Source organism: Marinobacter lipolyticus SM19 (genome assembly GCF_000397065.2).
GTDB classification, from domain to species: Bacteria; Pseudomonadota; Gammaproteobacteria; order Pseudomonadales; family Oleiphilaceae; genus Marinobacter; species Marinobacter lipolyticus.
In genome coordinates this window covers 1045666-1101773 of record NZ_KE007306.1, presented here as the reverse complement: position 1 = coordinate 1101773, position 56108 = coordinate 1045666, and the positions used below count along the sequence as shown (strand labels likewise).

55 protein-coding genes and 1 other RNA gene (2 of these 56 only partly in view) are annotated in these 56108 nt (G+C 58.1%); 21 read left to right on the top strand and 35 right to left on the bottom strand.

Annotated elements, in window-relative coordinates; translation table 11 throughout:
- A protein-coding gene (locus MARLIPOL_RS05045; protein WP_012137013.1) for an isocitrate lyase crosses the window boundary here: on the top strand, positions 1–1395 show its 3' portion. 198 nt of this gene lie to the left of the window's left edge; 1395 of the gene's 1593 nt are visible here — the last part of the coding sequence; its start codon lies off the left edge, out of view; the stop codon is at positions 1393–1395.
- 108 nt (positions 1396–1503) lie between these two features.
- Here MARLIPOL_RS05045 and MARLIPOL_RS05040 read toward each other — a convergent pair whose 3' ends face one another.
- Positions 1504–2886 carry a sigma-54-dependent transcriptional regulator gene (locus MARLIPOL_RS05040; protein ID WP_012137012.1) on the bottom strand — a complete coding sequence of 461 codons (1383 nt, stop codon included), beginning with the start codon at positions 2884–2886 and terminating at the stop codon, positions 1504–1506.
- A 254-nt stretch (positions 2887–3140) separates the two neighbouring features.
- On the opposite strand from MARLIPOL_RS05040, the gene MARLIPOL_RS05035 reads away from it, so the two are divergent.
- From MARLIPOL_RS05035 to MARLIPOL_RS05025, 3 genes are all read left to right on the top strand, one after another.
- A complete protein-coding gene (locus MARLIPOL_RS05035; protein ID WP_145768732.1) occupies positions 3141–4949 on the top strand; it encodes an SLC13 family permease in 1809 nt (602 codons plus the stop codon).
- 109 nt (positions 4950–5058) lie between these two features.
- Positions 5059–6390 (top strand): selenoneine synthase SenA, encoded by a 1332-nt coding sequence (gene senA, locus MARLIPOL_RS05030; protein WP_012137010.1) that lies wholly within the window; start codon positions 5059–5061, stop codon positions 6388–6390.
- Positions 6391–6414: 24 nt separating this feature from the next.
- Positions 6415–7158, top strand: a complete 744-nt coding sequence (locus MARLIPOL_RS05025; RefSeq protein ID WP_012137009.1) for a putative 4-mercaptohistidine N1-methyltransferase — start codon at positions 6415–6417, stop codon at positions 7156–7158.
- A gap of 1 nt (position 7159) precedes the next feature.
- Here MARLIPOL_RS05025 and MARLIPOL_RS05020 read toward each other — a convergent pair whose 3' ends face one another.
- The 11 genes from MARLIPOL_RS05020 to aroQ form a co-directional block, all read right to left on the bottom strand.
- Entirely contained in the window at positions 7160–8725 is a 1566-nt protein-coding gene (locus MARLIPOL_RS05020) for a cation:proton antiporter family protein (RefSeq protein WP_012137008.1), read from the bottom strand.
- A gap of 18 nt (positions 8726–8743) precedes the next feature.
- Positions 8744–9676 (bottom strand): alpha/beta fold hydrolase, encoded by a 933-nt coding sequence (locus tag MARLIPOL_RS05015; protein ID WP_145768746.1) that lies wholly within the window; start codon positions 9674–9676, stop codon positions 8744–8746.
- 117 nt (positions 9677–9793) lie between these two features.
- Positions 9794–11080 (bottom strand): phosphoribosylamine--glycine ligase, encoded by a 1287-nt coding sequence (gene purD, locus MARLIPOL_RS05010; RefSeq protein ID WP_012137006.1) that lies wholly within the window; start codon positions 11078–11080, stop codon positions 9794–9796.
- Positions 11081–11196: 116 nt separating this feature from the next.
- The gene (purH, locus tag MARLIPOL_RS05005) at positions 11197–12777 is read right to left on the bottom strand and encodes a bifunctional phosphoribosylaminoimidazolecarboxamide formyltransferase/IMP cyclohydrolase (protein ID WP_012137005.1); all 1581 of its coding nucleotides are present in this window, start codon (positions 12775–12777) and stop codon (positions 11197–11199) included.
- 80 nt (positions 12778–12857) lie between these two features.
- Complete coding sequence (gene fis, locus MARLIPOL_RS05000) at positions 12858–13175, bottom strand: DNA-binding transcriptional regulator Fis (protein WP_012137004.1); 318 nt, start codon at positions 13173–13175, stop codon at positions 12858–12860.
- Positions 13172–14170, bottom strand: a complete 999-nt coding sequence (gene dusB, locus MARLIPOL_RS04995) for a tRNA dihydrouridine synthase DusB (protein ID WP_012137003.1) — start codon at positions 14168–14170, stop codon at positions 13172–13174. The genes fis and dusB overlap by 4 nt, the downstream gene beginning before the upstream one ends.
- Positions 14171–14386: 216 nt before the next feature.
- Positions 14387–15637, bottom strand: coding sequence for a DUF3426 domain-containing protein (locus tag MARLIPOL_RS04990; protein WP_012137002.1), 1251 nt, complete (start codon positions 15635–15637; stop codon positions 14387–14389).
- A 62-nt stretch (positions 15638–15699) separates the two neighbouring features.
- Positions 15700–16596 (bottom strand): 50S ribosomal protein L11 methyltransferase, encoded by an 897-nt coding sequence (prmA, locus tag MARLIPOL_RS04985; protein WP_012137001.1) that lies wholly within the window; start codon positions 16594–16596, stop codon positions 15700–15702.
- A gap of 7 nt (positions 16597–16603) precedes the next feature.
- Positions 16604–17950, bottom strand: a complete 1347-nt coding sequence (accC, locus tag MARLIPOL_RS04980) for an acetyl-CoA carboxylase biotin carboxylase subunit (protein ID WP_036190746.1) — start codon at positions 17948–17950, stop codon at positions 16604–16606.
- A gap of 18 nt (positions 17951–17968) precedes the next feature.
- Positions 17969–18436, bottom strand: coding sequence for an acetyl-CoA carboxylase biotin carboxyl carrier protein (gene accB, locus MARLIPOL_RS04975; protein ID WP_012136999.1), 468 nt, complete (start codon positions 18434–18436; stop codon positions 17969–17971).
- A 29-nt stretch (positions 18437–18465) separates the two neighbouring features.
- Entirely contained in the window at positions 18466–18906 is a 441-nt protein-coding gene (gene aroQ / locus MARLIPOL_RS04970) for a type II 3-dehydroquinate dehydratase (RefSeq protein WP_012136998.1), read from the bottom strand.
- Positions 18907–19248: 342 nt separating this feature from the next.
- On the opposite strand from aroQ, the gene MARLIPOL_RS04965 reads away from it, so the two are divergent.
- On the top strand, positions 19249–19977 hold the full coding sequence (locus MARLIPOL_RS04965; RefSeq protein WP_012136997.1) for a hypothetical protein: 729 nt from the start codon (positions 19249–19251) through the stop codon (positions 19975–19977).
- Positions 19970–20962, top strand: a complete 993-nt coding sequence (locus tag MARLIPOL_RS04960) for a DUF6976 family protein (RefSeq protein ID WP_012136996.1) — start codon at positions 19970–19972, stop codon at positions 20960–20962. The genes MARLIPOL_RS04965 and MARLIPOL_RS04960 overlap by 8 nt, the downstream gene beginning before the upstream one ends.
- A gap of 7 nt (positions 20963–20969) precedes the next feature.
- Here MARLIPOL_RS04960 and MARLIPOL_RS04955 read toward each other — a convergent pair whose 3' ends face one another.
- Entirely contained in the window at positions 20970–22583 is a 1614-nt protein-coding gene (locus MARLIPOL_RS04955; RefSeq protein ID WP_012136995.1) for a diguanylate cyclase, read from the bottom strand.
- A gap of 198 nt (positions 22584–22781) precedes the next feature.
- On the opposite strand from MARLIPOL_RS04955, the gene MARLIPOL_RS04950 reads away from it, so the two are divergent.
- Positions 22782–24776, top strand: a complete 1995-nt coding sequence (locus MARLIPOL_RS04950) for a bifunctional diguanylate cyclase/phosphodiesterase (protein WP_012136994.1) — start codon at positions 22782–22784, stop codon at positions 24774–24776.
- A gap of 18 nt (positions 24777–24794) precedes the next feature.
- On the top strand, positions 24795–25847 hold the full coding sequence (locus MARLIPOL_RS04945) for a DUF2333 family protein (RefSeq protein WP_012136993.1): 1053 nt from the start codon (positions 24795–24797) through the stop codon (positions 25845–25847).
- Positions 25848–25932: 85 nt separating this feature from the next.
- On the opposite strand, the gene ppa is transcribed toward MARLIPOL_RS04945, so the two are convergent.
- From ppa to rpiA, 3 genes are all read right to left on the bottom strand, one after another.
- Positions 25933–26460 carry an inorganic diphosphatase gene (gene ppa, locus MARLIPOL_RS04940; RefSeq protein ID WP_012136992.1) on the bottom strand — a complete coding sequence of 176 codons (528 nt, stop codon included), beginning with the start codon at positions 26458–26460 and terminating at the stop codon, positions 25933–25935.
- A gap of 96 nt (positions 26461–26556) precedes the next feature.
- Positions 26557–27696 (bottom strand): acyl-CoA dehydrogenase family protein, encoded by a 1140-nt coding sequence (locus tag MARLIPOL_RS04935; RefSeq protein WP_012136991.1) that lies wholly within the window; start codon positions 27694–27696, stop codon positions 26557–26559.
- A 124-nt stretch (positions 27697–27820) separates the two neighbouring features.
- Positions 27821–28501: a ribose-5-phosphate isomerase RpiA gene (rpiA, locus tag MARLIPOL_RS04930; RefSeq protein WP_012136990.1), complete on the bottom strand. Its 681-nt coding sequence runs from the start codon at positions 28499–28501 to the stop codon at positions 27821–27823.
- 138 nt (positions 28502–28639) lie between these two features.
- Here rpiA and ilvA point away from each other — a divergent pair, with 138 nt between their 5' ends.
- Positions 28640–30172, top strand: coding sequence for a threonine ammonia-lyase, biosynthetic (ilvA, locus tag MARLIPOL_RS04925; protein ID WP_012136989.1), 1533 nt, complete (start codon positions 28640–28642; stop codon positions 30170–30172).
- A 204-nt stretch (positions 30173–30376) separates the two neighbouring features.
- The gene (locus MARLIPOL_RS18630) at positions 30377–30547 is read left to right on the top strand and encodes a hypothetical protein (RefSeq protein ID WP_012136988.1); all 171 of its coding nucleotides are present in this window, start codon (positions 30377–30379) and stop codon (positions 30545–30547) included.
- On the opposite strand, the gene MARLIPOL_RS04920 is transcribed toward MARLIPOL_RS18630, so the two are convergent.
- The 6 genes from MARLIPOL_RS04920 to MARLIPOL_RS04900 form a co-directional block, all read right to left on the bottom strand.
- Positions 30544–31176 carry a 5-formyltetrahydrofolate cyclo-ligase gene (locus tag MARLIPOL_RS04920; RefSeq protein WP_012136987.1) on the bottom strand — a complete coding sequence of 211 codons (633 nt, stop codon included), beginning with the start codon at positions 31174–31176 and terminating at the stop codon, positions 30544–30546. The two genes, MARLIPOL_RS18630 and MARLIPOL_RS04920, sit on opposite strands and share 4 nt — an antisense overlap.
- Positions 31177–31180: 4 nt before the next feature.
- Positions 31181–31361, bottom strand: a non-coding RNA gene (gene ssrS / locus MARLIPOL_RS18255) — 6S RNA.
- Between the two features lie 65 nt (positions 31362–31426).
- Entirely contained in the window at positions 31427–31726 is a 300-nt protein-coding gene (locus MARLIPOL_RS04915; protein ID WP_012136986.1) for a cell division protein ZapA, read from the bottom strand.
- Positions 31726–31932, bottom strand: coding sequence for a TIGR02449 family protein (locus tag MARLIPOL_RS04910; RefSeq protein WP_012136985.1), 207 nt, complete (start codon positions 31930–31932; stop codon positions 31726–31728). Before MARLIPOL_RS04910 ends, MARLIPOL_RS04915 begins: the two co-directional genes overlap by 1 nt.
- A gap of 102 nt (positions 31933–32034) precedes the next feature.
- A complete protein-coding gene (locus tag MARLIPOL_RS04905; protein ID WP_012136984.1) occupies positions 32035–33309 on the bottom strand; it encodes an ABC transporter permease in 1275 nt (424 codons plus the stop codon).
- On the bottom strand, positions 33306–34019 hold the full coding sequence (locus tag MARLIPOL_RS04900; RefSeq protein WP_012136983.1) for an ABC transporter ATP-binding protein: 714 nt from the start codon (positions 34017–34019) through the stop codon (positions 33306–33308). Before MARLIPOL_RS04900 ends, MARLIPOL_RS04905 begins: the two co-directional genes overlap by 4 nt.
- Before the next feature lie 195 nt (positions 34020–34214).
- Here MARLIPOL_RS04900 and MARLIPOL_RS04895 point away from each other — a divergent pair, with 195 nt between their 5' ends.
- The gene (locus MARLIPOL_RS04895) at positions 34215–34616 is read left to right on the top strand and encodes a DUF3299 domain-containing protein (RefSeq protein WP_228677583.1); all 402 of its coding nucleotides are present in this window, start codon (positions 34215–34217) and stop codon (positions 34614–34616) included.
- A 23-nt stretch (positions 34617–34639) separates the two neighbouring features.
- Here the strand turns inward: MARLIPOL_RS04895 and MARLIPOL_RS04890 are convergent, their stop codons facing one another.
- Positions 34640–35224, bottom strand: a complete 585-nt coding sequence (locus MARLIPOL_RS04890) for a ZrgA family zinc uptake protein (RefSeq protein ID WP_012136981.1) — start codon at positions 35222–35224, stop codon at positions 34640–34642.
- A gap of 139 nt (positions 35225–35363) precedes the next feature.
- On the opposite strand from MARLIPOL_RS04890, the gene MARLIPOL_RS04885 reads away from it, so the two are divergent.
- From MARLIPOL_RS04885 to MARLIPOL_RS04865, 5 genes are read left to right on the top strand one after another with little or no spacing between them, the layout of a single operon-like run.
- Positions 35364–35963 carry a UPF0149 family protein gene (locus tag MARLIPOL_RS04885; RefSeq protein ID WP_012136980.1) on the top strand — a complete coding sequence of 200 codons (600 nt, stop codon included), beginning with the start codon at positions 35364–35366 and terminating at the stop codon, positions 35961–35963.
- 26 nt (positions 35964–35989) lie between these two features.
- On the top strand, positions 35990–37309 hold the full coding sequence (pepP, locus tag MARLIPOL_RS04880; protein WP_036190355.1) for a Xaa-Pro aminopeptidase: 1320 nt from the start codon (positions 35990–35992) through the stop codon (positions 37307–37309).
- A 4-nt stretch (positions 37310–37313) separates the two neighbouring features.
- Positions 37314–38594 carry a 2-octaprenyl-6-methoxyphenyl hydroxylase gene (ubiH, locus tag MARLIPOL_RS04875; protein WP_012136978.1) on the top strand — a complete coding sequence of 427 codons (1281 nt, stop codon included), beginning with the start codon at positions 37314–37316 and terminating at the stop codon, positions 38592–38594.
- Entirely contained in the window at positions 38587–39810 is a 1224-nt protein-coding gene (locus MARLIPOL_RS04870) for a UbiH/UbiF/VisC/COQ6 family ubiquinone biosynthesis hydroxylase (RefSeq protein ID WP_012136977.1), read from the top strand. The genes ubiH and MARLIPOL_RS04870 overlap by 8 nt, the downstream gene beginning before the upstream one ends.
- Before the next feature lie 37 nt (positions 39811–39847).
- Complete coding sequence (locus MARLIPOL_RS04865; RefSeq protein WP_012136976.1) at positions 39848–40762, top strand: DUF808 domain-containing protein; 915 nt, start codon at positions 39848–39850, stop codon at positions 40760–40762.
- Between the two features lies 1 nt (position 40763).
- On the opposite strand, the gene MARLIPOL_RS04860 is transcribed toward MARLIPOL_RS04865, so the two are convergent.
- From MARLIPOL_RS04860 to ubiE, 9 genes are all read right to left on the bottom strand, one after another.
- Entirely contained in the window at positions 40764–41483 is a 720-nt protein-coding gene (locus tag MARLIPOL_RS04860; protein ID WP_012136975.1) for a 16S rRNA (uracil(1498)-N(3))-methyltransferase, read from the bottom strand.
- Positions 41480–42274 carry a twin-arginine translocase subunit TatC gene (tatC, locus tag MARLIPOL_RS04855; protein ID WP_012136974.1) on the bottom strand — a complete coding sequence of 265 codons (795 nt, stop codon included), beginning with the start codon at positions 42272–42274 and terminating at the stop codon, positions 41480–41482. The genes MARLIPOL_RS04860 and tatC overlap by 4 nt, the downstream gene beginning before the upstream one ends.
- Positions 42271–42741, bottom strand: a complete 471-nt coding sequence (tatB, locus tag MARLIPOL_RS04850) for a Sec-independent protein translocase protein TatB (RefSeq protein ID WP_012136973.1) — start codon at positions 42739–42741, stop codon at positions 42271–42273. The genes tatC and tatB overlap by 4 nt, the downstream gene beginning before the upstream one ends.
- Positions 42742–42752: 11 nt before the next feature.
- Positions 42753–42989: a Sec-independent protein translocase subunit TatA gene (gene tatA / locus MARLIPOL_RS04845; RefSeq protein ID WP_012136972.1), complete on the bottom strand. Its 237-nt coding sequence runs from the start codon at positions 42987–42989 to the stop codon at positions 42753–42755.
- Positions 42990–43080: 91 nt separating this feature from the next.
- Positions 43081–43410 (bottom strand): phosphoribosyl-ATP diphosphatase, encoded by a 330-nt coding sequence (locus MARLIPOL_RS04840; protein ID WP_012136971.1) that lies wholly within the window; start codon positions 43408–43410, stop codon positions 43081–43083.
- Positions 43403–43840, bottom strand: a complete 438-nt coding sequence (gene hisI / locus MARLIPOL_RS04835; protein ID WP_012136970.1) for a phosphoribosyl-AMP cyclohydrolase — start codon at positions 43838–43840, stop codon at positions 43403–43405. The genes MARLIPOL_RS04840 and hisI overlap by 8 nt, the downstream gene beginning before the upstream one ends.
- Before the next feature lie 22 nt (positions 43841–43862).
- Positions 43863–45506 carry a ubiquinone biosynthesis regulatory protein kinase UbiB gene (gene ubiB / locus MARLIPOL_RS04830; RefSeq protein ID WP_012136969.1) on the bottom strand — a complete coding sequence of 548 codons (1644 nt, stop codon included), beginning with the start codon at positions 45504–45506 and terminating at the stop codon, positions 43863–43865.
- Complete coding sequence (locus MARLIPOL_RS04825; protein WP_012136968.1) at positions 45503–46144, bottom strand: ubiquinone biosynthesis accessory factor UbiJ; 642 nt, start codon at positions 46142–46144, stop codon at positions 45503–45505. The genes ubiB and MARLIPOL_RS04825 overlap by 4 nt, the downstream gene beginning before the upstream one ends.
- Positions 46144–46935, bottom strand: a complete 792-nt coding sequence (gene ubiE / locus MARLIPOL_RS04820; RefSeq protein WP_012136967.1) for a bifunctional demethylmenaquinone methyltransferase/2-methoxy-6-polyprenyl-1,4-benzoquinol methylase UbiE — start codon at positions 46933–46935, stop codon at positions 46144–46146. Before ubiE ends, MARLIPOL_RS04825 begins: the two co-directional genes overlap by 1 nt.
- 113 nt (positions 46936–47048) lie before the next feature.
- On the opposite strand from ubiE, the gene MARLIPOL_RS04815 reads away from it, so the two are divergent.
- Entirely contained in the window at positions 47049–47327 is a 279-nt protein-coding gene (locus tag MARLIPOL_RS04815) for a polyhydroxyalkanoic acid system family protein (protein WP_012136966.1), read from the top strand.
- A gap of 18 nt (positions 47328–47345) precedes the next feature.
- Here MARLIPOL_RS04815 and MARLIPOL_RS04810 read toward each other — a convergent pair whose 3' ends face one another.
- Entirely contained in the window at positions 47346–48095 is a 750-nt protein-coding gene (locus MARLIPOL_RS04810; protein WP_012136965.1) for an FFLEELY motif protein, read from the bottom strand.
- Positions 48096–48165: 70 nt separating this feature from the next.
- Positions 48166–49089, bottom strand: a complete 924-nt coding sequence (locus tag MARLIPOL_RS04805; RefSeq protein WP_012136964.1) for an alpha/beta hydrolase — start codon at positions 49087–49089, stop codon at positions 48166–48168.
- Between the two features lie 348 nt (positions 49090–49437).
- On the opposite strand from MARLIPOL_RS04805, the gene MARLIPOL_RS04800 reads away from it, so the two are divergent.
- The 4 genes from MARLIPOL_RS04800 to MARLIPOL_RS04785 all read left to right on the top strand — a co-directional run bounded on the left by MARLIPOL_RS04800 (position 49438) and on the right by MARLIPOL_RS04785 (position 55826).
- Positions 49438–50850, top strand: coding sequence for a WS/DGAT domain-containing protein (locus MARLIPOL_RS04800; RefSeq protein WP_036190354.1), 1413 nt, complete (start codon positions 49438–49440; stop codon positions 50848–50850).
- Positions 50851–51077: 227 nt separating this feature from the next.
- On the top strand, positions 51078–52181 hold the full coding sequence (locus tag MARLIPOL_RS04795; RefSeq protein ID WP_036190351.1) for a porin: 1104 nt from the start codon (positions 51078–51080) through the stop codon (positions 52179–52181).
- Between the two features lie 239 nt (positions 52182–52420).
- The gene (nosP, locus tag MARLIPOL_RS04790) at positions 52421–53590 is read left to right on the top strand and encodes a nitric oxide-sensing protein NosP (RefSeq protein ID WP_082446054.1); all 1170 of its coding nucleotides are present in this window, start codon (positions 52421–52423) and stop codon (positions 53588–53590) included.
- Positions 53556–55826: a NahK/ErcS family hybrid sensor histidine kinase/response regulator gene (locus MARLIPOL_RS04785; protein ID WP_012136960.1), complete on the top strand. Its 2271-nt coding sequence runs from the start codon at positions 53556–53558 to the stop codon at positions 55824–55826. Before nosP ends, MARLIPOL_RS04785 begins: the two co-directional genes overlap by 35 nt.
- A gap of 124 nt (positions 55827–55950) precedes the next feature.
- On the opposite strand, the gene MARLIPOL_RS04780 is transcribed toward MARLIPOL_RS04785, so the two are convergent.
- Positions 55951–56108, bottom strand: partial view of a response regulator gene (locus tag MARLIPOL_RS04780; protein ID WP_036190739.1) — the final stretch only. The gene runs 520 nt beyond the window's last position; only the last 158 of its 678 coding nucleotides appear in the window; its start codon lies off the right edge, out of view; its stop codon occupies positions 55951–55953.

Here is a 56108-nt window from a genome sequence, read left to right as displayed (position 1 = left end):
CAGTCTCTGGGCTGCTGGCACGGCTTCATCGGTCAGCAGAAGCTGCTGTCCATCAAGAAGCACTTCGGTACCACCAAGCGTCGTTACCTGTACCTGTCTGGCTGGATGGTTGCCGCCCTGCGCTCCGAGTTCGGTCCGCTGCCTGACCAGTCCATGCACGAGAAGACCGCTGTATCTGGTCTGATCGAAGAGCTGTACACCTTCCTGCGTCAGGCGGATGCCTGGGAACTGAACCACCTGTTCCGCGCCCTGGAAGAAGCCGAGAACGCTGGCGACACTGCCAAGGCTGATGAGCTGATCAAGCAGATCGACAACCACGAAACTCACGTTGTGCCGATCATTGCCGACATCGACGCCGGTTTCGGTAACGCCGAAGCGACCTACCTGCTGGCCAAGCAGATGATCGAAGCGGGTGCTTGCTGCATCCAGATCGAGAACCAGGTGTCTGACGAGAAGCAGTGTGGTCACCAGGACGGCAAGGTTACTGTTCCTCACGCCGACTTCCTGTCCAAGATCAATGCCGTTCGTCTGGCGTTTCTGGAGCTGGGTGTTGATGACGGTGTCATCGTTGCCCGTACCGACTCCCTGGGCGCAGGCCTGACCCAGAAGATCGCCGTAACCAACGAGCCGGGCGATCTGGGTGACCAGTACAACAGCTTCATCGATGGCGAAGTGATCGAGAAGGCTGAAGACATCAACAACGGCGACGTTGTGATCAAGCAGAACGGTCAGCTGGTTCGTCCGAAGCGTCTGGCTTCTGGCCTGTTCCAGTTCAAGCCGGGCACTGGCGAAGACCGTGTGGTTCTGGACTGTATCACCAGCCTGCAGAACGGCGCAGACCTGCTGTGGATCGAGACCGAAAAGCCGCACGTTGGCCAGATCGCTGCCATGGTTAACCGCATCAAGGAAGTGGTGCCCGACGCCAAGCTGGTTTACAACAACAGCCCGTCCTTCAACTGGACCCTGAACTTCCGTCAGCAGGTATTTGACGCATGGCAGGAAGAAGGCAAGGACGTATCTGCCTACGATCGTGCCAAGCTGATGAGCGAAGAGTACGACAACACCGAGCTGGGTCAGCTGGCTGACGAGTGGTGCCGTAACTTCCAGCGTGACGGTTCACGCGAAGCAGGTATCTTCCACCACCTGATCACGCTGCCGACATACCACACTGCGGCTCTGTCTACCGACAACCTGGCCAAGGGCTACTTCGGCGACGAAGGCATGCTGGCCTACGTTGCAGGCGTACAGCGTAAGGAAATCCGTCAGGGTATCGCTACCGTTAAGCACCAGGACATGGCTGGTTCCAACATCGGTGACGACCACAAGGAATTCTTCGCTGGTGAAGCGGCGCTGAAAGCTGGTGGTAAAGACAACACCATGAACCAGTTCGGTTAATCGAACGGTCAGGTTGTCTGTCAGCCGGGGGTGAAAGCCCCTGGCTGAACCCCAAAACCCCGCCCTGGTGCGGGGTTTTGTCGTTGTTATGGTTGGGTGATCACCGGTTTACTGGTGATGTCTGGCTGCCCTCGCGTTGCTGGAATGAGCGTGGTGAGGCCCGTACTTATCCATCAGGCGATAAAAAGACACCCTCGAAATATTCAGAATGCGTGCGGCGGCAGACACGTTCTGATGTGACAATGCGAGACTGCATGACAGCGCCTGTCTGTCGGCCCTTGCACGAAAGGCTTCAAGGCTGAGGCCGGATTGTCCAGGAATTGTCAGGGCAAGCTCGGCCAGGCCCAGGTCTGCCGACTCAATCATAGCCGACTCACTCAGTAGCATTGCCTGACGTAGCCGGTTTTGCAGTTCGCGAAGATTGCCCGGCCAGTCGTGCAACGCAAGGCTTTGCATGGCTTTATTGCTGAGCTTGCGGACTCCGAATGCTGTATGTGTATTTGCCAGGATTTTGTTGGCCACGATGGGAATGTCCTCTGGCCTGTCTCGCAATGCAGGTAGTTTCACCTCCAGACTGCCCAATCGGTAGTAGACGTCGCTCCGGAATTCTTCTGTCTCCACCATCTGCTTCAGGGGGCGCGCGCTGGTAGCGATGACCCTCACGTCCACCTTCCTGGGCTGGTTCCCCCCAATTCTCTCGATCTGTCCTTCTTGCAGGAAACGCAGAATGGCGGATTGCTGCTCGGGCACCAGTTCATCAATCCCCGAGAGTAGCAGTGTGCCCCCATCTGCGGACTCCAGCCGACCCCGGCGGCTGTCAATCGCATGGGAGAAGGCGCCTTTCTCGTACCCGAACAGTTCGCTTTGGGTCAGGGACACCGGCAACGCTGCGCAATTGACGGTGACCAGTGGTTGCGTGCTGCGGGACGAGTGGGCATGAATGAAACGGGCAGCCGTATCCTTGCCCGTGCCGTTTTCGCCGTAGATCAGTACCGGCTCCTGGGTCTTGGCAAATCGCCGTAACATGGCCCGTACCTGGCGAATGGCTTGGGATGCGCCTTCCAGCGCGGCGTCCTGATAACTATCCTGGTGCGTGTTGTCGGTCTGGCGTTGAAGCTGGGCCATGCCCCACAGGTGTCCGAGCACCGTATTCAGGCGATCGGGATCCAGGGGTAGGGTATGATAATCAGAACAATGCCGGGAAATGAGGGTTCCCGGCGGTGTGTTCTGATCAGGTGCTGAGGGCAATATGCCGACCCAATAGGGGATCTGGAAAGCTTCAATCCACTGGTCCAGATAAGGTGTGCCCTGATCCGGATAAGCGCTCAGATCCAGTACCCCAACCTGGGCCTTCCCCGTACGGGCGAGTCCAAAGGGAGGAGGCTCGGTCAGATCGAAAGGATGTATGTTCCACTGTGATACAAGCGCGGGAGTGGATGGCTTGTCGGTGCTGCTGCTTGACAGCCAGACAAGCGGTCGTTTTTCCTGCATGGCGGATCTCCTGGAAATGGCGTTCTGGAAAATGGACACCACAACCTTCAGTAACACGTTTGCTGCTGCCGGGACTGCCAAACCCGGCCACTACCCAGTGACCGGTCACAGCTGGGGAACGGGTAAAAGGGGCCTTACTGCGAAGGCATTCATGTAATGTGCCAGATGATAGAGCCCGCGTAATTTCAGTGAGTTGAAATTGGGCGATAGCCCGCGGGGCGAAAACCTGTAAATTTTGCCGACAGGGGGATTGGGTGACTACGGAACAGGGCATGGTGTTTGGCATCCTGACAGCCACTCTGGGGTTGTTCATCTGGAACAGGCTCCGCTTTGATGTCGTCTCGATGCTGGCACTGCTCGCGATTGCGTTAACAGGTCTGGTACCTTCCGGTGAACTGTTTACCGGTTTCGGTCACCCGGCAGTGGTGACGGTTGCGGCTGTCCTGGTGATCAGTCAGGGGCTGGTGAATGGGGGGGTGGTTGATAACATTGCCCGTCTGCTGGGTCGGGTAGGACATCGTCCAACCCTGCAGGTGCTGATGCTGACCGGGGTGGTTGCGCTCTGTTCCGGTTTTATCAACAACGTTGGTGCCCTTGCGCTGTTGATGCCAGTGGCGGTATGGATGTCACGGGAAGCCGGCCGATCACCTTCTCTGCTGCTGATGCCCCTGGCCTTTGGTTCCCTGTTGGGAGGCACCATGACGCTGATCGGGACGCCGCCCAATATCATCATCGCCAGTTACCGCGAGGTCGGCTCCTTCGGTTTGTTCGATTTCGCCCCCGTCGGCGCAGCAATCACGCTCGCCGGTATTGCGTTCATTACCCTGGCAGGCTGGCGCCTGACGCCTCAGCGGCAAGACAGTGAAGAGGGTGGCAAGCTGTTCAGTGTTGGTGATTATGTCACCGAACTGCTCGTGCCCGACGCATCATCCTACGCGGGGGGCACGCTACACAACCTGTTAACCGACGCTGACAGTGAGGAGGATGTAGTCGTGCTCGCCCTGATCCGGGGCGATAGCCGGTCGCTGGCGCCATCGACTTACAAGGTGCTCAATGAGGGCGATGTCCTGTTGGTGGAGGCTGACACGGAGAGCCTCCAGGAATTTCTCGATCACACGGGGCTGACCCTCGCCAGTGCCAGTGAAGACGACAGCGACGAATCCCCTGAAGAAGAATCCGCAGCCGGGGTACGCAAGGAACTGTCTGCTGGCGAAGTCCGGCTGATGGAGGTCGTGGTCACCCCTGAGTCCAGTCTGGTAGGTCAGACCGCCAACCGCCTGAATCTGAGGGAATATCACGGTCTGAACATCGTTGCGCTGGCACGCCAGGGGCACCGGTTGAAGCGTCGCCTCGGGGATGTGCATATTCAGGCCGGGGATATCCTGTTGGTACAAGGGCATGAGGATTCCCTCACCGGGACCTTGCAGCGCCTGGGTTGCCTACCCCTGGCCGAGCGTGGGCTCAGATTGGGGCGGGATCGCAATGCGGTGCTGGCCGGCGGCCTGTTTATTGCCGCCATCATTGCTATTGTCGCTGGCTGGCTGGCACCACCGGTGGCTCTGGTGGGCTGTGCCTTGTCGATGGTGCTGACGGGGCTGCTCAAAGCCCCGGACGCCTATAAGGCCATCGATTGGTCCGTCATTGTGTTGCTTGCCGCGATGATTCCAGTTGGACAGGCGCTGGAAACCACTGGCGGCGCCGAACTGATTGCGGCGCAGATGCTGATGCTGAGCGAAGGGCTGTCACCGGCCATTGTGCTTGCGGTGGTGCTGGTGGGAACCATGCTGTTGTCCAACGTGGTTAACAATGCCGCCGCCGCAATACTGGTGGCCCCGATTGCGCTCAGCCTGTCGGCGGAGCTGGGCATGGCCTCCGATGCGGTTCTGATGGCCGTTGCCGTGGGAGCCTCCTGTGCCTTCCTGACCCCGATCGGACACCAGTCCAATGCGCTGGTCATGGAGCCGGGAGGCTACCGGTTCGGGGACTACTGGCGGCTGGGGCTACCCATGTCGATTCTGGTGACGGCTGTGGCCGTGCCGATGATCATGCTGGTCTGGGGATAGGCCGTCACGGACGGGCACGAAAAACGGTAAAAATTCACCCGGTGGTCACTCATCCGTCAGGCAGTTTGTTATCGTACCTATCAGACTCAGGTGATTGGAGAGCGAGAGCGTGGACAAGACAACCCTGCTGGCAGAATTGGAGCTTACCCGACAGCGTACACGGGCGCTGATTACCTCGTTGCCGGATGACATGCTCGATGTGCCCTATCACCCTGGTGTTAATCCCCCATTGTGGGAGATGGGGCATGCCGCTTTTTTCTACGAAGTGTTTGTGTTTAACCTGCAGGATGGAACCCCAAGCTATAATCCCTCGATGGATGATCTGTGGGATTCGTTTCATGTTGACCACAAGGATCGCTGGTGTCGGGAGCTGTTTCCGGGCCGAGAGGACACCCTGGCCTATTTCGATACCATCTACGACCGTGTTGCAGAGCGGATACAAAGTAAGTCGCTGACCGACGAAGATCTGTATCTGTACCGTTACGCCATATTCCACCAGAACATGCATATCGAGTCATTGATCTGGTGTCGGCAGACGGTGGGGTATCCGGCACCTCCCGACCATAATCCTGAACGCGTTGCACCCGGTGACCGGATTGCCGGCGATGTCACCATTCCGGCAGGTCGATGGGTGATCGGGATGCCCGGGGAGTCCTCGGGATACGCCACCAATAATTTTGCGTTTGATAATGAGAAGCCAAGGTTTGAGGTAGAGCTGGAATCCTTCTCGATCTCCCGTCTACCTGTGTCCAATCGGGAGTTTCTCGATTTTGTCGAGGGTGGCGGATACCGGCGTCCCGAACTCTGGTCCTTCGGGGGGCGCAAGTGGCTGCAGACCGAGATCGATGTTTCCCTGGTTCACAACTGCGCCGGACCGCTGATGCACCTGCCGAAGCAACCGCTATACTGGCGCTGGCATGATAACCAATGGCAGGAGCGTCTTTTCGATGACTGGCAACCGCTGAACCTGGACGCTCCGGTGACCCATGTAAGCTATTGGGAAGCGGAAGCCTGGTGTCGTTGGGCTGGTCGGAGGCTGCCGACTGAATACGAGTGGGAAGTCGCAGCGTTGGGTAACCGGCCTGGTGTGCCATTCCGTCGATTCCCCTGGGGGAATGACCCGGTGAGCCTGGCACGCGCTGATATGAGTGGGCGAACCATGGCACAAAATCCGGTCTGGGATTACCCTGAAGGAGAGAGCCCGTTTGGTTGTCGCCAGATGATCGGTACGGTCTGGGAATGGACCAGTAGCCAGTTTTTTCCCTACGATGGCTTCAGGATCGATATGTATCCATTCATGTCGACACTGCAGTTCGGTGACCACAAGGTCACTCGCGGCGGCAGCTGCGCCACGTCCGCTTCACTTATTCGGGGCACCTATCGACAGGCGTACTTGCCCATGAGAAACGACGTCTACACCGGGTTCCGCAGTTGTGCGTGACCAGAACACTGCTGAGGGCCAGCCATGAATGTGTACGAAACCGACGAACTGCTTAGCCAGTATTTGGGGTTCCATTTTGGTGATCACTATTTTGGTGTGAGCAATTACCCCGCACGGTGTGCCGGTATTTGCCAGGAGATGATGGCCGGGCGGAACAGACACAAGGCACTCGATCTGGGCTGTGCCGTCGGCCGCACGGCCTTCGAACTGGGCCGGGTGTTTGATGAAGTGGTGGGCATCGATCTTTCAAAGCGATTTGTGGATGCTGCCCATCACCTCAAGGAGCATGGTGAAATCGATTATTTCCGCCGGGATGAAGGTGAACTGGGGGAGAGAGTGAGCATTAGTCTGGCAGAACTGGGCCTGGCCAAGGCTGCCGAACGGGTGTCGTTTGCCACGGGGGATGCTTGCCAGCTCGGGCCTGAACATCAGGATTATGACCTGATCTTTGCTGGTAACCTGATCGATCGCCTCCACGCCCCCGGTTCGTTCCTTGCTGGTATCCATAAGCATCTGGCGGTGGGAGGTACACTGGTTATCAGCTCTCCCTATACTCTGCTGGAGGAGTTCACGCCCCGCAACAACTGGATTGGCGGTTTCGAACTGAATGGGCAGCCGAGGAGTGTTCTGGACGGTATGCGCGACATACTGTCCAGTCATTTCGAGCTGATTCAGCCTCCTATGGATGTGACGTTTGTGATTCAAGAAACCCGGCGGAAATTCCAGCACACCGTTGCTGAACTGACTGCCTGGCGCAGAATCCGTTGAGTCAGTCGCGTCCATCGGGCGCTGGTTCAGTCTGCCGTTTCGTCAACTGGCTGGCCAGCGCTACGCCCGTCTCACTCATGGTGAGGTAGGCTTGATCGGCGCCTGCTGCGCGAATCTGCTGGGCTTCATCCTCGTACAAGGTGTGCGCCACGATGTATCCGGTAAACCCTTTTTTCCGGAGATTCCTGGCGGCAATGAGTTTGCCTTCTATGTCACCCATGGCGAGGATGACTGCCTCAACGGCCGGCATATGGAGACTCTGCCAAAAAGAAATGTCCTCTGCGTCTGCGAAGACCACGTTGCGACCGTCTTTCTGGTGCTTGGATACTTTTGCAGGGTCCGAGTCCAGCCCCATGGCTCGGGGTTCCGAATCCGAGAGGTAATCGTAGGCGGCGGTACCAGTCCGTCCCATCCCCATGATCAGGACCTTGGTGCTGCCAAGGGAAATGGGCTGTTCGTCCGGGTGATGCCGTTTGCCCTCGTAGGGCGTAAGGCGGAAATTGAAGCGCTCGTAGAGCGTGTGGGCGAAGCGATTGACCGGTGCCGAAACAAGAAAGGATATCGCGACTGTGAGAGCCAGTGGCACCAGCCATTCCGGCAGAGCGACGCTGGCGACAATCAGGCCAAACTCACTGTAGTTGGTGAGTGACAAGGCGCTCAGAAAGCTACTGCGGGCACGTAGCCGGAAAGCAAGCAGCAAAAAGAAGAAAAGCATGCCTTTCAGGGGCAATACCAGTAATGCGATCAGCGCGAAGAGCACTGCGCTGCCGTCCGGCAATCCTCCAATGCCAATCTGCAGGAAAAATCCGACCAGGAAGACTTCCTTGACGCTCCAGAGGGATTTGGCCAGCTCCTGGGAGCGTGGGTGGTTAGCCAGCATGGCGCCAAACACCAGGGCGCCCAGTTCCGGGCTTAATCCGACAGCCTCAAAACCAAGTCCTCCGAGCGCCAGGGCCAGCAACAGTCCGAGCAGTACCAGCAACTCATCGTGACCACTGGCGTCCAGGAGTCGGAACAGGAGAGGTCGGAGCAGGGGGAGTCCAAAGACGACGAGCGCCCATTGGGACGGTGTCTGTCCTGCAGCCAGGCTCATGACGACCAGGGCGATCAGGTCCTGCATGATCAGGATGCCAATGGCGACACGGCCATGAAAGGCCCGCAGTTCCCGTTTACTTTCCAGTACCTTGGCGGCGAGTACGGTACTGGAAAATGACAGCGCGATGGCCAGTAACAAGGCAGTCTGCCATGTCAGGTCCATCAGCCAGTACAATCCGGGAGCGAACACCACACAGGTGATGGCAAAGTGGAACAGGCTGCCACCTATAACCTCTGGGCTTATGATGGAGCGCAGCTTGAGCTTGAGCCCGACGGTGAACAACAACAACAGGACACCGAGGTGAGCAATATGCTCCAGTGCATTGGTCGCCTCCACCGTAATGTTTAGGGGGGCTGCCAGGCCGCTCAACAGGAACCCAGCCGCCAGGTAACCGACGAGTGGAGGTAAGCCGACGGTTTTGACCAGCAGGCCCAGGCCAAAGGCAAATGAGATCCAGATTGCTTCAGGCATGGTGGTCGTCTTATCGGATCAGTTGCTGGATTGAATGAACTGTCGGAACAGTTTGGCGGATTCTTCCGGCACCTCTATCATGGGCGCGTGTCCGACCCCATCCAATAGGACCTTTCGGGCATTGGCAATGCGCTCGACAAAAATATCGGCATTGCGGTAGTTGATCACCCGGTCTTCTTTGCCCCAAAGCACCAGTACCGGCGCCTCGATCCGCTCGATGGTGTTGCGAAAATCCGGTTCGTATCCGCTGTCCCGGATGGCTGCGAAGATCACTTCATTAACTTCCTGGTTGGCAATGGCTTTCTCTTCCATCACATCAAGGATCGGCCAGGGTGCAAATGGCCTCTTCTCCAGGGCAAAGTCCAAGAGACGTTCAAAATCCCCTGGCTGTTTCGGAATCAGCGGGTTGTCCCCTTCTGTTACCAGCTCCACCAGTTCACTGTCGTATTCAAAGATGCCGGCCGGGTTGAATAACACGGCTGAACGGATCTGCCCGGGAAAGGTCGCGGCATAGAGGGCAGTGATGGCGCCCCCCATGGAATTGCCCATCATGTGGCTCTGGTCAATGCCCAGTGCGGCTAGAATGCGGGACACGTACTGCACCTGATCCTCGAGCCGGTAACCAAGGTCCAGTTCCTTACTGCTGTCGCCGTGACCGGGAAGGTCGATGGCATACACATTGAATTCGTCGGTCAGTTCTCCGGCAAATCGGGTCCAGTTCTCCTTGTTGGCTCCGAAACCGTGGATCAGGACAATGGTTTCTCCCTCGATGGCGTCCTTGTTGTGTAGGTAGGCAACATCCAGCTCGCCGACGACCACGCGGTCTGCCTCCAGGCCGGCGGATGAGCGTTCCCAGTCGATGGCGGTATCGTAGATGTCCTGACGGGAACAACCCCACAGAAGCGTGGTCAGCGTTAGCAGAAGCAGGGCAGGCAAGCGGGTTTCAGGCATCATTGGAAATCGGGCTCCAGTTCCGGTGGGATAGTCCATTGAGGGCATGGGTTACAGTAACTTAAAAAAAAGCCCGGTCAAGGACCGGGCTTTATGAGATTTCTGGTGACAATGCCCTCAGGACTGTTCCCGCGCAATGGCCCGATAGGCAATGTCCTTGCGATAGAAGACGCCGTCCCATTGGATTCCTGAAGCGACCTCGTAGGCACGCTGCTGGGCTTCCGTGACGGTCTGGCCGAGGGCAGTGGCACATAAGACGCGGCCACCGTTGGTGACCACTTGATCGCCATTGAGCCGGGTGCCCGCATGGAATACTTTTTCACCGGCGGTTTCGGATTCCGGTAGCCCGGAGATGACGTCCCCTTTGTTGTAGCTACCTGGGTAGCCGCCGGCGGCCAGCACGACGCCGACGGAAGCCCGGTCATCCCATTTGGAATCGCACTGGTCCAGTCGGCCATCAATGGCGGCGCCACACAGCTCCACCAGATCGGACTTCATGCGCAGCATGATCGGCTGGGTTTCCGGGTCGCCGAAGCGGCAGTTGAACTCAATAACCTTGGGAGCGCCGGTGCTGTCGATCATCAGGCCGGCGTACAGGAAGCCCTTGTACGGGTGACCTTCTGCCGCCATGCCGCGTACGGTCGGGTAGATCACCTCGTCCATGATGCGCTGATGAATATCCGCCGTCACCACAGGAGCGGGGGAATAGGCGCCCATGCCGCCGGTATTGGGGCCGGTGTCGCCGTCACCAACCCGCTTGTGATCCTGGGAGGTGGCCATGGGCAGGACGTGTTCGCCGTCGACCATGACGATGAAGCTGGCTTCCTCGCCGTCCAGGAATTCCTCGATGACCACCCGGCTGCCTGCATCACCAAAGGCGTTACCGGCGAGCATGTCGCGGATGGCGTCTTCGGCTTCTTTCAGGGTCATCGCTACAATCACGCCCTTGCCTGCTGCCAGGCCATCGGCCTTGACCACGATGGGAGCGCCTTGCTCCCGTACATAGGCCAGGGCCTCATCCACATCGGTGAAGTTGGCATAGGCAGCCGTGGGGATGTTCTGGCGGGCCAGGAAGTCCTTGGTGAAGGCTTTGGAGCCTTCCAGCTGGGCCGCGCCGGCGCTGGGGCCGAAGACGCGGAGCTTGCGGGCTTCAAACTTGTCGACGATGCCGGCGACCAGTGGGGCCTCCGGGCCGACGATGGTCAGGCCCACGTTATTGGCGGCAGCAAAATCTGCCAGTCCGTCGAGGTCCATGACGTCGATGTTGATGTTTTCCAGGCCCGGTTCACGGGCGGTGCCGGCGTTGCCTGGGGCCACGAAGACCCGGTCCGCGACCGGGGACTGGGCGGCTTTCCAGGCCAGGGCGTGTTCGCGGCCGCCGGAGCCTATTACAAGAATGTTCATAGTCGGTTCCTGGTTGTCGGATTACGCCTGCGGCTAATCCGACCTACGGTTCAAATCTGAGGCTAAATGTAGGTCGGATTAGCCGCAGGCGTAATCCGACACGACCCGATTTCTCATCAATGCCGGAAATGGCGCATGCCGGTGAATACCATGGCGATGCCATGTTCGTTGGCGGCGTCGATCACTTCCTGGTCGCGCATGGAGCCACCGGGCTGGATCACGGCGGTGATGCCAGCTTGCGCGGCGGCATCAATGCCATCCCGGAATGGGAAGAAGGCGTCGGAAGCCATAACGGAACCTTTCACTTCCAGGTTTTCATCGGCCGCCTTGATGCCGGCAATTTTCGCGCTGTAGACGCGGCTCATCTGGCCCGCTCCGACACCGATGGTGCGACCGGCCCTGGCGTAGACAATGGCGTTGGACTTGACGTACTTGGCCACTTCCCAGGCGAACAGCAGGTCGTTCAGTTCCTGTTCGGAAGGCTGCCGCTCAGTGACCACCTTGACGTCTTCCATGGCCACCATGCCCAGATCACGATCCTGTACCAGTAACCCGCCGGTGACGCGCTTGTAATCCATGGATCTTGCGCGTTCGCCATCAAATTCTCCGCAGGCCAGCAGGCGCACGTTTTTCTTGGCAGCAACCAGTTCCACCGCTTCCGGAGCGATGGTCGGGGCAATGATCACCTCCACAAACTGGCGATCAATGATGGCCTTGGCGGTATCGGCATCCAGTTCGCGGTTGAACGCGATAATGCCGCCAAACGCGGATGTCGGGTCGGTGGCAAAGGCCAGGTCATAGGCCTGGCGAATGTCGGAGCCAATGGCGACACCGCAGGGATTGGCGTGCTTGACGATCACACAAGCGGGATCCGCGAAAGGCTTCACACATTCCAGAGCTGCATCGGTATCCGCCACATTGTTGTAGGACAGTTCCTTGCCCTGAAGCTGTCGGGCGGTGGCAATGCAGGCTTCCTTCGGATTGCGCTCGGCGTAGAAAGCGGCGCGCTGGTGCGGGTTTTCCCCGTACCGCATGTCCTGAACCTTCACGAACTGGGTGTTGAAGGTGCGTGGGAAATCTGCGTTGTCGTTATCCGGGGTGCGACCACCAAGGTAGTTGGCGATGGCACCGTCGTAGCCGGTGGTGTGCTCAAAGGCTTTGACCGCCAGGTCGAAACGGGTGTTGTAGGTCAACTGGCCATCGTTCTCTTTCAGCTCTGCCAGCACCCGGCTGTAATCCGAGGCATTGACCACGATGGCCACATCGTTGTGATTCTTGGCGGCGGCACGCACCATGGTTGGACCGCCGATGTCGATGTTCTCGATAGCCGTAGGCAGGTCGCAGTCCGGATTGGCGACAGTGTCTTCGAACGGGTAGAGGTTCACCACCACCATATCAATGGGGTTAATGCCGTGCTCGCCCATAATGGCGTCATCAGTGCCGCGGCGGCCGAGAATGCCGCCATGGATCTTCGGATGCAGGGTTTTCACCCGCCCGTCCATCATTTCCGGGAAACCGGTGTAATCGGACACCTCGGTGACCGGGATGTTGTTTTCCTTCAGAAGGCGAAAAGTGCCGCCGGTGGAGAGCAGTTCAATACCGCGCTCAGTCAGGGCGCGGCCGAATTCGACGATGCCGGATTTGTCGCTGACGCTGATCAGCGCACGACGGACGGGGGTATTAGCCTGGTTTTCCATGGGTCATTTTCTTCGCTGGAGATGAACGAATAAGGGCCTCGCGATTTCCGGGAGGCCCTCTTCAAGTCAGGGTGTCTGGATTATAGCAGACCGTATTGCTTAAGCTTTTTGCGCAGTGTGCCGCGATTCAGGCCAAGCATGGTGGAAGCCTTGGTCTGGTTGTTGCGGGTGTATTTCATCACCTGCTCCAACAGGGGTGCCTCCACTTCGGACAGCACCAATTGGTATACCTCCGTGACTGGAGCTCCGTCCAGTTGTGCGAAGTAGTTCGTCAGGGCAACTTCGACGCTGTCACGCAGGGTGACGCTGTTGCCGCTGCCGTTTACCGTCTGCAACTGATGAATGTCATCGTTGGCCGATGTGCTCAGGTTGTCGTTTGCCAAAGTCTCAGCGGTCATGCTGCGAATACCTCTCCATTTCGTAAGCCTGCAAAGTACTGTTGAATACTGTCTCTTTGCTCCGCCGCTTCGTCCAGGGCGTTGAAGCGTTTGCGGAACTGTCTGCTCTCGTCGTGGGACTGGAGATACCAGCCCACATGTTTTCTGGCAATGCGCACACCCATAAATTCACCGTAAAACCGGTGCAGGGCATCCAGGTGCTGTGTCAGGATCTGTTCCACCTCAGCCAGCGGAGGTACCGGAAGATGTTTTCCGGTCTCCAGGAAATGCAGGATTTCCCGAAAGATCCAGGGCCGGCCCTGAGCTGCCCGGCCAATCAACAGACCGTCGGCACCGGTGTACTGGAGCACCTGTTTTGCCTTCTCCGGGGAAGTGACATCACCGTTGGCAAACACCGGTATGCTGACACGGGATTTTACTTCCGCGATGGTGTCGTACTCGGCGTCGCCTTTGTAGGCGTCCTTCCGGGTGCGGCCGTGAACCGCCAGCGCCTGAATGCCTGCATCTTCTGCCATGCGTGCGATCAAGGGTGCGTTACGATGCTCCCGGTCCCAGCCAGTTCTCATCTTCAGCGTGACCGGGATATCCACGGCGGCGACCACAGCCTCCAGTATCTCCCTGACCAGACACTCGTCCTTCATCAGCGCGGAACCCGCCGCTTTGTTACAGACTTTCTTCGCCGGGCAACCCATATTGATATCGATGATCTGGGCACCGTACTCGGCATTCAGTTTCGCGGCGTGGGCCAGCATTTCGGGATCGCCACCGGCAATCTGAACCGATCTGGGTTCCGGTTCGCCCGCATGGTCCATACGGGTTCTGGATTTACGCGTGTGCCAGAGCTTGCTGTCCGCTATGACCATTTCCGATACGGCCAGCCCGGCGCCCATATTCCGGCATAGCAGGCGGAAGGGGCGATCCGTCACACCCGCCATGGGGGCGACAATCAGCGGGTTGGGCAACGTGTACGGCCCGATTTTTGCCGTTGGCAGCATGATCTGAGTCCGTGTCACAGCGGATTGAGCAAGACTCGGAGTGGAACGATTGCTCAATAAGTAACCGATCCTGATCCGAAGGGCGGTAATGATACCGCCGGGACGCCAGCGATTGAAGGGGCAAAGCAGTGAAAAAGTTGATTATTTTTCGTGCTTTCTGGTTGACTTTTAGTCTATTCGGTGGCGGTCCGACGTGATTGATAAGTGAATGCTGGCTTACTGCGGGTTGTAGGCTCGGAAGGCGATGTTGTAGTTGACCGCATCCCTGCCGGGATCCCGAATACTGATCGCGATGCGCACCGGTGTGTCCATTGGCATGGCTGCCAATTCCTGACCGTCACCGGCAATGTATTCGTCCGGTGTAAATACGCTCTGGGCAACCACGTCTCCGTTCAGGTTGGAGAAGGTGAGGGCGATGGCGGGGAAAGGTTGGGAAAAGGTTGCCCGGTTGATGATCACCGCTTCCACCAGCAGCTGGCTACGATTGTTCGGGTCAGTCCGAACGACCAGTTTGCGACTCTGGATGGCGTCGACGTCGATCAGGGGGGTGAGTTCACAGCCTGCCAATTCACAGCCTTTTTCGTAAAAAGGCCTCAGTTCAGGGATGGCTGACAGGCGGTCAAACTGAAACCAGGTGACCTGTGCCACCAACACACCAATCAGTGCCAACACGACCAGGCTCCATAGTATCGTGCGCACTCGCCCGCCTGAGCTGCGATGAACGGAGACAGGTTCCCGCCGAAGGTCACTGTAGAATTGGTGCGTGGTCAATGGCTCCTCTGCTTCGGCTTCAGCTGCCTCGGGCTTTGCGGCAGTCATTTGCTCTTGAACGTCACCACTGCCTGGCTCCAGGGCAAGGTGGCTGTCGGTCAGCGCATCCTCGGGTGGGGGCTGATCGTTCCACTTCCCGGTCTCTGTATCTGACCAGACTGACGGTTCGATTTCGGGTTGTGGCTCGTTGTCAGGAGTTTCCCGGGGTTCGGGCTCTCGAGTAGCCGACAAGCCATTATGCCCTCCGCTGATATCATCGTCGGCCAGCATGGCTTCGGCCCAGCTTTCATCGATATTGTCGTTGGTAGAATCATCTTCGGCGTCGAATTCCGACGCGGATTTTTTTTCTACGGAGCGAAAGCTGTCACTGAGTTCGTCGTCGGAGAACGTCATCCGGGAACCGGCATATCGACCTTCCTCTGCGTCCTCTTCCGGATTGTCGGCGAAGACAAAATCATCATCAGCGGAGAATCCGCTGGCGGAGTCGGCGGATTCCTTATCCGGAGTAGCGGTCGGGCTGGGTTGCGATGGCGTCGCCGGCGCAGCAGTGGGCTTCACCTGGTGATCGACTGCATTGAAGACTTCCATGCAGTTTCCGCAGCGCACTTTGCCTTTGGCAATGCTGAGTTGCTCATCCGTTACCCGGAACCGGGTATCGCAATTGGGGCATCGTGTCTGCAGGCTGCTCTGGGTCATGCTTTGTTCCTGAAAGCGACTTCGCTACGAGTCACGGAGTTTAGTCGTTCACAGTGGATTCGTCACCTGTCGTTGCGTCGTCCTGTGAGCCGGATCCACTCTTCCTGTTGCTCGGGTTCATCCATCACAAACCAGGGCTCATAGGCCTCCATGACTTCGCGTGCCTGGTTGGACAGAATGCCGGACAACACCAGGTCGCCGCCGGGTTTGACCCGCGCAGCCAGATGCGGTGCCAGTCCGATCAGGGGCTGGGCCAGAATGTTGGCCAGCATGATGTCCGCCCGGGTGTCGGGCTCACTCTCCGGCAGATACAGGTCCAGGCGGCTGTTCTCGACGCCGTTGCGCTGGGCATTGTCGCGGCTGGCCTCCAGTGCCTGGGGATCTGTGTCGACACCGATAACGTGATCGGCGCCCAATAACAACGCTGCCAGGCCAAGAATGCCTGAGCCGCAACCGTAATCGATGACCTGTTTGCCCTGCACGTCCTGACCGTCCAGCCACTGCAGGCACATTGCGGTGGTGGGATGGGTGCCGGTGCCAAATGCCAGACCGGGGTCGAGCATCAGGTTGGCGGCTTCAGGGTCGGGAGCGTCGTGCCAGCTGGGAACAATCCACAGCCGTTCGCCAAACTGCAAAGGCTGAAAGTCGTCCATCCAGGCGCGCTCCCAGTCCTTGTCTTCCACCAGGGTCACCGCAATCTCTGGCAAGGACTGTTGGGTCTGCTGGTGCCAGGCATCGGTGATCGCCGCACGCAGCTGTTCAATGTCCCGTTCGGAATCGAACAGGCCAGTGACACTGGTTTGGTGCCACAGCGGGGTGGTGCCGGGATCCGGCTCGTATAACGGTTGGTCGGCTGCGTCTTCCATGGAGACGGCTTCGGCACCCATCTCCATGAGCAGATCTTCCAGCTGATCCGCGTTGTCCGGATCAGCCGGGATCTGTAGTTGTATCCAGGGCATGTTTGATTCAATCCCGCATCAGTTTTTCCAGGTAATGGATGGTGAAGTCTACCTGTTTAAAGCCACCATCGCGTACCAGTTTTCGATGCAGGGGTTGATTGGTCTTGATGCCTTCGACAACCAGTTCATCCAGAGCGTTCTTCATACGCCGGCGAGCGATTTCCCGGTCATCACCCCAGGTGATGAGCTTTGCTACCAGGGAATCGTAGTACGGGGGCACCGTGTAACCGCTGTACAGGTGCGAATCGACCCGGATGCCGTTGCCGCCGGGGGCATGGAAGTGTTTGACCTTGCCCGGGCTGGGTACGAACGTCTTGGGATCTTCGGCGTTGATCCGGCATTCCAGGGCGTGGCCGGAAATGCGGATGTCTTCCTGGGTGTATTGCAGGGGCAGGCCGCTGGCAATACGGAGCTGTTCGCGCACGATGTCCACACCGGTGACCATCTCGGAGACCGGGTGTTCCACCTGGACCCGCGTGTTCATCTCGATGAAAAAGAACTCGCCGTCCTGGTACAGGAATTCGAATGTACCAGCACCCACATAGCCGATTTCCTTACAGGCGTCGACGCAGGCCTTGAGGGTCCGCTCGCGGGATTCCGGATTGATGTTCGGAGCCGGTGCCTCTTCAATGACCTTCTGGTTGCGGCGCTGCATGGAGCAGTCGCGGTCTCCCAGGTGGATGCAGTTGCCGTGCATGTCGGCCAGCACCTGCACTTCCACGTGCCGTGGTCTTTCCAGGAATTTCTCCAGGTAGACGGTCGGGTCGCCAAACGCGTTGCGGGCTTCGCTCTGGGTAATCTGGACACCCTTGAGCAGTGCCGCTTCCGAGTGGACTACCTGCATGCCACGGCCACCGCCGCCGGATGCCGCTTTGATCATCACCGGGTAGCCGATCTCACGGGCAATGCGCAGAGTGCGCTCATCGTCGTCGGTCAGCGGACCATCGGAACCGGGTACCGTGGGTACGCCCGCCCGGATCATGGCGTTGATGGCTGACACCTTGTTGCCCATCAGGCGGATGGTCTCGGCGCGCGGCCCTATGAAGCGGAAGCCGCTTTTTTCAACCTGTTCAGCGAAGTCGGCATTCTCGGCAAGAAAGCCATAGCCCGGATGAATGCCCACGGAATCCGTCACTTCCGCCGCACTGATAATGGTCGGGATGTTCAGATAGCTGTCCACCGGGCTGTTAGGCCCAATGCACACGGATTCATCCGCAAGGCGCACGTGCATCAGGTCGCGGTCCACCTGGGAGTGAATGGCAACGGTTTTGATCCCCAGCTCTTTACAGGCGCGCAGGATGCGGAGTGCAATCTCTCCCCGGTTTGCGATCAGAACTTTTTCTAACATAGCCATGATGTGCAATCACCGAGTTCAGGAAATGGCGACCAGAGGCTGGTCGAACTCTACCGGCTGACCATTCTCCACCAGAATTTCGGTGACGGTGCCGCTCTTGTCTGCTTCGATCTGGTTCATCATCTTCATTGCTTCAACGATGCAGACGACATCGCCGGCCTTGACCTGCTGGCCCACTTCCACAAAGGCCTTGGCCGTTGGTGAGGGTGAGCGATAGAAGGTGCCGACCATGGGTGAGTTGACGGTATGACCGGAGGGCGCGGCAGGTGCGCTGCTCTCGCTGGCTGCCGCTGCCGGAGCCTCAGCGGCCGGGGCTGGCTGTGGTGCAGGTGCTGGCGCCGGGTAGTGGGCCATGTACTGTGTGCTGACAGCCTGTTCACCGCGACGGGAGATGCGAACAGAGTCATCTCCTTCGTGAATCTCCAGCTCCTCAACGTCGGATTCCTCCAGGAGCTCAATCAGCTTCTTGATCTTACGAATGTCCATAGTCAGTTAAGTCCCGTGTTGTCTGTGATCTATCGGTGAATTCGCTGCAGGGCCGCCTGAAGCGCGAGGTCGTACCCCTGGCTGCCCAGCCCGCAGATAACGCCTTCGGCGATATCGGAAAAATAGGAGTGATGGCGGAATGCTTCCCGCGCATACACATTGGAAAGATGCACCTCGATAAAGGGAATGCCCGATGCCAGCAAGGCGTCCCTCAGGGCCACACTGGTGTGGGTAAACGCCGCCGGGTTGATAATAATGAAATCCACGCCTTCATTACGTGCATCATGGATCCGTTCAATCAGCTCATACTCCGCGTTGGACTGCAGGTGGAGCAGGTGATGACCCTGTTGTGCCGCCTGGTGGTGAAGCCGGTCGTCAATATCCGCCAGGGTCTCACGGCCATACAGCTCCGGTTCCCGGGTGCCCAACATGTTCAGGTTGGGGCCATGGAGTACGAGTATAGTCGACATGATGATACGTGCCTTGTTTCCATTATTTGCTACAGGATCGCCGAAAATGGCGTCATTTTCCATTCATGGTGCGTTCTCATGGCTTTCGGATCAATACATTTCAACGTTCAGACTGTGACAGCGGATAAGTCCCACATTGCGAATCATTGTCGGAGGGTGCCGGCCAGACGTCCATAAGACGTTTGTTTCATTTCCAACGGTTTGGCAGTCCTTTTAGACCATCGTCTAACAAGATAGGTTTACGACTGAAGTGGTGTCGATCTGCAGCGGAAGTGCTCTTTTTACCTTTTCTGTGTGGTGCCAGACTCTGGTTTTCCGATACTACCGGAGCAGGGAGAACTCATGCGAGACACCGAACTATGCAAAAGACTGCTGGTGTTACAGGAGCCCTGGGACATTTCCCGGGTGCGGGTGGACGTTCAAAGTCAGGAGCTGCATGCCTACCTGACCACTGGCAAACCCTGGTTCGGTCGATCGCCATTTGAGCAACACAAGTGGCGTTGGCGGCACGTCAACGTGGGTGCTTACAAGACATACATCCATGCCACGTTGCCAGATGAAGGGGGCATCGCCAATGAGCCGCTGCCGTTTCTGGGCAGTGTGGGAAAGGATTACACCCATGGTCTGGCGCGACGTGTGATTGATTGTCTCCAGGCTGGCCTGGGGTACCGCCAGGTTTGTGAATTGTTGGGCATTGATGTTTACCTTGCCTGGCAGATCCGCCATGCGATCAGCGAGGGACAGTTTTCCGGTGCTGGCGACAAGTTGGCGGCACAGATGTCTGCTGAGGAGGACGCGGAACAGGCGCGGCAATCCATTCCTGCCACGGGTGATCCGGTCTGGTTTAATCTGCTGGAGTCAGATCAGCCATTCCACGCCAATATGCTTGGCCTGAAATTGCTGCTGGCACGGACGCGTCAGGAGTTTGCAAGGCTGGCCAGCGAGGACGCGAAAATCATACGGGTCAATGCGGTCAGGCGCTTCTTTATCAGACACGAAAATCAGCTCGGTGATGAGATTGCCCAGCTGGACAAATTCCGCAGCCAGGCGGAGGCGGTGAGTTATGAGTGACGCTTCCCGAGAAGGATTGATGACGCCGGACCAGGCTGCGGAGCTGATCAGCAGCGGCAGGGCACTTTGTATCGCTGGTGATAGGGAGTTGTTGCTTAAGTTGCCTCCAGGCAACTGGATTGGCGGCACTACACCCTACTTTGTCGCCAGTCAGGGTGGCCTGTGCAGCCGTGATTATGTGTTCGTCCAGTGTCTTCATGGCAGTGACGCGTCGATCGGGAACTATGACGGTGACCACCTTCCCCATGTCCTGGAGGATGCCCCGGAGCATGGTTACTCCCTCATTATCCTGCCCGCCGGCAGCCGCGTGCTGGAAGACTATGCGCGGTATGCGCCAACTTACTTCGATATGTTCATCAAGCCCATAGTGGGGTGGGTGGCTGGTGTTCACTTGGACGAACTGGAACAGGTCGGTGCTGCCGTGGTCGACGGACGCACCGGTGACCTGTTCACTGACCGGGCCGTGGTGATGCACGTCCAGTTGCCAGAGCGTGAATCCGTTTCCGTGCACACGGTCAATCTATTTGAAGCGGGCGATGGGCCAGGGCTGGAATTTGCCGCCACAGACTTTTCCACCGAGGATTGCCTGATTGATGGGCGACCAGGCAACCTGGCGGATACCATACAGGCGTCCGGCATCGACAGTCGCTGGCCCCTGGTGGCCGATTACTGCGGGGCACTGGTTAATGTCAGTATTCAGGCGGTGGATGCACAGGCCCGGGCAGTCAGATTCTATGCTCCGGTTTTCGAGGGTGTGTGCTATCGGTTCGCCAAACCAGTAGCCCATTATCCTGAGGCTTTTCTGGCCGCCATGCCTGAAGATCCCGGTGAGATCCTGTTCAGCTGCAACTGCATACTGAATTACCTGTACTCGAACCTGGAAGGGCAGCGCACTGCGCAATTGACGGGGCCGATCACCTTTGGTGAGGTCGCTTATCAGTTGCTGAATCAGACGGCGGTCTATCTGACTCTGGAGCGTGACTGACCCGGCGTCAGTCTGTCGCCGCTGTTACGCAGTTTCTGCCAAGCTCCTTGGACTTGTACAGCGCTCGATCAGCCCGCTCACACAAACTCTGTGAACTGTCGCCCGTCCAGGCTGCAACACCGCAACTGAAAGTGACATTGAAGTCCCGATCTCCAGCAGGCTGCTGCAGTTCAGAGAAGCGTTCACGGATCTCATTGAGCACATTGCGGGCATCGCTCTCCCGGGTGTCGGGCAGAATGATGGCAAACTCCTCTCCACCATAGCGTCCTATATGGTCGCTCTTGCGCAGGCGCTGCTTGAGAAACATGGACAGGCTGCGTAACACCCGGTCACCGATTGGGTGGCCAAAGGTGTCGTTCACTTTCTTGAAGTAGTCGATGTCGATCATCGCAAAGCACATAGGTTGATCCTTCTGCTTTGCGCGAGCAATTTCCTGGTCCAGCAGGTGGAGAGTGTGGGTATGGTTGAACAGACCGGTGAGGCTGTCGCGAATCATCAGGGCCAGCAGTGAGCGGGCGCGTCGTCCGCGGTTGTGGATGGTGGCGACCAGATGTTTGGGGTCAATGGGCTTGGTCAGGAAGTCGTCTCCCCCCAGGCTCATAGCGTGCAGCTGCTTGGAGACATCCTCCTCGGCGGACAGGTAGATAATGGGGACGCTGTGCAGTTTGTCCTGCTGGCGGATCACCCGGGCGATCTCCATACCGGTGCATCCGGGCATGTACATGTCGAGGACGATGATTTCCGGTGAGAACTCTTCAAGCGCATGAATGATCTGCATCGGGTCGGTAATGATATGGGCCGTCATGCCAGCCTTTTTGAGGACCGTTTCCATGAACTTGGCCTGGGCGCGGGAATCGTCCAGTACCAGTACCCGGTAGGGCTCAACCGTGTTGCCATGGGTGTAACTTTCGATTTTCTCAATCAGTTGGCCGGGGTCGACCGCCGGATAGAAGAACTCTTCACCCCCGCAACGGGAGGCCCGCAGGCGGGTTTCGATCGTGCCATCCTCATCACTCTTGAATATGACGGGAATGGGGGTGTCATGGCGTTCCTGCAGGCACTCGATGGTGGCGATTCCGGTGTTGGCCCTGCCGCCGAAATTGACATCCATCAGGATGGTTTCGGGCTTGTGCAGGGCGCAGGCCTCAATGAGCTGGTCCGCGTCACTGAAGGCCGAGGCCCGGAAACCGAAAAATTCCAGCTGCCGGATTAGCCGCCTGGCCATTTCATCATTGGCGAGAGCAATATAAACCGGCGTCCGGCGGAATTGTTGGGGCGCGTCCGATGTGTTTTTATCGGTACGGCGGAGCGTGTTGCGAGACAGCAGTTCGATGGCATCCTGCAGTTGCCGCTCGAGAGCGTCCGGAAGATTCTCGCCAGTCGGCCAGCTCTCAAGGAGCGTGAGCACCTTTTTGCCGGCATCGGAATGGCCGGCCATCTCAAAACGCAGGGCATAGCGAACCAGCTTGTCCGTGGCAGTGGCGAAGTCTTCACGAAAGGCGGCAGATTGCTGGTTGTTACCATGAATTTTCTGCCAGGTGTCGAGCACCACTCGTGCCTGAGTTGTTACGCGGCGGGCAAAGTGCTGCCTGAGTTTCTCTTTCTGGCTTTCGTCGTTCATTGCAATCCGACCTGTCTTTTTCTCGTTATAGTGTCGCCCCTCTCCGGGACACGAGTCCTTCACAGAGTCTATAGTGTTTAATGTTGTCGGCGTAGATCATGCTGTGTAAATGTTTGTCAACTCTGCGGGGCAGATCACATCAGGGGCCCGGCAGGACCTCATTTTTCAGGACCCGACGGGTCCCGGAGGCCGCCAGTTATGGCACGGATGCAGTCTCTAGCTTTGCCTTTTCGCCAGAGGGGTCTGATTTCCCTTCGTTCTCTGCTGTTGCTTTATACCGGCAGCCTGCTATTGCTGATTCTGCTGGCCAGTCTTGCCTTCAGCTTTGATCGTTTCCGGGACTACGTGTCAGATCAACTGGAAGGGCATGCCCGTGATGGCGCCACTGCGGTGGGGCTGTCGCTGTCCAATGCTATTGATGGACGTGATCCGGTTGCTTCCGAATCCCTGATTGACTCGGTGTTCGATAGCGGACGTTACCTGTCGATGGTGTACTTCGACCACTCGGGCGAATGGGTGGCGGGGCGACAAACAACCGTGTCCGGTGCTGGGGTGCCATCCTGGTTTGTAACCTTGGCGGATTTGCCTTTGCCAGTGGGGCGGGCGGAAGTGGTTCGGGGGTGGTCCCGCCTGGGGTATGTCGAAGTTGTCAGTCATCCGGGACGTGCCTATCGTGATCTCTGGCATGTGACCATAGGGATGATCGGCGGAACCATGGTGGTTGGTACTGTCGGCCTGTTGCTGTTGTTCTGGATGGTGAGAAGACTGCTCAAGCCGCTGAAAGCGCTTGAAAAACAGGCTGAGGCGTTGGGCCGTAGAGATTTCCGCAAACGTGTCGACGTTAATTCCACCCGTGACCTGAACCAGGTCACCCGTGCGATGAACCAGATGGCGGATGACCTCGGTGCGCTGTTCGAGGGGCAGGCGAAACTGATTCAGCATTTGCGACGGGTCAGCAATGAGGACACTGTCACCGGGCTGGCGAGCCGGAGTGCATTCGATCAACGCCTGAAAGTTGAGGTGGAGTCGGAGGAGCGTGCTGCTCCGGGGGTGTTGTTCCTGATACAGCTGGACGACTTTACTTTGTACAACACGACCTATGGTCGCAGTGAAGCCGATCGTTTACTGCTGAGCATTGCCGGCGTTATCAACCAGTTTGTGCGGGACCATACAGGGGCATTTGCAGGTCGCCGAAGTGGTGCCGAGTTTGCGATTTTTTTACCGGGCGTTACACAGGCGGATGGCATTGTCTGGTGCCATCAACTTCTGGAAGAGCTGGATGGTGTATACGCTGATCGGGCATCGCCCATGGATGTGATGGTTCACGGAGGTGTGGCCCAGGCGCTGGAAGACCGGAACGCCAGGGAGCTGATGGTTGCCGCCGATGAGGCGTTGCGACAGGCACAGACCAGGCCCCAGACTGATTGTCAGGCGGCGGACCCTGAGCGTGATGGCCACCATAATCTTGAAACCTGGCGTGCCATCATACGCTGGGCCATTGATCACGATCAGTTATCGTTGTGGCTTCAGCCCATGGTGGTCAACGGCAATGGCCATCTGGTCTATCATCAGGTTTTCTCGCGCATTGAAAGTGATGAAGGGGAGCTCAGGGCTGCTGTGTTTGTGCCGATTGCCGAGCGCTTCGGGATGATCGCGGAAATTGATCAGTTGGTGGTGCGTCATGCCCTTGTTCTGCTTGAAAGACAACCCCAGGCGAGTCTGGCGTTGACTCTGGGGGCGTCATCCGTGGCCAGCGATTCCTTCCGGCAAGACCTGATCGAGTGCCTGGAATCGGCCGGGCCATCGCGGAAACGCCTCTGGGTTGGTATTTCGGAGCAAACCGTGCACCATCACCGGACGGCGGTTGGCTTGCTGGTACGGGCGCTGAATCGACTCGATGTGGCGGTGCTGGTGGACCGCTTCGGGGTTGGCGGCGTGCCTTTCAGCTACCTGAGGAATCTGAGGTTCCAGGGGCTTCGTATTGATAACAGCTTTATTCATGGTATCGATAGTCATGAAGAAAACCGCTTTTATCTGGAGTCTGTGGTGGCCATCGCCCACAGTCGAGGGGTGAAAGTGTTCGCCACGGGTGTGGAAACCGCCAAAGAATACGACGTGTTGTGTGCATTAGGTGTGGATGGTGCGATGGGCTATCATCTGGGCCGGCCGTTCCAGGCGGATAACGATAACTGACAGGGGGTTGAATAACCGATGCCGGGTAGAATCAGACAGTATTTCAGGGATCGTAAGGACGATGTACAGGATTACACCGATGGAAGTGGTGTGATTGGTAAATTCATCCTCATTGTACTGGGTGTGTATCTACTGGTAGCGGTGGTGCTGGGCATGTTCTGGAGCAGTGAGCCGGACACCTTCTCGGTGCGGGAGCATACCCGTACTGTCGCATCTGAAATGGACCGGGAGCCGGTTGCCGGGTTTGCCACCACTGTGACCATGATCCGTGTGGCAGAAACCCTGCTGGACAAGCCCGGTGGCTATATCTCCAATGATATTTTCCCTCCCGGGTTGTGGCTGGACAACATGCCAAGCTGGGAGTACGGCGCGCTGGTTCAACTACGCGATCTGTCCCGTGCGATGCGTAAGGACATCAGCCGGTCCCAGAGCCAATCGGCGGAAGATCCGGACCTGATCGTCGCTGAACCCCAGTTCCACTTCGACAGTGGCAGCTGGGCCATTCCCTCCACCGAGGCGGAATACCGTCGGGGCATCGAAGCGCTGTATCGCTACCTGGACCGACTATCGCGCCGGGATCAGCCCTCAGCCCAGTTCTTTGCCCGCGCAGACAACCTGAATAACTGGCTGGCGGATCTTGAAACCCGGCTCGGCAGTCTGTCACGTACCCTGGGCGAGAGTGTGGGCAAGGCCTCTGTATCGGAGGCGGTAGCAAACCTTAACCCTGATGATCCATTGGCCGAAGAAGCTTCCGGGGAGGAAGTCAAGACGCCATGGACCCAGATAGATAACGTGTTTTATGAAGCGCGCGGCAGTTCCTGGGCCCTGTTGCACATCTTCCACGCCATTGAGGTCGATTTCCGCAAAGTACTGAACGACAAGAACGCGATGGCCAGTGTGAAGCAGATCATCATCGAACTGGAAGGTGCCCAGGGCTCCATGTGGAGTCCGGTGATTCTGAACGGCAGTGGTTTTGGGGTGCTGGCCAATCACTCTCTGACCATGGCGGCGTATCTGTCGCGTGCTAGCGCCGCGATCAGTGATATGCGGGATCTGCTGTCCCGTGGCTGATGTCACGTTTGCCGGTAACCGGCAATGATTCAGGCATAAAAAAACCGGGCTGTCATGGCCCGGTTTTTTTATGGAAGTGCGGTGTTCAGCCTTTGTAGGCGTTCACCGACTCAACGATAGCCTTTTTGGCTTCTTCAGCATTGCCCCAACCCTGTACCTTGACCCACTTGCCCGGCTCCAGAGTCTTGTAGTTCTCGAAGAAGTGCTGGATCTGATCCCGCAACAGCTCGGGCAGGTCGTCGATTTCCTTAACGTCATGATAAGAAGTCGTCAGCTTGTCGTGAGGCACCGCGACCAGTTTGGCATCACCACCGGCTTCGTCTTCCATGTTCAAAACGCCAACAGGACGGCAGCGAATGACCGAGCCGGCCTGTATCGGGTATGGGGTGACTACCAGTACATCGAGGGGGTCGCCGTCGTCAGCCAGGGTGTGGGGGATGAAGCCGTAGTTGGCCGGGTAGAACATGGGGGTGGCCATGAACCGGTCAACCAGCAGCGCGCCCATGTCCTTGTCCAGCTCGTACTTGACCGGCGAGCTATTGCACGGGATTTCAATGGCGACGTAGATGTCTTCTGGCGGGTTCTTGCCTGCCGGGATGTTGTCGAAGTTCATGAGCAATCCTTCCTGAGGTACGTTTAACTGCGTTTAAAAAGTGGGCGCAATTATACGGGACTCTGTTGTGGATCGAAACTAAACGTTGGTCTCTCGTCAAAGTCGCATTTGCTTGGCGATCAGTTCCTTCATGATTTCGTCGGTGCCGCCGCCGATGGACAGAATCTTGGCATCCCGGTACAGGCGCTCAACCACGGACTCCCGCATATAGCCCATTCCGCCGTGAATCTGGACCGCCTCGCGGGTGACTTTTTCACACACTTCCACCGCAAAATTCTTCGCCATGGCCACCTGTTTGACGGGGTTTTTTCCAGCCTGCATCAGGGCGGCACAGCGATAGGTGTACTCCCGTGCGATATCCACCTGGGTGGCCATGTCCACCAGTTTGTGGCGGGTTACCTGGAATCGGTCAATGGAGCGGCCGAAAGCCTGGCGTTGTTTGGCATAAGCCAGGGAGGCCTCCAGAGCAATATCGGCGGTCGTGTAGGCCATGATGGACAGCATCAGGCGTTCGGCGAGAAAGTTGCTCATGATGGCAATGAAGCCGGCGTTCTCGGCGCCGATCAGGCGGTTGGCAGGTACCCGGCAGTCCTCGAAGAACAGTTCTGCCGTGTCGCTGGCCCACCAGCCCATTTTTCGCAGCTTCTTGCCGGTGGAAAAACCCGGCATGTCGCGGTCGATCAGCAGCAGACTGATGCCGCCGTGCCCCTCACCTCCGGTGCGAACGGCAACGGTGTAGTGGTCCGCGCGCATACCGCTGGTGATGAAGGTCTTGCTGCCATTGACGATGTAATGGTCCCCATCACGGACGGCACGGGTCTTTAAGTTGGCGACGTCGGAGCCTCCACCGGGCTCGGTGACGGCGAGTGCGGCAATCTTTTCACCGCGCAGCACCGGAGGAACAACCTGCTCGCGAACTTCCGGCTTCGCCCACTTGGCGACGGGAGGCAGACCGATGTCCAGGGAGCCGAGGCTGGCCACCAGGCCGCCCGAGGTGGAACGCATCAATTCCTCGGAGACGGCGACCTTCAGGAATACATCGCCCTCTCCAGTGCCCCCGAGGGCTTCGGGAAATCCAATGCCGAGCAACCCGGCGTCGCCGGCCTTCCTGTAGAGGTCGCGAGGAAATTCACCGGTTTCTTCCCAGTCGTCAATGTGGGGAAGGACGTGGGTGGCAATAAACTTGCGGGCGCTCAGGCGGGCCTGTTCATGAATATCGTTGAAGTAATCGGACACGGAAAACCTCCCAATGATCGGAAACCTTGGGAGGCAGTGTCGCTCAATTGTGGATACCAAGCAAGCGCTTGGTATGGACCGGGGCTGGCTGGCCTGAATTGCCAGAAAGCTCTGCTGAAGGAGGTTAGCTCCCCTGGCGTGGGATGCTTTTCACGCCGCTGCTGGTGCCCAGCAACAACAGATCCGCCGGACGACGGGCGAACAGTCCGTTGGTGACGACCCCGACAATCTGGTTCAGCTTCTCTTCAACCTGAATGGGGCGGGAAATGTCCATGTTGTGTATGTCCAGGATGATATTGCCGTTGTCAGTGGTGAAGCCTTCCCGATAGACAGGGTCGCCGCCGAGGCGGACAATTTCACGGCCGACATGGCTGCGGGCCATGGGGATAACTTCGACCGGTAGTGGGAAGGTCCCGAGGGTGCCAACCAGCTTGGACTCGTCGGCAATGCAGATAAAGGTCTTGGCAACCGCCGCCACGATCTTTTCACGAGTAAGCGCGCCACCGCCGCCCTTGATCAGTTCCAGGTGTTCGTTGGTCTCATCTGCACCGTCCACATAGAACTCCAGCTCACTGACGCTGTTGAGGTCGTAAACGGGGATGCCATGGCCTTTCAGGCGCTCAGCGGTGGCATCGGAACTGGCAACGGCGCCATCGAATTCATTGCGGATGTCCGCCAACAGGTCGATAAAGAAATTGGCGGTGCTGCCTGTGCCCACACCAATAACGCTGTCGCTATCAAGGCGGGGGGCAATGTAATCCAGTGCGGCCCTGGCAACGGCTTTTTTCAGTTCGTCCTGGGTCATGGAAGGACTCCGGTTGGGTAAGTGAATACGTTTGGCGCTATTATAGCCTTCTGGTGTCACCGCTTATAGACGGAGGGCGACCAAAGTTTCTACACTGTACGTTTTTCCCATGAATCTCCCTGACTTCCGGACGGACCCATGCCGCAACGCTATATCAAGAAAATTCTCGATGCCCGGGTGTACGATGTGGCTATCGAGACGCCGCTGACAGAGGCGCGCAGCCTCTCCAAACGCTTTAATAACCAGATTTATCTCAAGCGTGAAGATCTCCAGCCGGTGTTTTCCTTCAAGATTCGCGGCGCGTACAACCGGATTGCACAGCTTTCCGAGGAACAGAAAGCCAAAGGGGTGATCTGCGCATCCGCTGGTAACCATGCCCAGGGTGTGGCCCTGGCGGCCAAGAACCTGGGCATCAAGTCAGTCATTGTGATGCCGCAGACCACTCCGGATATCAAGGTGCGTTCGGTGCGGGACCATGGCGCGAAGGTGGTACTCAAGGGCGATGCCTTTGACGAAGCGGCGGCCCATGCCCAGGAGCTGATCAAGAAGCATGGCTACACCTACATCCCTCCCTACGATGATCCGGACGTAATTGCCGGGCAGGGTACGGTGGCCATGGAGCTCATGTGGCAATTCACCAAGCCCTTGCATGCAGTCTTTATCTGCGTGGGCGGTGGCGGACTGATTGCCGGTATGGCGGCCTATATCAAGTATCTGCGCCCCGAGATCAAGGTGATCGGGGTGGAGCCGGAGGATTCCAACTGCCTGCAGGCCGCCATGAAGGCTGGTGAAAGGGTGGTGCTGGATGAAGTCGGGATCTTCGCTGACGGGGTTGCGGTCAAACAGATCGGTGCGTACCCGTGGGAAATCTGCAAGGACCATGTGGACGAGGTGATCACGGTCTCCACCGACGAAATCTGTGCGGCTATCAAGGACATCTTTGAGGATACCCGTTCCATCGCCGAACCGGCGGGTGCCCTTGGCGTTGCCGGCGTGAAGAAGTACATCGAGCGCGAGAAGATCGAAGGGGAAAACATGGCGGTGACACTCAGTGGCGCCAATATGAATTTTGATCGTCTGCGCTATGTCTCCGAACGTACCGAGATCGGTGAAAAGCGTGAAGCGATTCTGGCGGTGACCATTCCCGAGAAGCCAGGTGCCTTCAAGACTTTTATTAACGCGCTACACAAGCGCAGCATCACCGAGTTCAACTATCGCTACGCTGACAGCAAGAAGGCCACCATCTTCGTGGGCATTCAGATCCAGGCCGGTGGTCTGGGGCGGGATGAGCTGGTGCAGGACTTGCGGGAGGCTGGCTATTCCGTGGTAGACCTGACCGACAGCGAATTCGCCAAGCAGCACATTCGCCATATGGTTGGTGGCCACGCACCCTCAGTGACCAATGAGAAGGTCTACCAGTTCCAGTTCCCGGAGCGCCCGGGCGCGCTGCTGAAGTTCCTGATGTCTCTGGGTACGCGTTGGAATATCTCCCTGTTCCACTATCGCAACCACGGTGCGGCCTATAGCCGGGTACTGCTGGGTGCTCAGGTGGACGACGAGGACCTGGCGGACTTCGAGTTGATGCTGGATAAGGTTGGCTTCCGTTATGAGGACATGACGGATAATGAGGCTTATCAGCTGTTTCTGGGGGCCGGGAACGGTCAGACCTGAGACTTCGGAGTGAGGGGTGTGCGGGGGAAATTTTAGCTTGGTTCATTTCGTCAGGCGTTTTTGTCGCCCGCCTTACAAAATTTTAACCTGTCAAAAATTGTAAATATCGAGATGCGTGTTAGTCTTTCGTCTAATTCTTAAAAAGCAATAATAGTCCACTGATTTTTCGAGTTTTTACTTTTTCAGGAGTTGGAGAAACGCCTAATGGAACGCAAGCCTGACGCCATCCGGGCCGTTGTGCTGATTTTTGCAGTTGGCCTTGTGATCACCGGTTTTACTTCACTGCACGCTTCTGAAGAAAAGCAGAGTGCCAGCGCACGTGCCGTGGCCAGTGGCGCGGTCCTGGAAAATGTTGCCCTTGGCGACAACCGCTAGCGAACCCGATAACAGCGCCGGTCCGTGACCACACTGTGCAACGGCACATCCCATGGCTCAACGGGTAATTCCGGCACTTTCTGGAAATCATGGGCAATGCCTATCAGCTTGGGCGCCAGTCGTGGCCGAAGCCTGGTAAAAGCGAACGTCCGGTCATAGAAGCCTCCCCCCATTCCCAGTCGCCCACCCGATTCATCAAACCCCACCAGTGGAAACAGAACCGCATCCAGTGCCCATGGCGGACGCCGTGTGCCTGTGTGAAACGGGGGTTCAGGAATGCCGAAACGGTTGGCGGCCAGTTGTACTCCATCGTAATAGGGGCTGAAAACCAGTCTGCCCTGATGGATGGGGTGTAGAACTGGCAGATAGAAGTGAATGCCTTTGCGGCGTGCTGCCGAGATGTAGGTGTGGGGATCAATTTCGCCATCGTTGGGCAGGTACACCGCTATGTGTCGTGCCCGGTGTAGATCCGGATTGCCCAGCAGGTTCAGGGCGAGATTTTCCGCGGCGCGCTGCTGCTGTTCGGGATTCAGGGACCGTCGTTCGTAGCGGAGCGCTTTGCGAAGGGCGCTACGTGACCGTGTATCAGGATGTGCTTCAAACGGTTGGGGGGCAATAATCTGACTCAAAATAAAGCTTCCCGAGCTGCCGTTTATCGGATGTGGCCCTTGAACCCAAAGTTCAAGGTCGGTGGCCGCTGTGACATATTAGGCTTTCCCCCTCGGGGGACGTGCTCACAATGCCCTGAAGTAGCCACCTGGGTAGTGCGCATCGGCTCGAGGACGTATCCGACCTGCGAACAGCCCAGGAAGTTAACTACATTATACGGGCATCAGCGGGGCCGATTGCAACACCTGAATCCGGACAGGAGACAAAGATCTATTGGCCGGAGGATTCCCCCAGGGCAGAATCAAGCTTGCTCTCCATAGCCTCCAGAATAGAGCTGGCGGTGTCGGACATGGTGTCGCGCTCAAGTAAATCGTGGGTGATGTTCAGTGCTGCCATAACCGCGATACGCTCGGTACCGAACACTTTGCCGCTGGCACGGATCTCACGCATTTTGCTGTCGAGGTGGTGGGCGGACTGAATCAATGCCTCGCGCGCTTCCTCGGGACAGGCAACCAGGTATTCCTTGTCGAGGATCTTAACTTCAACCGTGGTGGGCTGCTGTTGTGCCATTAGTGGTGCTCCAGGGCCCGTAGGCGGCCGATCATGGCTTCGATCTTGTTTTTGGCAAGATCGTTCTTGTGCATTAACTGCGCGCGCTCCCGGTTCCAGTCATCCTGCAGTTCCCTGAGTGCAGCGTTATCCCTTTCCAGTTTGCGGCAGCGTTCAATGAGCTTGTCCAGTTTGTCCGCCAATGCCTGTAGTTCGGACTGTTCCATGATTGCGTCAACGCCTGTGGTTATAGATGCAAGTAACTATAAGTGTGGACTGCAACCCGGTCAATTTACAGGGTTGTCATGGCCTCGGATGCGTGACAACTGTCACTCATCGGCGCCGTGACTGAGCCCCTGACGCCGGCCTTGTCGCCACGCCTGCAGTGCCGGGATCAGGCCCACGACGGCCGCCGTGACCGGTACACTGCCAAGAATGATCCATTCCGGTGCCGCCAGGGGGCGCAGGCTGATCTGTATCCCATAATGCTCCAGCAGCCAGGGGGTGAGCAGCGTCAGCCCGCCGCTACCGAGCAATAGCGCCAGCAGGCAGGCAATGACGGCGAGGAACATGCATTCGATGACGTGCAGCGCGGCGACCAGCCCCGGCGAGGCGCCGGTGGCGCGGAGAATGGCAATCTCACGGCTGCGCTGGGCCTGTAACGTCAACAGAACAGCGACCAGGCCGATCAGGCTGATGACCACCACAAAGCCGGTAATGCCCAGCAGAGCGCGCTCAAACTGTCCCATGATGCGCCACAGTTCACTCAGGGCCACACCGGGCAGCACGGCAGACAGCGGCTCCGCCCGGGATTCGTTGATCTGGCGCTGCACCTGAAACGTCATCACTTTTCGTTCGATACCCACCAGCGCCGCCGTAATGGCATCGGGGGTCAGATTGCGCTCCCTGGCCTGCTCCGGCGATAAGGTTCTGCCCGGGATTGCCACCCCGGACTCCCAGCCGATGTGCATGGCTTCCATACCTTCCAGGCTGATGTAGACAGCCTGATCCACCGGTGTCCCTGTGGGTGCCAGAACACCGGTGACACTGAAAGGCGTGTCCTTGTGGTTGGAGAAGCTGGTGCGACCGCCACCGTGGGACAGGATCAGTTTGTCATCCAGGGAGTGGTTGTGTTTGCGGGCGACTTCCGCACCAAGTACAACATCGAAGACATCATCAAACCATCGCCCGTGACTCAGCGAGAGAGCCTGGTCGCGACCGTACCGGAAGTGTTCGATAAAGCCGGTATCCGTGCCGACAACGCGATGGCCGCGGTAGCTGTCGCCCAGGGACAGCGGAACCGTCCAGTCAATTCGGCTGTCTCCGGTCAGCCCCTGATAGGTGGACCAGCGGATATTGTTGGTGGCATCGCCGATGTGGAATACCGTATAGAGTAGAAGATTCAGTTGCCCGCTACGGGCACCGACGATCAGATCCGTGCCCGAGATGGTGTTGGTGAAAGACTGACGTACTTCGGTGCGCAGGTACTGAACACCCAGCAACAGCGTCACGCTGAGGGTCAGGGTCAGGGTCACCAGGGCGAGCACGCAGCGCCGGTGCCACAGACTGGCCCAGGCCAGGGAAAGCGCAAGATGGGCCTTCATGACCGCGCCTCCAGAAAGAGTTCGTGGTCAAAGTGGGTAGCCAGGCTCTGGTCGTGGCTGACAAATATGACCGAGGAGCCTGCTCTTTGCCCCAGAGTCAGAAGCAGTTCAATAAACCGGTCGCGGTTGTCGGTATCCAGTGCCGAGGTGGGCTCGTCGGCAAGGATCAGCTCGGGGTGGCCAATCAGCGCGCGGGCGGCCGCTACACGTTGTTGCTGGCCCACACTGAGGCGGGTAACTGGCTGGTGCCAGTGGCTTTTCGGAATCGCCAGGTCGGCCAGCAGTCCCTCGGCTTCCTGCGGGGGTTCCGGTTTGGCACGTTGGTGCCGCTTGGTCGACAGGCGACATGGCAGGGTGACATTGCCCAGCGTAGTGAGGTAGGGCACCAGGTTGAATTGCTGGAAAATAACGCCCATGTGGTCGGCGCGAAATCGGTCCCGCTGTCCATTGGTCAAGGGGGTGATGTCCTCTCCCAGCAGTGAAACCGTGCCAGATGTGGGGCGTAACATGCCGGCCAGCAGGCTCAGGAGTGTGCTTTTCCCGCTGCCACTGGGCCCCTTGATGAACAGATGCTCACCGCGTTTCAGGGTGATATCCGGAAATTGCAGCTCGACGTTGCTGTGGGGCCATTGATAGCCCAAGCCACTGGTTGTAACGGCGCACTGGTTGCCTTCGGAACATATGGTCTGTGAGGGTGTCTGCTTGGTCATGTGCGCTTGCGCTGATTCGGTGTATGATTTGCCCACAAATCCATAGGTAGGCGTTTTATGTTCTTGGCTGCACGTATGTGTTCAGTTTTCTCTGTGTTTGCCCGCTGTACGTTTCGGGGTGGCGTTACCATTTTCCTGGCAGGATTCCTGAGTGTGGCCTCCGCAGCCGATCGGGAAATTGACTGGCTCGAACTGATGCCGGCAGAAGACCTGAATTTGCTGGAGAGTATGCCAGAAATCGTTCATGAGGGAGATGGCCCGCCTATGTTGCCGGACGAGATCATGACCGGCCGTGTGGTGCCCGAGATGGATGGGGTTTCCGGAAAGATTCCCGGTTTCGTCGTGCCTCTGAAAACCACCGAGGATATGCGTATCCTCGAGTTCTTCCTGGTGCCCTATTACGGTGCCTGTATCCACGTTCCGCCGCCACCTCCGAACCAGATCATCCATGTAAAGTACAAAGAGGGATTTACCCTTGAGGCGCTTTACGATCCGGTCTGGGTCGAAGGTACATTGACCGTTGAGCGTACCGAAAACGATATTGCCAAATCGTCTTATTCAGTGGTCGCTGAGAAGGTGGAGCGCTACCAGCAGTAAAGCTGGTGCGCCTCCCCCTTTTTTTATTGGCCCAACTGGAATGTGGATTCGTGCGCGCCAAGGCGGATGCTGCCCTGTCCGGCTCCGCCAACCCATTCCACCGTCAGTACTTCAAGGTTTGTAAACCTGACCTTTAGCGGGCTCGAGAACGTCTGGCCGGTTGCTAGTGCTTTGCATGCCAGTTGTTGTGAGACTTCGTATTCACGGTGGCCTTCTTCCTCCGAGTCATGGTGGTGTTCGTCGTGTCGGTGAGGATCATCGTCAGGCTGACTTGCCGGACCGGTATGATGAACCGCACCCGCCATGACAACGCAGGAGCCAGGGACGGTATCTATCAGCGGATTGTTGCCGAGCCAATCTGAAATCTCCGCCATTCTGGTTTCTTCTTCCGGGGTTTTTGCCTGTCGTTCGAACCCGACGACATTGTAGGCCGGAGAGGTAAAAAACAGATCAATATTGTCGTCCTGAACGGCCATTTGCAGATGCCCATAGCCATGGCGATGAGCGCCCGGATTTTCGCCGGCGTCGGCCGAACCAGCCACCAACAGGGCAGCTATCCCAAGGTATAGGGCCGTCTTTGGCAGGGCGTGGGGATTGTTGCTGTGCATGGCTTCGAGTCTCTCGTATTTTGATATGTTATAACATAATTGATCATCTCGCGTCCTGAATCAAGAGGGCGAGTGCCTTCGGAGCGCCCGGATGCTAGGATAGATCCTTAAATCCAGTCATACAGGACAGTTCCGTTTCATGTCAGAAACCGACACCTCAGGTGCTGCTCGCGCCGCCGAGTTTGAGCGTTGGGCCAACGTCTTCACCGCACATAAAGCCTTCAGCCACCCTTCCGAGCTTCATGGCGTCCTTTGTGGACGGCTGGCCGCTGGTGCTCGTATTGATGAATCTGAATGGCTGGCCATGGTCTGTGAACATATGGGGCTGCCGGATACTGCAGCTGAAGAGTCTGATGAACTGAAGGGGTTCATGCAGGCAGCCTACGATCAGACCCTGACGTTGCTGAAAGCCACGGACATGAGTTTCCATCCGTTGCTGCCGGACGATGACTATGCCATTGACCAGCGTCTGGAGGCGCTTACTTCCTGGGTGCGCGGATTCCTTGAGGGCATGGCGTTGTCAGCCGGTGAGTCCCTGGGTCAGGCGCCGGATGAAATCCGCGAACTGATCGAAGACATGGTGGCCATCAGCCAGGTGTCCGAGGACGAGCAAGCGGACGACGAGAGTGAGCAACAACTGATGGAAATTGTTGAATACGTGCGTCTGGGAGCACTGGCGGTGTTCACCGAATTCAACCCGCCTGAAAAACCGGCCACGGATACTCCGACACTGCACTGAGCAGGTACTTGCCTGCGGGAGAGGTTATGCCGTCAATGATACCCCTGAAAGAATTCGCCGATCGCCGCCGCAAGCTGATGGAGCTGATGGCTCCGGACAGCATTGCGATTGTGCCGGCGGCGCCGGAAACTGTTCGTAACCGGGATGTATTGCATCCTTTTCGTCAGGACAGCGATTTCCAGTACCTGTCTGGTTTTGGCGAACCGGAAGCGGTACTGGTGCTGATCCCCGGGCGCGAGCATGGCGAATCCGTATTGTTCTGCAAGGAGCGACATCCCGAGAAGGAGCTGTGGGATGGCTTCCTGGCGGGGCCAGAGGGAGCTATCGAAAGGTTCGGGCTGGACGATGCCTTCCCGATTTCCGACATTGACGACATTCTGCCCGGCATGATCGAAGGCCGCAGCCGGGTCTACTACCCGCTGGGCAAGGATCACAATTTCGACGCCCGGGTCATGGACTGGGTCAAGGTGATACGCAGCAAGGTGCGCGCCGGTGCCCATCCCCCGGGAGAATTTGTTGCTCTGGAACATTTGCTCCACGACTTGCGACTGTACAAGAGCGCGAATGAAATCAAGGTAATGGCGAAAGCGGGCGAAATCAGCGCAAAGGCCCATTGCCGAGCCATGAAACGGGCCCGCAAGGGCGGGTACGAATACAACCTGGAGGCGGAGCTGATCCATACCTTTATGGATCATGGCGCCCGCTCCACGGCGTATCCGTCTATCGTCGGATCTGGTGCCAACGGCTGTATCCTGCACTACATCGAAAACAGTGCGCCATTGAAAGACGGTGATCTGGTGCTGATCGACGCGGGCTGTGAAGTGGATTGTTATGCCTCCGATATCACCCGGACTTTTCCGGTCAGTGGTCGCTTCAGTGCCGAGCAGAAGGCGTTGTACGAGGTGGTTCTGTCTGCGCAGTACGCGGCGATTGAAGCTGTGCGCCCCGGCAATCACTGGAATCATCCTCACGAAGCAGCCCTGCGGGTGCTGACCCAGGGTCTGATTGATCTTGGCCTGTTGTCCGGTTCCCTTGACGCTGCCATCGAAAAGGAGGCCTACAAGCCGTTTTTCATGCATCGCACCGGTCACTGGCTGGGTCTGGATGTGCACGATGTCGGTGACTACAAGGTAGGCGACGCCTGGCGTCAGCTGGAACCGGGCATGGCACTGACGGTGGAACCCGGGTTGTATATTGCGCCGGACAACACCGACGTCGAAGAAAAGTGGCGAGGCATTGGCATCCGTATTGAGGACGATGTGGTGGTCACCAAAGAGGGTTGCCGCGTGTTGACGGAAACGGTGCCCAAAACCATCGCCGATATCGAAGCACTGATGGCGGACTGACCCGGTGGCCAGACTCGATACCGATCTGATTATTGCGGGCGGCGGCCTGGCGGGGGCAACCCTGGCGCTGGCACTGAGCCGGATGGTGCCTTCATTGCGGGTAACCGTAGTGGAGGCCTTTCCGCTGTCCCTTGATGCTCTGCCCGAGAGCTACCAGCCCAGCTACGATGCCCGCTCCACCGCGCTGGCCTGGGGCTCCCGGCTGATCTTCGAGGAACTGGGGCTGTGGTCGCGGCTGTCGGCACACGCCACCCCCATAGAGCACATCCACGTGTCCGACCGCGGTCGCTTTGGCGCGACCCGGCTGCATGCCGCCGAGCATGATCAGGCGGCTTTGGGTTATGTGGCCGACAATCGCTGGATGGGCCTCTGCCTGATGCGGGAATTGCTGGATACACGGGTGCGCTGGGAAGCACCGGCAGAGGTGGTGGGTATGATGCCATTGCCTGAAGGCGTTCGGGTGTCGGTCAAATCCGGTGAACACACACGCGAACTGACCGCTCAGTGCCTGGTGGTGGCGGACGGTGGTCGCTCCGGCTTGCGGGAAGAACTCGGGTTCCGGACTCGTGTCCATGACTATGGTCAGAACGCCCTGATCGCCAATGTCTCGACCACTGAGAGTCATGGCTTCACCGCCTTTGAACGGTTCACTGACGCAGGTCCCATGGCGTTGTTGCCCCATGGCTCACCGTCCCGTGCCGCTCATCAGTCGGCTCTGGTGTGGACTCTGACCGATGATGCTCTTGAAGACATTCTATCCCTCTCCGATGAAGACAAATGCAGACGGCTCCAGGAACGTTTTGGCTGGCGGCTGGGGCGGTTTACCCGTATCGGCACCTGCAATCATTATCCGTTGAAACTGACCACGGTGGATGAACCCGTCATGCCCGGAGTCGCCCTGGTGGGCAACGCCGCCCATGCCTTGCACCCCGTGGCTGGCCAGGGCTTCAATCTGGCCCTGCGGGGGCTGATGACGCTGGTGGAGCAGTTCCGGCTGGCAGAGGCGCAGGGGGCGTCCATCGGTGATTTGGCTGTGCTCAAGCGCTATCAGGCACTTCACCAGCAGGACTGGCAGCAAACGGTTCGGTTCTCGGATTCACTGATCCGGCTTTTTGGCGAATCCCTGCCACCACTGGCAGCCGCTCGGGACGCCGGATTGGTAGGGCTGGATCTGTTGCCGGGAGCCAAGCGCTGGTTCGCCCGCAAGGCCATGGGGATAGGAGGCCGTCGGGCAGTAATTGATCACCCGGCCCCAGCGAACAGGGAGTCTGCGAAGAATGAGTGACCCCAAAGTATTCGACATCCTGGTTGTCGGCGGCGGTATGGTGGGCTCCGCACTGGCGCTGGGTTTATCCCGCCAGGGCTGGCGCGTGGCTCTGGTGGAAGGCAGTGAGCGAAAGACCTTGCTGGAGGCACCGGCCGTGGCGGCCAGTGTTGAGGATTTTGAGCCCCGGGTCAGTGCCATTTCAGTGGCTAGCCAGCGCCTGCTGGAAGCGTTGGGCGTCTGGGACGTCATCGTCGCCGGTCGTCATTGTCCGTACCAGACCATGACCGTATGGGACGGCGATGGTACTGGTCGTATTCAGTTTGAAGCGGCAGAACTGCAGGCCAGGGCTCTGGGCACCATCATTGAAAACCGCCACATTGTGCGGGCGTTGTTCTCAGCCCTTGCTGACAGCGATGTTGAGTTGATTGACGGGGTCAAAGTCATCGGCTGGTGGCAGGATCAGGGCCAGCGTGGCATCGAGCTTGAGAGTGGCACCAGGCTGGGCGCAGATCTGGTGGTGGCGGCCGACGGCGCCCATTCCCGGCTGCGCCAGTGGGTGGGTCTGCCGACCCGTGAATGGGATTATGACCAGCAGGCCATCGTGTGCACAGTAAAAACCAGCCAGAACCACCGTTTCACTGCCTGGCAGCGATTTTCACCCACCGGGCCGCTGGCGTTCCTGCCGTTACTGACGGAAAGCGGCGATGAGCATTTCTGTTCGATTGTCTGGTCCCAGGATACCGACGAAGCACGCCGTCTGATGGCGCTGGATGATCAGGCTTTCGCGAGCGAACTGGAGCGGGCCATTGAACGGGAACTGGGTGTGGTCGAATCGGTTTCACGCCGCTATGCCTTCCCCCTGCGTCAGCGCCATGCCAAGGACTACATCGCAGCCGGTTTTGCGTTGGTGGGTGACGCGGCCCATACCATCCATCCGCTGGCCGGGCAGGGCGCTAACCTGGGATATGGCGACGTGCGGGCAATGCTGGACGAACTGGCCCGGGCGAGAAAGGCGGGCCTGAGTGCATCCAATGATTTGGTGCTTGCCCGTTATCAGCGACGTCGCAAGGGTGAGAACCTCGCCATGATGGCGGCGATGGAGGGCTTCAAGCAGCTTTTCGCCCGCGACGAGCTGCCCCTGCGCTGGCTGCGTAACACCGGCATGCGCTGGCTGAATCAGCTTGGCCCCGTGAAGAATCGGGTCGCCGCCGAGGCCATGGGGCTGGATCTCTGAATTGTTTCCCTTTAACTACTCGACATAGGAACGTGTCATGGCCGGAAGTAGCCTGCTTGTCCTGATCGACGACATTGCCACCGTACTGGATGATGTCGCCCTGATGACCAAAACCGCGACCAAGAAAACCGCCGGTGTCCTGGGAGACGACCTCGCTCTCAATGCCCAGCAGGTCACCGGTGTGAAACCGGCGCGGGAACTGCCGGTGGTATGGGCGGTCGCCAAGGGCTCCATGATCAACAAGGCCATCCTGGTGCCGGCGGCCCTGGCCATCAGCTTTTTCGTGCCCTGGCTGGTCACACCGCTGTTGATGCTGGGGGGTGCCTTTCTCTGTTTCGAAGGTTTTGAGAAGCTGGCTCACAAGTTTCTGCACAAGCAGGAAGACGACGAACACAAAGCCGAGCTCCACGAGGCCCTGAAGAATCCTGATGTCGATATGAAATCGGTCGAGAAGGACAAGATCAAGGGCGCTATACGGACAGACTTTATCCTGTCAGCGGAAATTATTGCGATCACGCTGGGCACTGTGACTACCCAGACATTTGGCATGCAGTTTATGGTGCTGACCGTTGTGGCGGTGATGATCACAGTGGGTGTGTATGGCCTGGTGGCAGGTATCGTGAAGCTGGATGATGGCGGCCTGTATCTCAGCCGGAGAGACAGCGCCATGGCGCAGTGGATGGGCAATGGCATTCTCTGGCTTGCGCCCTATATGATGAAAACCCTCTCCATTCTCGGCACCATCGCCATGTTCCTGGTGGGAGGCGGTATCCTCACCCATGGCCTGCCCCCGGTCTATGACGCGATTCATCACTTTGCCGAGACCTTTAGCGGTTTGAGTGGCGCCCTTATTCCGACGTTGGCGGATGGCCTGTTTGGTGTGCTGGCGGGTGCTTTGCTTGTTGCGATTATCACGCCGTTGCTGAAATGGTGGGAGGCGCGTTCCGCCTGAGTTACCGGCAGGCGTCGAACAGGCGGCTGACCAGCACCGGTACCGCCGTTTCCACCCTCAGTATCCGCGGGCCGAGGTGGACGCTTTCGCATCCCGCCTCCTCCAGCTTGCCGACCTCGTAGGGTGTAAAGCCACCCTCCGGGCCGACACAGAGTGCAGTAGGCAAGTCCAGGTGCATGGGGCAGGGGGTTGCAGTACCAGGGTGAGCCACCAGTGCCCGTTTGTCCCGCAGCAGCGCGGGTAATTCATCCTCCACAAACGGTTTGAACAGCTTGCGGACATGCACCTCCGGCATAATTGTGTCCCGCGCCTGTTCCAGGCCCAGGGTCATGTTCTCCCGCAGGTTGTCCTCAGACAGCCACGGCGTCTGCCAGAAGCTTTTTTCCACCTTGTAGCTGTTGATCAGCCAGATATCTTTCACCCCAAGGGTGGCGCAGGTCTGCAGTACACGGCGGAACATTTTTGGCCTGGGCATGGCAAGAAACAGCGTCAGGGGTAGCGGCGGGGGTGGTGGGGCTGCAAGGTCCACCACAATGTCTGCCCGTGCGTCGGTAAGGCTCACTACTCGACCGGTGCCGATATCGCCATTCACCCTGCCGACCGGAATCAGATCACCCTCAGAGACTTTCAGGACCTCGTGAAGGTGTGTCAGCCGGCGGCCGGAGAGCACCGCACGATCGGTGGTGACAAAGTCTTCCTCAAACAGCAGTGCCAGATTCATTCGTCCGTCGCTTCATCGGTTTCCGCGTCGTCCGTTTTCCTGACGGCCAGTTTGCTGAAGATGATGCCCAACTCGAAGAGTAGCCACATGGGAACCGCCAACAGCGTTTGGGAAATGATATCCGGAGGTGTCAGCAGCATGCCGATTACAAAACAGGCGACCACAATGTACGGCCGTTTGGCGGCCAGATCATCCGGAGTAGTGGCGCCTGTCAGTACCAGCAGGATGGTCGCGATGGGGATCTCGAACGCAACGCCGAAGGCAAAGAACATTTTCAGCACAAAATTGAGGTAGCTGGTGATGTCCGGTAACTCGACGATGCCTTCCGGGCCGATGGCGGTAAAGAAGCCAAAGACCAGGGGAAACACCACGAAGTAGGCGAAGGCGGCGCCCAGATAAAACAGGATCACCGAGGTGAACAGCAGGGGAAACGCCAGTCGCTTTTCGTGGGCATACAAGCCTGGCGCCACGAAGCTCCAGAGTTGATAGAGTATCACCGGAATCGCGGCGAACACCGCCAGCACCAGGGCCAGTTTCAGCGGCGCAAAAAACGGTGAGGTAATGTCGGTGGCGATCATCATCTGGCCAACCGGAAGCAGTTCCCGCAGGGGCTGTGACAGCAGCAGGTACAGTTCGTTGGCAAACGGGTAGATCGCGGCAAAGCAGATAACGACCGCCAGCACCATTTTCAGCAGGCGATTGCGCAGTTCCAGCAAATGCTCGATCAGGGGCATTTCGGGCTGAGCAGTGGATGAATCCGGGGTGTGGTTGCCGTCAGGCTTGTTGGTCATGAACGTTTATCCGACGCGCTTTCCTGATCTGGATGGGGTTCCGGGTGGCGTTCGCTGGTTGTTGGCTCCGTCGCGGGTGTCGGCTCCGGCATTTGCTGCGGCTGTTGAGCAGGCTCCGCAGTTGGCCTGGTGTCGGCCGTCCGGCGAGTTGCTGGTGCCGGTCTGGGTTTGTCTACCCGGTTTTCCGGGAGGATCATGTGTTCGTATTTTTTGGCTTCATCCAGGGCGCCACGAACCGTCTTCTCGACGTCTTCGAGGCCAACGTCACCCGCCTTCCGCAGTTCCTCTCGCAGCTCTTCGGCTTTCAGTTGGCGGTCCAGTTCCGAGGTGAACTGGTTAACCATGCGGCGGGCACCACCAATCCAGCGTCCAGCCGCCCGCGCTGCCGTGGGCAGGCGTTCAGGACCCAGGACCAGCAGTGCGATCACACCACAGATCAACAGCTCGACAAAGCCGATATCAAACATTCAGCCCGGTCTCAGCCAGTGGTTTTGTCCCGGGGTTTTTCTTCCGGGTTGGTCTGATGGGCTGCCGGTTCTTCCTTGTCTTCCAGGGAGTCCTGATTGGGGGACTTGCTGTCCTCGTCGTTCATAGACTTCTTGAAGCCACGGATAGCACCGCCCAGATCGCTGCCAATGTTGCGGAGCTTTTTGGTTCCGAACAACAGGATTACGATGCCGAGTACAATAAGAAGTTGCCAGATACTGATGCCCATCACGGGATCCTCACTCTAATGTTGCTGTTGCATGCCATTGTACGTTACCGGGACAGCATTGCGGAACCCCCCGTAAGGGGTACCCATGGCATCACTTGTCCCGGGATGCCTTTTCCTCAAGTCCTGACAGGTCGAAGCGGCGGGCCAGCTCATCGATTACCTCTTTGGGGCCCAGGCCCAGGCTCGATAGCATGACCATACTGTGAAACCAGAGATCGGCGGTTTCGTAAACCACTTCCCGGGTGTCACCGGATTGCTCTGCATCCTTGGCCGCCAACAGGGTTTCGGTGCACTCTTCGCCCACTTTCTCCAGAATCTTGTTGAGTCCCCTGGCGTGCAGGCTGGCAACGTAGGACTTGTCAGGATCTGCTTCTTTTCTTGCTTCCAGCACCTGGGCAAGTCGTTCCAGTACGTCACTCACTCTGTTCGCTCCCTTTAACCGGTCTGTAGATGCTTTTCGGGTCTTTCAACACGGGGGCGGTGGTGACCCATTCGCCGTCCTGAAATTTACGGTAAAAGCAGCTGCGCCTTCCGGTATGGCAGGCGATACCGCCTTTTTGTTCCACTTTCAGCAGAATCACGTCTTCATCACAGTCCAGGCGTATTTCATGGACCACTTGCTGGTGGCCCGAGGTTTCGCCCTTGCGCCAGAGCTTGCCTCGTGAGCGGGACCAGTAAACCGCCTGGCCTTCCTCGGTGGTCAACCTCAGGGATTCAGGGTTCATCCAGGCCATCATCAGGATCTCGCCGGTGCTGGCGTCCTGGGCGATGGCGGGAACCAGTCCGTCGGCGTTCCAGCGGATGGCGTCGAGCCAGTCAGGGTTGTCGACTTTAGGTGATGATTCTTGCATTTCTGTGAATCCTGAAAAAATGTTACCGGCTGCCCCTGGCAACCAGGCCGGCCGCCACTGCAAGCATGGCCCAGCCCCACGGCGGCAGCGATTGGGCCAGGTTCGGCAGTTCGTATTGGGTACTGACCCAGGCGCCGCCCACCAGGGCAGCGGCGATAAGGGTTCGTCGCCAGCGTCTGTCCGAGCGTATCTGGTTGTCCCGCAGGAGCTCTAGTGTAGCGCGATTTTGCTCCTCCGTGGGACCAGAGCTGCGCAACTGTACCAAGGTATCGTGTACCAGTTGTGGCATTTCCGGGGACTGTTCGAGCCACGCCGGCAAATGGGATTGCAGGGACTTGATAAGCCCGGATGGGCCAATACGCTTGCGCATCCAGCTTTCCAGAAACGGCTGGGCGGTGCTCCAGAGGTCCAGGTCCGGATACAGCTGGCGGCCAAGACCCTCCACGTTCAGCAGGGTTTTCTGCAGCAGTACCAGCTGAGGCTGTACTTCCATATTGAAGCGCCGGGCGGTCTGGAACAGTCGCAACAGGAAGTGGCCGAATGAGATATCCTTTAACGGTTTCTCGAAAATCGGCTCGCACACAGTGCGAATGGCGGCTTCGAATTCGTTGACCCGGGTGTCGGGTGGCACCCAGCCGGACTGGATATGCAATTGCGCCACCTGACGGTAATCACGGCGAAAGAAGGCGAGCAGGTTGCGGGCCAGGTAGCTCTGATCGTCCGGTGCCAGGGTCCCGACAATACCAAAATCGATGGCGATGTATTTCGGGTCGACCGGATTGCTGACATCCACAAAGATGTTGCCCGGGTGCATGTCGGCGTGGAAGAAGCTGTCGCGGAAAACCTGGGTGAAGAAGATTTCCACACCCTTTTCCGCCAGCACCTTCATATCGACACCGGCTTCCCGCAGCGCCGCCACATCGGCGATGGGTATGCCGTGGATACGCTCCATGACAAGCACGGTTTTGCGAGTGTAATCCCAGTCAATAAACGGGATATAGATCAGTGAAGAGTTATCGAAGTTGCGGCGCAACTGGCTGGCGTTGGCCGCTTCCCGTTGCAGGTCCAGTTCGTCGTGGATGGTGGAATCGTAATCCGCTACTACTTCCACCGGATGCAGGCGTTTGCCTTCGGACCAGTATTTTTCCAGCAGGCCGGCCATCAGGTACATCAGGGCCAGATCCTGCTGAATGACTCGCTCAATGCCCGGTCGCAATACCTTGACCACAACTTTCTGGCCGTTGAGCAGGGTGGCCGCGTGCACCTGGGCAACGGAGGCGGAGGCCATCGGGTCGGCAGAAAACTCGCTGAACAGCTCGGCGACCGGTGCACCGAGTGATTTCTCGATGATTTCCCGCGCGGTGGTGCTGGGGAAGGTGGGGACGCGATCCTGGAGATGCTTCAGCGACTCGGCCATGTCATCGGGAAGCAAGTCCCGGCGTGTTGACAGAATCTGGCCGAACTTTACAAACACGGGGCCCAGTTCTTCCATTGCCAGGCGCAGACGGTCGCCGCGGCTCAGTTTCGGTTGCGGGAACAGGTGCCAGGGAGCCAGCAGAAAGAACACCTTGAGCGGTCCCGGCAGTTCGGCCAGCGGCAGGAACGTGTCCAGCCGGTAACGGCAAAAGACCCAGGCAATTCGGAACAGGCGTTGCAAGCGGGTCACGGTGTCTCCGGGGGCTGTTCGTTGGTGTGGTGTTCCAGCAGCCCGACGCGGGCCTCCAGTCGTTCAGTGTGAAGGCTCAACTGATCGATATCCTCGAAGGTGGCTTCCAGTTCCCGGCGGCCCGGCAGGGTCCGGCTTTCCTCATGGATGTACTCTTCAATATTGGCGTTAAGGGCAGCAAAGGCCTGGCGACTCCACTTCACTGCACCGCGAATGCGTTGGCCGATAAAGTGCGCGGGCACATCGCCCATATGGCGGGCGAGGGCGGCTTCCCAGTCGGGTTCGAGTTGGTTCAGTGCCCGTTGGAACTGGTGTGCCAGGGCCGTGTCGCCGCTGACCTGGATGCGACCATGGCGGAACACCTGGTCGTCACCGTTTGCCAGCGCGGCGAATGCCATGGGCTTGCCTGCCAGCTGCAATGCCGGTGTTTCTGCCGGCTGACTGCCGACCTGTACCCGATCCCCTGTCTGATACAGCGTAAATGTCAGGTGCAGGGGAGCAGTCAGGGTAAATTGTACCGGCCCTGTCAGGGCGCCCATCAACGCCTTGCGACCGGCCGGGTCGAGTTCCAGGGCGCGGTTAAGCGCGCTCTCAACAACGGCAGTTACGGCAGCAAGCAGGGTAGGGCCGGGAAACATCAGGGCTTGATCCCCACATGCAGGGCAACAATGCCGCCGGTCATGTTGTAATACTTGCAGTTCACCAGCCCAGCCTGTTCCATCATGCCCTTCAGGGTGTCCTGATCAGGATGCATGCGTATGGACTCGGCCAGGTACTTGTAGCTTTCGCTGTCACCGGCAAACAGTTGACCCATCAGGGGCAGGGCATTGAAGGAATACATGTCGTACGCTTTGTTCAGCAGCGGATTGGTGGGCTTGGAGAATTCCAGCACCATCAGTTTGCCGCCCGGCTTGAGTACCCGTGCCATGTCCCGCAGGGCCTGGTCCTTGTCGGTGACGTTGCGCAGGCCGAAGGCGATGGACACCGCGTTGAAAGTGTTGTCAGGAAACGGCAGGTGTTCGGCGTCAGCCTGGGCAAACTCGATGTTACCGGCGTAACCCCGATCCATCAGACGACCGCGGCCCACCTGCAGCATGGACGCATTGATGTCGGCGAGTACGACTTTGCCGGTAGGGCCGACCAGGTCGGAGAATTTCATGGTCAGGTCGCCGGTGCCACCGGCGATATCGAGCACCTGATGCCCCGGGCGGACACCGCTGAGCTCAATGGTGAAACGTTTCCAGAGCCGGTGGATGCCCATGGACATGAGATCGTTCATCAGGTCGTATTTGCCGGCCACGCTGTGGAAAACCTCGGCCACCTGGCCGGCCTTCTGGCTTTTCGGCACATTGCGGAAACCAAAGTGAGTGACATCGTCCTGCGGGGTGCCGGCCTGATTGTCGTTGGCTGGCGTCTGTTGCTCGCTCATGGGGGTATCCTGTCAGAATCTGAACCCCGTATTCTAACGGTTAGGGGGGTGGCTACAAGTTTATTACCCCCTTAAACTATAAAACCTTCCATTTTTGAAGAGAAACCTGATTCATGTCTGTTATCGATGTTCATCGCGCCCATTCCCTGGACAAGGCGCACGCTCGAGAGGCGGCGGAGACCCTGGCACAGGATCTGTCCAGGCAGTTCGATGTGAACTACCAGTGGGAAGGGGATGTGTTGCGGTTCAAGCGAAGTGGAGTAAGGGGGCAATTGACCATCGATCACAATGACCTGCACATCCACCTGGAACTGGGCATGCTGCTAAGGCCCTTCAAGTCTCGGATCGAGCAGGAAATTCACTCCCAGCTGGATCAGATCATCCAGGCCTGATCTGACATGCGTCTTTCGCTATAGGTCGTTCGGCAGACTGAACGGATCCGGGTGCCCATTGAGCACGTTTTCCAGAACACGTTGCTCTCTCGAGACCAGCCGTTCGATCAGTGCATCCACGTCTTCCATTTTACGGAAGGCGGTATAGCCTCGGTGCAGGAAGCCGTGGAGGTCGCTCAGGTCTGCCATTTCCGCCGGGCCGCGGGTCATGCTGAGCAGCCAGCCCAGGGTGCGGTTGCGAACATAGTGATCCAGCTGTTGCCCCACCTCTGCCACCAGCTCTATTTGCCGCCGGCGTTGGGCAAGGTTGCGACTGGCGCGAAAGGCAGCGCAGTATTGACCATGAGTTATGGTTTCACCCTGAGCCGGTAGCTGAGCGAGCCGCTCTGTCAGTTCGAGATCCAGTCGCTGGGTGACCAGGTTCAGCTCCATCAGTCCGGCAAATGTGTCCAGCAGGCTGTTGGGTAGCCACTTCACCATTTTGGGAAACACACGGTCGATGTTGTCGTCGCGCCGGGTCATGTTGGCTGGGGCGTAAAGGTCGGTGAGCAGGAATTCGAGGCCGGTATGGTAACCCGGATGCTGGTACAGATCCTGATGTGTGCGTTTGAGGCGTTCGGCCTGCCACTCAGCGATCCGGAAGGTGTCTTCGAGCAGGGGGTGGGCGGCCTTGTGCTGGCGAAAATCGTGATACTCGATCAGCAACTGTTGCAGCCGGTGGGCGCTGTCAGAATGGACTTCGGTAGCGACGAGGCGCTCACGGTACATGGATGATGCTCCGGTAAACCTGTGGCAGGAAACCTGCAAGTTTACCGGAGCGGGCGATCAGATGGCAGCCTCAGGCCTCAGCGGACGCTTGCAGGGTTTCGAGGCCAGGTACCCATTCCTTGTCGTCCAGCGTAATAAAGTGGCTGAGAGCCTCGGTTTCCACAATGCGCATTGTCGTCGGGCTTTGACGGGCGCTGGCAAGCATGGCTTTGCGGTCAAGAATGCGGTCGACCGCAGGAATCAGGAACGTGCCGTGGCGAACGTTGTTGTAAACGCTGGTATCCGTGCGCTCCATCCAGTCCATGATGTTCTCGATATTGCGAACAATGGTGAGATGATCCTTGGTCGAAGAAAAGAGCTTGCTGAGCAGCTGCTTCTTGCGAGGGTTCATCTTTCCGAAAAAGGTCTGACCGTAGGCGGAAGACGGGGCACTGTTGATCAGGCGAATCAGCCATGGCCACATGCCGTGGCTGACCGGTTCAAGAATCGTGGTAACCAGTCCGTGGAGCTTGCCCTGGGGCAGTACCGGCGCTTCCAGAACCACTTCCACGTTTTCGTAGAGTTCCGGCCACTGGTGAATGGCCTCCAGGATGACCGCTCCGCCCCGGGAGTGACCGTGAACGCGAATGTTGTCAGTGCCGGGAAGATTGGCGACGGCCTGGTTCAGTATGCAGGCATCGTACTCGATGGTGCCCTCAAGGTGCTTGATGGGCACTTCCCAGTCCGGGGTTTCCGGCGTCACGCCGTTGACCGGGATATGGTAGTTGCTGCAGGTCAGCAGGATAAGTTCGGTGGTCGGCTCTTCGTAGGCCTGGGTGAAGTAACAGTGGTTCTCAAGGAAACCGTGCACACCAATAACCGTCTGTTCCGCCTTGCCGCTATGGTTGCGGACGGAAACCGCCCCCTTGCCCACACGGTAGACTCGCCCCGAGAACATTTCGGAGTAGGCGCTTTCAATCGGTTGTATCAGTTTACGAACATGGCTCGCTTTCATAACCGTTCTCCTGTCAGCACCGTGAAAGACTGCTTTTTGGAATTGGTGTGTGCTGATAGTGACTGTTTTAACTCGTTCCCGGGCCATAGTTATTGGCACTGGTTACTCAATATACGAACGCCCACGGCCAATAGTCTGCTTGGTTGGCAAGTGAATAGCTGCCCTGAGCTTATTAATAACCATCCCATTAATCGTTATAACCAGTATAGAGGGGAAGAGTTATTCACGCGTAATTTTTTGTAATTCCGTGGAGTCCGCGGCTTATATGGAGCCGCCCGTCCTTGTCTGGCACAATGCCTGATTCGCCAATAATTCAATGTTTGTCAATTCACCCGGGGACAGCCAGATTTGAACCAAGAGGACTCACATCTCCTGTTACCTGTGGACTCCGCATGGCTGGCCCTGGAGCGACCTGAAAACCCGATGACCATTACGGTCATGCTGCGGGTCGAGGGGCTGACGACGTCACGGCTGTGGGAATTTCTGGACGCTTACTGGCTGGCCTGGCAGCGTTTCCGGTGCATCCCCGTGCGGCGGGCGCCGGGTTGGTGGTGGGAGGCTGACCCGGTGTTCGACCTCAAACACCATATGGCGGTGGCCCCGGAGGCGTTTTCCGGGGAGGAACTCAAGGAATGGGTCTCCGCGCGTCTGAACCAGCCCCTGCCGGACTACCGACCACTGTGGAAGTTCTGGCTTGCACCTAACGCCGAGGGCGGAGCGGCGCTGTTGTTACGGATGCATCATTGCTATGCCGACGGGTTGTCGCTGTTGGGGATTTTTGAAAGTATTTGTCCGGCTTCTCCGCAGCAATTACCGGCAATCTATGGTTCGCCGGAAACCGCTCAGCTCCAGAATTGGACGGTAGCGGCAGGCGCCTGGCTTAAAGAATTGATCGGTGATGAGATAGCATCCGCATCGGGGGGGCGCTCTGGTGATGTGTCCGGCCGTGTCGAAGGCTCGTCGGGCACGTTGCAGGATGCCGGCAAGGTGCTTGAACGGGTGGCCCAGGGCGGCCTGAAACTGGTTAACGAGATCAGCCAGTTTCTGGTTGAGCCGGAAGATTCTCCCTCATCACTGAAGCGCCCGTTACTTGGGCGTCGCCATTGCTGCTGGTCGACCCCGGTGGCACTGTCTCGGTTTCAGGACGTTGCCCGATTAACCCGGGTCACTATTAATGACGTCTTACTCAGCTGTGTGGCGGCCGCCGTGCGCAAGCAGTTGGAGGCCAGTTCGGCCGACCTCGACGAAGCCATTCTCCATGCTGCAGTGCCAGTGGATATCCGTGGCCAGCTACCAGCAGGGATCGCGCCCGAAGCGGGCGCACTGGGCAACTGTTTCGGCACGGTGTTCGTCCCCCTCCCGGTGGACGGTGAAAGTGCGCTGGAACGGCTCTATCGTATCAAGCACGAAACCCGGCGATTGAAGAAAAGCTGGCAACCCGGGCTCGCCTGGGGCCTGACCGCCAGTGCTTCGCTGGTGCCTGAACCCTGGCGTCAGCCGCTGGCCGATGTGTTCTATCGCAAGGCGAGTGCCGTGGTGTCCAATGTGCCAGGCTCCCGCGAGGAACGGTACCTGGCTGGTTGCCGAATCACTGAGCAAATGTTCTGGGTGCCCCAGGCCGGGGATCTCGGCCTGGGCGTGAGTATTGTCAGTTACGCCGGCCAGGTCCAGTTCGGGGTGGTGGCTGATGAGGCCGTCATGGCGTCCCCCTCGCGGTTCCTGTCCGATTGCCTCGAAGAACTGGATGCATTCACCGGCTGACCGGTCGTCCCCTGTTCAATCCGCTGCCATTGCCCGTATCTGGCGGGTATTAATCCCAAAGTTCTGTTTCTCAGGCCTCCTAAAAGATCAGTAAACCTGCCCCCTTGGCGCATTTCCCGCGCTACAGCCATAACCGACCATGGAATTCAGGCGACAGACCTACGCCTGGGGCGGCCGGATTACTCGGCGCCCCGATCCCAGATTTCCTAAAAACAACCGGGGGAACTATGAACAACAACAATTTTCGAAAGTCAGGGTTAGCGATTGCGATGGCTGCTGCCATGGGGGCCAGTGCCGGCGCCAATGCGGCCGTTGAGCTATACAACGAGGACGGCACCAGCTTTTCTGTCGACGGTTATTTCAACGCTTTCTATGTAAACCGTGACGCCAAGGTGTCCGACACCCGCAACTCAGATGTCAAAATGGGTTTCCTGCCGAATACCATTGGTTTTAACTTCAGCAAGGAAGTGGGCGATCTGACGATGGGTGGTCGCTCCTCCTTCTGGAGCACCATCAATGACAGTCTTCAATCACCAACTGACACGGCGATCGATGTTCGTCAACTGTATGCCACAGTTGATGGATCTTTCGGGCAGGTTCTCATCGGTAAGGACTTCGGGTTGTACGCCCGCTCCAATATCTTCCTCGACGAAATTCTCATGGGCTTTGGTTCTCCGGGGGCGGCCACCGGCGTCTCTTTCGGTAACATCCGCACTGGCTACCCATACCCGAATCCGTCGGCTCAGATTACCTACCGGTCTCCGGATATGGGTGGTCTGAAAGTGGCTGCCGGTATCTTTGAGCCAGCGGATACCACTCCCGGTGCCCAATCCGAGCAGTCAGCACCTCGCTTTGAGGCGGAAGTCACCTACAGTGCCGACCTCAGTGGCCTGGCCTTGACCGGGTGGGTCAACGGTCGTCACCAGAGTTCGGAAAACGCCACCACCGAGATCGATAGCCAGGGTATCGGTTACGGCCTTAAAGCAGCTGCGGCCGGCTTTTCACTGACGGCGTCAGGCTTTACATCGGAAGGGGATGCACCCGTCCTGATCGTGGATGGCGCTCTGCCTTCGGAGGAAGATGCTGACGGCTATCTGGTCCAGGCATCTTACACGCTGGGTAGCAATCGTTTCGTGGCCTCGTACGGTGAAACCGATTCGGATCAGGCAGATTTCGAGACTGAGAACACCTCCCTGGCCGTTTTCCATGATGTAAACAGCAACTTCAAGTTGGTTGCGGAATACAACATGTTCGAGCAGGACGTTAAATCCTCGGGCGCTACTGCAGTGGATGCCGATACCATCGCCCTCGGCGCCGTCGTCATGTTCTGACCAGAAGCGCCTGCTACGGAAGACGGGAGGTCGTCCGTAGCACCAGGTTGACTAAGACTAAAGTGCCGGTTTGCCTCCGTGCGGACCGGCCGCGCCGCCAGGCATTGATTCAGGAGGGTTTTAAATCAATGGCTTACGATCATTTTGGCGCGCCCATTAAAAGCACTGAAGTCGCATTGGCTGCGTTTGCGGATGCCGTAGAATCGGTGGAAAGTCATCCATTCCCGGGATCCGCATTTATGAAGCCAGCGACGACCCTGCCCGCCGTCCGGGTAGCGAGCTCCAGTGTTCGCGACCCGATGCTGGCAGCCACCAATCTCGCCAGTCAGTTGAGCCATGAGCACCTTGGATGCGTGCTGTTCTTTTGTTCCGCGGAATACGATCTCGGCCGTCTCGGCATTGCCCTTGAGCATGCCTTTCAGGGCGTGCGTGTGTGCGGGTGCACATCCGCCGGAGAGATTACGCCAGAAGGCTATGGCCGCGGATGCATTACCGCGATCGGCTTCGATAATCGTTACTTTGCCATTGATTGCGCGCTGATTCGTGAGCTCGACCGGTTCACCCTGCAAGACGCCCAGGGCGTCATTGACGGCCTGCTGTCCACATGCCGTGATGCCAGGCTTGCGCCGGTGAAGGGCAATACCTTTGCGATTACCTTGCTGGACGGTCTTTCCAGCCGGGAAGAACTGGTGCTGGCGACACTCAATGCCGCTCTAGGGACCATTCCGCAATTTGGCGGATCAGCGGGTGACGACGAGCGCCTCGCCAATACCCATGTCTTCTACGAGGGCCAGTTTCATACCAGCGCGGCGACGGTTCTACTGGTCAATACGCCACTGGATTTTCGAGTCTTTTCCACGCACCACATGGTTGAACGCACTGAAAAACTGGTGGTTACCGATGCCTGCGCGGAAAGTCGCACCGTGTATGAGCTCAATGCCGAGCCTGCAGCCGATGCGTATGCCCGTGCCGTTGGCGTAGATGTGGATGCCCTGGATCGCAAGGTATTCGCCCTGCGGCCCATGGGCGTGAAAATTGGCGGGCATTACTTTGTGCGTTCGGTTCAGCGGGTCAATCCGGACAAGAGCCTCACATTCTACTGTGCTGTGGAAACCGGCATTGTGATGACCGCCATGGAACCCGAAGGCCTTCTGGACAGTGTGCGGGCCCAGATAGAAGCGTCCGAGAGGGTGGTAGGGCCACCGCTGGTGACCATCGGATGCGACTGTTTCCTGCGCAGACTGGAGGCAGAGCTGACCGGGGAAGTGGAAGCGGTGTCGGAATTCCTGCGCCATCACAAAGTAATCGGTTTCAACACATACGGCGAGCAGTTCGACGGTATGCATATCAATCAGACCTTTACGGGGGTGGTCATTGGCCAGCCTGAAGCCCGTGCCGTGCAGGAATGATGTTCCCGCCGATGACAGGGATCGGCGCATCGCCGAACTGGAAGCGGAGAATGAACGCCTGCGCCGCATCCGTGATGCCCTGATCGTTCGGGTGGAGTCTGGCTCCTCCCACAAGCCTGAGCCCTACGCCGCCTTCGAACACTCCGTGGTACTGGCGGAGCAGGTGCGCGAACGTACCGAGGCCCTCAACCAGACCATGGAGGAGCTTAAAGCCAGCAATAAGGCTCTGAGCCGCGCCCGCGTCGAAGCTGAAACCACCCGCCAGCGCCTCAGCGATGCGATCGAAAGCATTGCCGACGGCTTTGTGCTGTTTGATCACCAGCACCGCCTGATTCAGAGCAACAGTCGTTTTCGCAGTTATTGGCGACACGCTGGTGTGGAGGTGCCGGAGTCCGGTACCACCATTGCCGATGTGAAGAGGCAGGCTGTGAGTTCGGGGCTGGTCGTGGAAGAGCACAGCCATCCGGATTCGGAGGGTGTTGTCTTCCTGCTGGCCAATGACCGCTGGGTACAGATGACCGAGAGGCCCACCCGCGAGGGCGGACTGGTGGTGCTGTATTCTGATATTACCGACGTCAAGAACAGCGAAATGGCCCGCCGCATCAAGGCGCTGGAAGAAAGTGAGCGCTGGATCCGGGTGGTGACAGACCATGTGCCGGCATTGATTGCCTATGTCGGCGCTGACCTCACGGTGCAGTTCTGCAACAAGGTGTACGAATCCTGGTATGGCCGCAATGGCGAGTCGCCTTTGGGAAAATCGTTGGATGAGGTGCACTCCGTTGATTTGTACCAGCGTCTGTTGCCTCAGGTGCGACAGGCGCTGGCGGGAAGCAGCGTCACTTTCGAGTTTGAAGAGTGCGGTGAGCAGGGAGACGTGCGCTACATGCTGCGTTCCTATGTGCCCAATATTGACGAGGAAGGAAGCGTTACCGGGTTCTTCGTGTTGATCCGCGACATTACTGATCGTCGCAAGACTGCACTGGCACTGGAGCAGGCCTACGACAACCTGGAACGGCGGGTCAAGGAACGTACCTCGGCGTTGACCGGTCTGAACAACCAACTGCGGCAGGAGATCACCGAGCGGGCCGCGGTCGAGGCCAGGTTGCGGGATGCCAAGCTGGAGGCAGAGCGGGCTAACCTGTCCAAGACCAAGTTCCTCGCAGCCGTTAGTCACGACCTGCTGCAACCCCTGAACGCGGCCCGCCTGTTTACCAGTGCGCTTCTGGAACAGTCATTCGGACCCAAGGCAGAGGGTCTGGTCCGTTCGGTGAGCACGTCACTGGATGATGTGGAGAACCTTCTGGGTACGTTGGTGGATATATCCAAACTGGATGCCGGAGTGATCAAGCCGGATGTGACAGCGTTTGATCTGCGGGACCTGCTCAACAACATCGCCCGGGAATTCCGGCAAATGGCCATGGCCGAAGGTCTGCGGCTGGACTTTGTGGCCAGTTCCGCAATCGTGGAATCCGACTCCCAACTTCTGGCCCGGATTCTCCGGAACTTTCTCACCAACGCCATCTGTTATACGGGAAACGGCCGGATTCTGCTGGGCTGCCGCCGGAGGAAGGATCACGTTCTGCTGCAGGTCTGGGATACCGGCCCGGGCATCCCGGAAGATAAGCTCACCGAGATCTTCCAGGAATTCAAACGCATCCGACCAGCTGGATCTCAGCCTGACAAGGGGCTTGGCCTGGGGCTGGCCATCGTGGACAAGATCTCGCGTATCCTGGGTCATGCGGTGAGCGTGTCGTCCATTGAAGGCAAGGGGTCTGTATTCAGTGTCAAGGTTCCCCTGGGGCAATTGCAGCCCAAACGACCGGCCGCGGATCAGAACCGGACGGAGTCTTTCGACGGCGGTCTTGGCGGTGCGCGGATCTGGGTGATCGATAATGATCAGTCTATCTGCCAGGGCATGAAAACCTTGCTGGAGGGCTGGGACTGCCGCGTGGTAACGGCGGTGTCGCTGGAGGATCTGGAGCGCCAGCTGGATCCGGCCGACAGCCCGGTGGATCTGATTCTGGCGGACTACCATCTGGACAATGATGACAATGGCGTCGATGTGGTCGCCGAGATCAATGGCCGTCGTCGTTGCCCGGCCCCGGTGGTGATGATTACCGCCAATTACACCAACGAGCTCAAGCAGCATATTCGTGAGCTCGGGCACCTGTTGATGAACAAACCGGTGAAGCCGCTGAAGTTACGCAGTGTGCTGAGTCATCTGCTGAGAAGCTGAGATCGCCGATGGATGTCGGATTACGGTTTCGCCTAATCCGACCTACAGGTAATGCAAAGCAATATGCGGAACGTAGGTCGGATTAGCGAAGCGTAATCCGACAAGCAGGATTGAGTCAGGCGAGTTAACGCTTCAGATACTGACTGAAATCCACATCACTGGCGGAGAGGATAGCCTGAACCCGGTTGTGCACGCCCAGTTTGCGGAGAATGGCTGACACGTGGGCCTTTACCGTGGTTTCGGCGATGTTCAGGTTGTAGGCAATCTGCTTGTTGGACTCGC

Excerpts from the sequence above, each read along its gene's own strand:
- MARLIPOL_RS04945 (WP_012136993.1), top strand. The coding sequence starts at position 24,795 with ATGCCGGGTAGAATCAGACAGTATTTCAGGGATCGTAAGGACGATGTA.
- MARLIPOL_RS04955 (WP_012136995.1), bottom strand. The coding sequence starts at position 22,583 with ATGAACGACGAAAGCCAGAAAGAGAAACTCAGGCAGCACTTTGCCCGC.
- aroQ (WP_012136998.1), bottom strand. The coding sequence starts at position 18,906 with ATGTCGACTATACTCGTACTCCATGGCCCCAACCTGAACATGTTGGGC.
- pepP (WP_036190355.1), top strand. The coding sequence starts at position 35,990 with ATGCCGTCAATGATACCCCTGAAAGAATTCGCCGATCGCCGCCGCAAG.
- fis (WP_012137004.1), bottom strand. The coding sequence starts at position 13,175 with ATGACCGCTGAGACTTTGGCAAACGACAACCTGAGCACATCGGCCAAC.
- MARLIPOL_RS04870 (WP_012136977.1), top strand. The coding sequence starts at position 38,587 with ATGAGTGACCCCAAAGTATTCGACATCCTGGTTGTCGGCGGCGGTATG.
- tatA (WP_012136972.1), bottom strand. The coding sequence starts at position 42,989 with ATGGGCATCAGTATCTGGCAACTTCTTATTGTACTCGGCATCGTAATC.
- MARLIPOL_RS05015 (WP_145768746.1), bottom strand. The coding sequence starts at position 9,676 with ATGCCTGAAACCCGCTTGCCTGCCCTGCTTCTGCTAACGCTGACCACG.
- MARLIPOL_RS04825 (WP_012136968.1), bottom strand. The coding sequence starts at position 46,144 with ATGTTTCCCGGCCCTACCCTGCTTGCTGCCGTAACTGCCGTTGTTGAG.
- MARLIPOL_RS05020 (WP_012137008.1), bottom strand. The coding sequence starts at position 8,725 with ATGCCTGAAGCAATCTGGATCTCATTTGCCTTTGGCCTGGGCCTGCTG.
- MARLIPOL_RS04950 (WP_012136994.1), top strand. The coding sequence starts at position 22,782 with ATGGCACGGATGCAGTCTCTAGCTTTGCCTTTTCGCCAGAGGGGTCTG.
- MARLIPOL_RS04990 (WP_012137002.1), bottom strand. The coding sequence starts at position 15,637 with ATGACCCAGAGCAGCCTGCAGACACGATGCCCCAATTGCGATACCCGG.
- MARLIPOL_RS04890 (WP_012136981.1), bottom strand. The coding sequence starts at position 35,224 with ATGCACAGCAACAATCCCCACGCCCTGCCAAAGACGGCCCTATACCTT.
- MARLIPOL_RS04815 (WP_012136966.1), top strand. The coding sequence starts at position 47,049 with ATGTCTGTTATCGATGTTCATCGCGCCCATTCCCTGGACAAGGCGCAC.
- MARLIPOL_RS04810 (WP_012136965.1), bottom strand. The coding sequence starts at position 48,095 with ATGTACCGTGAGCGCCTCGTCGCTACCGAAGTCCATTCTGACAGCGCC.
- ppa (WP_012136992.1), bottom strand. The coding sequence starts at position 26,460 with ATGAACTTCGACAACATCCCGGCAGGCAAGAACCCGCCAGAAGACATC.
- accB (WP_012136999.1), bottom strand. The coding sequence starts at position 18,436 with ATGGACATTCGTAAGATCAAGAAGCTGATTGAGCTCCTGGAGGAATCC.
- MARLIPOL_RS04900 (WP_012136983.1), bottom strand. The coding sequence starts at position 34,019 with ATGACCAAGCAGACACCCTCACAGACCATATGTTCCGAAGGCAACCAG.
- MARLIPOL_RS04910 (WP_012136985.1), bottom strand. The coding sequence starts at position 31,932 with ATGGAACAGTCCGAACTACAGGCATTGGCGGACAAACTGGACAAGCTC.
- MARLIPOL_RS04915 (WP_012136986.1), bottom strand. The coding sequence starts at position 31,726 with ATGGCACAACAGCAGCCCACCACGGTTGAAGTTAAGATCCTCGACAAG.
- MARLIPOL_RS18630 (WP_012136988.1), top strand. The coding sequence starts at position 30,377 with ATGGAACGCAAGCCTGACGCCATCCGGGCCGTTGTGCTGATTTTTGCA.
- accC (WP_036190746.1), bottom strand. The coding sequence starts at position 17,950 with ATGGCTATGTTAGAAAAAGTTCTGATCGCAAACCGGGGAGAGATTGCA.
- hisI (WP_012136970.1), bottom strand. The coding sequence starts at position 43,840 with ATGCAAGAATCATCACCTAAAGTCGACAACCCTGACTGGCTCGACGCC.
- MARLIPOL_RS04805 (WP_012136964.1), bottom strand. The coding sequence starts at position 49,089 with ATGAAAGCGAGCCATGTTCGTAAACTGATACAACCGATTGAAAGCGCC.
- tatC (WP_012136974.1), bottom strand. The coding sequence starts at position 42,274 with ATGACCAACAAGCCTGACGGCAACCACACCCCGGATTCATCCACTGCT.
- ubiE (WP_012136967.1), bottom strand. The coding sequence starts at position 46,935 with ATGAGCGAGCAACAGACGCCAGCCAACGACAATCAGGCCGGCACCCCG.
- purD (WP_012137006.1), bottom strand. The coding sequence starts at position 11,080 with ATGAACATTCTTGTAATAGGCTCCGGCGGCCGCGAACACGCCCTGGCC.
- MARLIPOL_RS04865 (WP_012136976.1), top strand. The coding sequence starts at position 39,848 with ATGGCCGGAAGTAGCCTGCTTGTCCTGATCGACGACATTGCCACCGTA.
- MARLIPOL_RS05040 (WP_012137012.1), bottom strand. The coding sequence starts at position 2,886 with ATGCAGGAAAAACGACCGCTTGTCTGGCTGTCAAGCAGCAGCACCGAC.
- MARLIPOL_RS04885 (WP_012136980.1), top strand. The coding sequence starts at position 35,364 with ATGTCAGAAACCGACACCTCAGGTGCTGCTCGCGCCGCCGAGTTTGAG.
- MARLIPOL_RS05025 (WP_012137009.1), top strand. The coding sequence starts at position 6,415 with ATGAATGTGTACGAAACCGACGAACTGCTTAGCCAGTATTTGGGGTTC.
- dusB (WP_012137003.1), bottom strand. The coding sequence starts at position 14,170 with ATGCTGCCAACGGCAAAAATCGGGCCGTACACGTTGCCCAACCCGCTG.
- purH (WP_012137005.1), bottom strand. The coding sequence starts at position 12,777 with ATGGAAAACCAGGCTAATACCCCCGTCCGTCGTGCGCTGATCAGCGTC.
- rpiA (WP_012136990.1), bottom strand. The coding sequence starts at position 28,501 with ATGACCCAGGACGAACTGAAAAAAGCCGTTGCCAGGGCCGCACTGGAT.
- MARLIPOL_RS04895 (WP_228677583.1), top strand. The coding sequence starts at position 34,215 with ATGCCGGCAGAAGACCTGAATTTGCTGGAGAGTATGCCAGAAATCGTT.
- MARLIPOL_RS04965 (WP_012136997.1), top strand. The coding sequence starts at position 19,249 with ATGCGAGACACCGAACTATGCAAAAGACTGCTGGTGTTACAGGAGCCC.
- prmA (WP_012137001.1), bottom strand. The coding sequence starts at position 16,596 with ATGCCCTGGATACAACTACAGATCCCGGCTGATCCGGACAACGCGGAT.
- nosP (WP_082446054.1), top strand. The coding sequence starts at position 52,421 with ATGAAGCCAGCGACGACCCTGCCCGCCGTCCGGGTAGCGAGCTCCAGT.
- tatB (WP_012136973.1), bottom strand. The coding sequence starts at position 42,741 with ATGTTTGATATCGGCTTTGTCGAGCTGTTGATCTGTGGTGTGATCGCA.
- MARLIPOL_RS04960 (WP_012136996.1), top strand. The coding sequence starts at position 19,970 with ATGAGTGACGCTTCCCGAGAAGGATTGATGACGCCGGACCAGGCTGCG.
- ilvA (WP_012136989.1), top strand. The coding sequence starts at position 28,640 with ATGCCGCAACGCTATATCAAGAAAATTCTCGATGCCCGGGTGTACGAT.
- MARLIPOL_RS04860 (WP_012136975.1), bottom strand. The coding sequence starts at position 41,483 with ATGAATCTGGCACTGCTGTTTGAGGAAGACTTTGTCACCACCGATCGT.
- MARLIPOL_RS04905 (WP_012136984.1), bottom strand. The coding sequence starts at position 33,309 with ATGAAGGCCCATCTTGCGCTTTCCCTGGCCTGGGCCAGTCTGTGGCAC.
- MARLIPOL_RS04795 (WP_036190351.1), top strand. The coding sequence starts at position 51,078 with ATGAACAACAACAATTTTCGAAAGTCAGGGTTAGCGATTGCGATGGCT.